This is a genomic window from Pseudoxanthomonas sangjuensis, assembly GCF_010211755.1.
Classification (GTDB): Bacteria; Pseudomonadota; Gammaproteobacteria; order Xanthomonadales; family Xanthomonadaceae; genus Pseudoxanthomonas_A; species Pseudoxanthomonas_A sangjuensis.
In genome coordinates this window covers 1-43,060 of sequence record NZ_PDWR01000028.1, presented here as the reverse complement: position 1 = coordinate 43,060, position 43,060 = coordinate 1, and the positions used below count along the sequence as shown (strand labels likewise).

At 67.0% G+C, this 43,060-nt stretch carries 16 protein-coding genes and 2 pseudogenes; 11 read left to right on the top strand and 7 right to left on the bottom strand.

Going from position 1 to position 43,060, the window contains the following annotated elements; translation table 11 throughout:
* The 4 genes and pseudogenes from CSC71_RS13270 to CSC71_RS13255 form a co-directional block, all read right to left on the bottom strand.
* Positions 1–127: pseudogene (locus tag CSC71_RS13270) on the bottom strand (EtfB protein); the annotation flags it as partial.
* Positions 128–214: 87 nt separating this feature from the next.
* Positions 215–2,104, bottom strand: a complete 1,890-nt coding sequence (locus CSC71_RS13265) for an acyl-CoA dehydrogenase (protein ID WP_211368040.1) — start codon at positions 2,102–2,104, stop codon at positions 215–217.
* Positions 2,105–2,161: 57 nt separating this feature from the next.
* Positions 2,162–3,184 (bottom strand): AraC family transcriptional regulator, encoded by a 1,023-nt coding sequence (locus CSC71_RS13260; RefSeq protein WP_162374855.1) that lies wholly within the window; start codon positions 3,182–3,184, stop codon positions 2,162–2,164.
* Positions 3,185–3,318: 134 nt separating this feature from the next.
* Entirely contained in the window at positions 3,319–4,536 is a 1,218-nt protein-coding gene (locus CSC71_RS13255) for an EAL domain-containing response regulator (protein ID WP_211368037.1), read from the bottom strand.
* 94 nt (positions 4,537–4,630) lie between these two features.
* Here CSC71_RS13255 and CSC71_RS13250 point away from each other — a divergent pair, with 94 nt between their 5' ends.
* The 11 genes and pseudogenes from CSC71_RS13250 to CSC71_RS13205 all read left to right on the top strand — a co-directional run bounded on the left by CSC71_RS13250 (position 4,631) and on the right by CSC71_RS13205 (position 37,852).
* Positions 4,631–8,185 (top strand): PAS domain-containing protein, encoded by a 3,555-nt coding sequence (locus CSC71_RS13250; RefSeq protein WP_162374853.1) that lies wholly within the window; start codon positions 4,631–4,633, stop codon positions 8,183–8,185.
* Positions 8,186–8,325: 140 nt separating this feature from the next.
* Positions 8,326–8,955, top strand: coding sequence for a response regulator (locus CSC71_RS13245; protein WP_162374852.1), 630 nt, complete (start codon positions 8,326–8,328; stop codon positions 8,953–8,955).
* 251 nt (positions 8,956–9,206) lie between these two features.
* Positions 9,207–9,596: a hypothetical protein gene (locus tag CSC71_RS13240; protein ID WP_211368035.1), complete on the top strand. Its 390-nt coding sequence runs from the start codon at positions 9,207–9,209 to the stop codon at positions 9,594–9,596.
* Positions 9,597–9,807: 211 nt separating this feature from the next.
* Complete coding sequence (locus CSC71_RS13235; protein ID WP_343037692.1) at positions 9,808–10,668, top strand: sulfotransferase family protein; 861 nt, start codon at positions 9,808–9,810, stop codon at positions 10,666–10,668.
* A gap of 478 nt (positions 10,669–11,146) precedes the next feature.
* Positions 11,147–11,242, top strand: a pseudogene (locus CSC71_RS15775) (ESPR domain-containing protein); the annotation flags it as partial.
* Between the two features lie 117 nt (positions 11,243–11,359).
* The gene (locus CSC71_RS13230; RefSeq protein WP_246192221.1) at positions 11,360–24,043 is read left to right on the top strand and encodes an autotransporter-associated beta strand repeat-containing protein; all 12,684 of its coding nucleotides are present in this window, start codon (positions 11,360–11,362) and stop codon (positions 24,041–24,043) included.
* Between the two features lie 329 nt (positions 24,044–24,372).
* A complete protein-coding gene (locus tag CSC71_RS13225; protein ID WP_162374848.1) occupies positions 24,373–29,142 on the top strand; it encodes a BapA/Bap/LapF family large adhesin in 4,770 nt (1,589 codons plus the stop codon).
* A 127-nt stretch (positions 29,143–29,269) separates the two neighbouring features.
* Positions 29,270–30,760: a TolC family protein gene (locus CSC71_RS13220; protein WP_162374847.1), complete on the top strand. Its 1,491-nt coding sequence runs from the start codon at positions 29,270–29,272 to the stop codon at positions 30,758–30,760.
* A 17-nt stretch (positions 30,761–30,777) separates the two neighbouring features.
* Positions 30,778–32,940, top strand: coding sequence for a type I secretion system permease/ATPase (locus CSC71_RS13215; protein WP_246192219.1), 2,163 nt, complete (start codon positions 30,778–30,780; stop codon positions 32,938–32,940).
* Positions 32,937–34,133: an HlyD family type I secretion periplasmic adaptor subunit gene (locus CSC71_RS13210; protein ID WP_162374845.1), complete on the top strand. Its 1,197-nt coding sequence runs from the start codon at positions 32,937–32,939 to the stop codon at positions 34,131–34,133. Before CSC71_RS13215 ends, CSC71_RS13210 begins: the two co-directional genes overlap by 4 nt.
* A gap of 5 nt (positions 34,134–34,138) precedes the next feature.
* Positions 34,139–37,852 (top strand): Mur ligase family protein, encoded by a 3,714-nt coding sequence (locus CSC71_RS13205; protein ID WP_162374844.1) that lies wholly within the window; start codon positions 34,139–34,141, stop codon positions 37,850–37,852.
* A gap of 192 nt (positions 37,853–38,044) precedes the next feature.
* Here the strand turns inward: CSC71_RS13205 and CSC71_RS13200 are convergent, their stop codons facing one another.
* From CSC71_RS13200 to CSC71_RS13190, 3 genes are all read right to left on the bottom strand, one after another.
* Complete coding sequence (locus CSC71_RS13200) at positions 38,045–38,398, bottom strand: hypothetical protein (RefSeq protein ID WP_162374843.1); 354 nt, start codon at positions 38,396–38,398, stop codon at positions 38,045–38,047.
* Positions 38,399–38,581: 183 nt separating this feature from the next.
* Entirely contained in the window at positions 38,582–41,746 is a 3,165-nt protein-coding gene (locus tag CSC71_RS13195) for a multidrug efflux RND transporter permease subunit (RefSeq protein ID WP_162374842.1), read from the bottom strand.
* A gap of 12 nt (positions 41,747–41,758) precedes the next feature.
* Positions 41,759–42,844: an efflux RND transporter periplasmic adaptor subunit gene (locus CSC71_RS13190; protein ID WP_425501955.1), complete on the bottom strand. Its 1,086-nt coding sequence runs from the start codon at positions 42,842–42,844 to the stop codon at positions 41,759–41,761.
* Positions 42,845–43,060: the final 216 nt, after the last annotated feature.

Genomic DNA, 43,060 nt, shown 5'->3' with positions numbered 1-43,060 from the left:
GCGCGATCTCGTCGAACGGGTTGGGCGAGAGCTTGACGCCCTCGGTGACCACCCCGGAACCGTCCGGCTTGACCTGGATGCGGACGTTGAAGTCCACCACCCGCTTGTAGGCGACGAGAATTTTCATGTCTGTGTTCGGACTCTCTGCTCGATGGGTTGGCCCAGCGCGCCGCCGGAGGACGGCCGCGGGGCGGGAATCACGCGAAGCCGGGGTTCAGAATTGCGACTCGGCGAGGGCGAGCGCATCCCCCAGCCCTTCGGGCGCCTGGATGGCGGTCGCGTAACCGACGGCTTGCGGAAGCAGGTGCGTTGCGAAGAAATGCGCCGTGGCGATCTTCGCGGAATGGAATTCCGGATCGCTTTCCCGGTTGGCCAATGCGGCCAGCAGGGAGCGCGCCATCTGCCATCCGCACAGTACCAGCCCGCACAGCTTCAGGTAGGGGACGCCGGCGCCGTACACCGCGTTGGGGCGCCGATCGGCGTGCGCCAGCAGGAACTCGACCGAGTCGGCCAGGGTATCCCGCCCCAACCGCAGGTTGTGGCGCATCGACTCGATTGCGGGAGTTGGGGTATCGCGGGCCTTTTCCAGGTCGGCCAGCGTGGCATCGATCATGCCTATCAACGACTTCGCCGCGGCGCCACGGTCGCGCAGCGTCTTGCGCCCGACCAGGTCGTTTGCCTGGATCGCCGTGGTGCCTTCGTAGATCGGAAGAATGCGCGCGTCGCGCAGGAACTGCGCCGCGCCGGTCTCCTCGATGTAGCCCATCCCGCCATGGACCTGGATGCCGAGGTTGGCCACGTCCACCGACGATTCGGTGCTCCAGCCTTTCACGACGGGGACCAGGAATTCGTACAGCGAGCGATAGGCGGCGCGGTTGGCAGGATCCGCGGAATGATGCGCGAGGTCGGAATACCCGGCCGTGACGTATGCGAGCGCGCGCGCGCCCTCGGTCAGGGCGCGCATGCTCATCAGCATGCGCCGTACGTCCGGGTGGTGGATGATCGCCACGGCCTGTTTTGAAGAGCCGTCGACGGGGCGGCTTTGCACCCGTTCGCGCGCATAGGCGACGGCCTTCTGGTAGGCCGCCTCGGACACGGCGACGCCTTGCATGCCGACCGCGAAGCGGGCGGCATTCATCATGACGAACATGTACTCCAGCCCGCGGTTCTCCTCGCCGACGAGATGCCCGATGGCGCCGTCATATTGCAGGACCGCGGTTGCGCTCGCCCTGATCCCCAGCTTGTGCTCGATGGATACGCAATCGACGCGGTTGCGGGGACCCAGCGAACCGTCGCTGGCGACCAGGCGCTTCGGGACCACGAACAGCGATATTCCCCTGATGCCTTCGGGGGCGTCGGGCGTCCTGGCCAGCACGAGGTGGACGATGTTTTCCGCCATGTCGTGCTCGCCCCAAGTGATGAAGATCTTGGTGCCGGAGATCCGGTAGGTTCCGTCTTCGAGGGGCTCGGCGCGCGAACGCAGCAGGGCGAGGTCGGAACCCGCCTGCGGCTCGGTGAGGTTCATCGTTCCCGCCCATTCGCCGCTGACCAGCTTGGACAGGTAGAGATCCTTCACTTCGTCGGATGCCGCGGTGAGCAGGGCCTCGATGGCGCCGTCCGTCAGCAACGGGCAGAGGCTGAATGCCAGGTTGGTGGACTGCAGCATTTCCATGCATGGGGTACCGATCACCTTCGGCAACCCCTGGCCGCCGTATTCGGCCGGATGGGAAATGCCCTGCCAGCCGCCGTCGACGTACTGGCGATAGGCTTCCTTGAAGCCCGGCGGGGTCGAGACTGCTCCGTTCTCCCAGCGGCTGGGGTTCCTGTCGCCGCTGGAATTGAGCGGTTCGACGACTTCGCGGCCGAGCCGTGCGCACTCCTCCATCACGGAGCGGGCCAAGTCCGCGGTGGCGTCGCCCAGTCCCGGCAACTGCGCGATGTTCTCCATGCCGACCAGCTGGTCCAGCACGAAGGTCATGTCCTTTACGGGTGCGACGTACGTCATGGCGGTTTCCCGATGGCGGTGGGGGGCACGGGCCATTCGCCCTGCATGGACGCGAATCGTAAGAACAGTGCGCCCGGGGGGGCTACCCAAAAGCGCCAATGTGATGACAAAGACCGCCAGCCGGGATTGCGGCGGCGACGGAGGCGGGCGCCCCGGTCAGCCCTTGTGCCGGTACATGCTGGGCGTGCTTCCGGTCCAGCCACGAAACGCCCGGTGGAAGGCGGTGGGATTGTCGAACCCGACGGCTTCCGCGATCTGCGAGATCGGCGCTTGCGTCTGCGTCAACTGGCGGATGGCGATGTCCCGGCGGACCTCGTCCTTGATCGCCTGGAAGGTCGTGCCTTCCGCGGACAGCCTTCGGAACAGCGTGCGATCGGAACAATGAAGGTTCCTGGCCACGCGGTGGATCGTCGGCATGTCGGGAAGTGCGGCGACGATGCATTGGCGCACGCGATGGCAAGTCAGTTCTTCCGCGAACGAGACGAAGATCCAGTCTTCGGGCGCGCGGTCTAGGAATTGCCGGAGGTCGGGTTTCCGCTGGCGTACCGGAAGCTCGAGGAAGTCGGCGGGGAAGGTTATCCGGGTCGTCGGCTGGGAAAAAAGAACGGGTCCGGGGAACAGGTACAGGTAGTCGTTGGCCCGGGAAGGTTGCGCGAAATCGAACGACACCCTGTCCAGATGCATCTTCCGCCGCACCAGCCACGACGCCACGCCGTGCGCCAGCTTCAGCATCAGCATCTTCCCCAGGGGAGTGGCGGCAGGCGCGTGCCCGGATGCGACCAGCTCGATGTAGCCGACATCCTTGCCGCGGCCGGAAGTCAGCACGAGATCGTCCAGCACCAGGCGGAAGAACTGGCAGAAGCGGTGGAGCGCCACTTCGAGCCGCGGCGCATCGAGAAGGCTCAGGCACAAGAACTTGAGCGCACCGCTGCGCAGCGGACGGCTGAATATCCCCGGCATCTCGTCGTCGAACTCGATGGCCAGCAGGCGGTAAAGCGTCGAGAACTGCTCCTGGGTCACGCGTGCGCCGGGTTTCCCCAGCAGGCGGGGAGGAATGCCCGATCGTTCCGCCAGGCGCGCGATGGCGGACCGGTCGGCGCCCGACAGGAACCCATTGACGATCGAAATGGGGACCGTCGCGGACAGTTCGTCCCGGACTGGCTGGCGCTTCAGTGCCATCGGCAGCCTCGACGGGTTGCATCGACAGCCCTGCGGGGCACGTCTTCGATCACAAGTACCATGTGTGCTGAACGGATTTCAGGGTGACCGCGACCGGAATCCGCCCGAAGCGACGGGGCAGGATCCCGATCGGTTTACGTCCCCTCCGGAGGACATGCGCCGGCGCGCATGCGCTGCCAGGCTATCAGGTCCTCGATCGGGAGCGGGGGGGAAAACAGATTGCCCTGGCCCAGATGGCAACCAAGCTCGAGCGCCAATCCCAATTCCTCGGCCGTCTCTATCCCCTCGGCCACGATGGACTGCCCCATCTGGCGGCCAAGTTCGACCGCGGATTGCAGGAAGGTGCGTCCCTGTGCGCTGAGGGGGCCTGCCGAGACGAAGCTGCGGTCGATCTTGAGCTCGGTGCTCGGCAACTGCGACAGCATTTGCATCGTCGAGGCCCCGGTGCCGAAATCGTCCAGCGCTATCTTGAACCCTTGCAGGCGCAGGCGAAGGAGCGGCTCGAGTATCCGCGCCAGATCGTCGATCAGGTGGGTTTCGGTTATCTCGAGAGTGAAATCGGAAGGAGTTCCGGATTCCCGGGATGCGATCATGAGCATCTGGTCCGCGATGTCCGCGTTCTTCAGGTTTTCCAGCGACAGGTTGATCGCGAAATTGATGGCGAGTCCCTTGTGTGCCGCGAAACGGCGGTCCCGGGCAGCGCAAGCGAAGACGGCGAAGGTAAGTTCATCGATCATGCCGTGCCGCTCGGCGGCGGAGATCACCTCGCCGGATGGGCGGGGAATCCCCGATTCCGGATCCGTCCAGCGCAGGAGACCCTCGACTCCAATGAGGTTTCCGGTTTTCAGGTCGACCTTGGGCTGGTAGACCAATCGCGGGGCCATGCGGTCCAGCCCGGCGCGAATGTGCCGGCGGCTCAGGGCCGCGCCTTCCACCTTGTCCGCCGCGTGCGGCTTGTCCGGCTGGAAGCGGGCCAATAGCGCGAGCAGCGGTTCATGCGCTATGGGCTTGCGCAGCACGCCGAGCACGGTCAGGTGCTTGGCTTCGGCGAATTGCCGACTGGAATCCAGGATGCGCGGGTCTTCGCCGCTCAGCAGGACGATGGACGGACGCTGCCCCAGCGCCGAGATCCGGCTCATCAATTGCACCCCGTCCATGCCGGGCATGTTGAGGTCGCAAATGAGCACGTCCGCCGTCCTGGTGGAAAGCAGTTCGAGTGCGGCCTGTCCGTTGTTCGCGGTTCCGACCAGGTCGATGCCGCAGTCGTGCAGGAGCATCGACAACAGCCCGATCATCATCGGGTCGTCGTCGGCGACGAGCACGCGCAAGCCGGGGAAACGGGTATTGGGCACTCGATCCATGGCTCCTGTTTCCACCCGGCCTGTCGCGTAAAAGTAAGGGTAGTCGCTGATGTTGACAAACCTGATCGGCCACGCCTAGCTTAATGTGAATCAGGGGTTCCTGCTGATCGAGGGGCGTCGTTTGAGGCATCTCGGGCGCTTGGATGGTTGGGGGACGAAAGGGCAGGCAGGACACGGGGCGCTGATCGTCGCCATTGCCTGGACGCTGTCCGTGGTGATCGCGAGTTACGTCGTCGGTTCCGCGGAAACGCATGCAATACGTTGGTTCGCCGCGGCGGTCCTGCTGATCGGCGTCGCCCGGGTTGGATTCCTGGTGCGCCTGCGCCTGCGCCTGGCGGAGCAACTGCGCCAACAGCTCGAAGTGAGCAATGCACGCCTCGGCGTGGCGCTGCGCGCCGCGCAGATGGGGACCTGGGCCTGGGATTCCAGGACCGACCTGCTCGACCTGGATGCGTTCGAGCGCGAGCTGTTCGGCCTTAGCGGCAGGAACTACCTGGCCGGGGAGCTGGTAAGGCACCTGCACCCGGACGACATCGAGCCCCTCAAGGAGGCGGTCAGGCGGGCATTGCGGGATGGCGTGCCGGTCGACTACGAATTCCGGTTTCCGGACGAAAACCGTGGCTGGCGCTGGGCGGAAGGTTCGGCCATGCGCTATGTCCAGTCCGGGAAATCCACCTTCCTGGTGGGCGTCAACCGGGAAATTTCCCAGCGCAAGCTGCAGGAAATCGAACTTGCCCGGGCGAAGCGACGGGCAGAACTCGCCCTGGCCGAACTGGAGCAGTCCCGCGTGGATCTCGACCTGGCGCTGCGCAGCGGCAGGTTCGGCGTCTGGCGCTCGAAGCGGGACGCCGACGGCGGCGAGTCGAATCCGGACGAAGCGGTCGACTGGGATGCCGGCGTCCGCCGCATTTTTGGCAGGAGCGACGAGGAAAGAATAGCCAGACGGACCTACTTCGATGCGATCCATCCCGAAGATCGCGAGCGGGTCCTGGCCGGTTTGTCCGCCATGACGAACAGCGGGCAGGAGTACGCCGACCAGTATCGGATAGTGCGTCCGGATGGCCAGGTGCGGGTGATAGCGGTCACTGCGGTGACCGGATTGCATTCCGATCCGGGAACGGGCAGGCGCGAAAGGGTGACGACCGGCATCGTCCGCGATGTCACCGACGAGGAGAACCTGAATGCGAACTTGCGCCAGAGGGCGCATGAAGCGCAATTGGCGTCCCGCGCCCTGGAACAGGCCCGCACCAATCTGGAGCTGGCGTTGCGGAGTGGCCAGCTTGGCGCCTGGAGTTCGGAGTTCCGCGATGTCAGCGAGGCCGACGACCTGGACGACCGCAGTCTGGACGACCCCATCGAATGGGACGCCAACGTGCGCCGCATCTATGGTTATGGCGCCGACGAACCGATAACGAGGCGCCACTTTTTCGAAGCGCTCCACCCCGAGGATCGCGAGCGGGTCCTGGCGCACCTGGCCGACGTGGCGCAACGCAACGGGGACTACACCAGCCAGTACCGGATCGTGCGTCCCGATGGCGAGACGCGATGGGTCGCAGTGCATGCGACGTTCGTATGGAGGGACGCGCCCGGTGGCCGCCGCAGCAGATGGATGATCGGCATTGCCCGGGACATCACCCAGGAAGAAAACCTCAAGGCCGATCTGCGCCAGAAGGCATTCGAGGCGCAGCGGGCGACGGAAGCCAAGGCGCGGTTCCTCGCCATGATGAGCCACGAAATCAGGACGCCGATGAATGGCGTGGTCGGCATGATCGAGCTGCTGCTGGAAACATCGCTCAATTCCGAGCAGCAGCTCATGCTCGAAAGCTGCAAGGATTCCGCTTTCGCCCTTCTGACCGTGATCAACGACGTCCTGGACTACTCCAAGATCGAAGCGGGGAAGCTCGAGCTCGATTTCATGGCGGTTTCATTGCGGCGGCTGTCCGAAAGCGTCGGGGAAGCCATGGGGGTGCAGGCTGCGCAGCGCGGCATCGACCTCGATATCGACGTCGCCGCCGATGTCCCGGAGCGCGTCCTCGGCGACCGGGTCCGCCTGCGCCAGATACTGACGAACCTGGTCGGCAATGCCATCAAGTTCACCGAGCACGGCGGCGTGACGGTGGCGGTGTCCCTGGATCGACGCGATCCGGCCGGCTCGCCGGCGCATGTGCGCTTCGACGTTGCCGATACCGGCATCGGAATGGACGAGGAAACCGTCAAGGGCTTGTTCCAGCCATTCCAGCAGGCGGATGCGGCGACGACGCGGCGCTTCGGGGGAACCGGCCTGGGACTGAGCATCGTCAAGCACCTGACCGAGTTGATGGGCGGGCGGGTGGAGTGCGAGAGCCGCCCGTCCCGGGGAAGCCGCTTCGGCGTGGTGATCCCGTTCGAGACGACCCCGGTGGAGCGCCGCGATTGGGACAATCCGATCGCCGGCGTGCGTGTCCTTGCGGTGGCGGCCAACGAGATGCGGCGGCGGATCCTCGCCGATTTCCTGTCCAGGTTCGATGTGGAAGTCGGGTTTTGCGGCTCGGCCGGCGAATTGCTGGCGCGCGCCGAAGAGAGCATCCGGCATGGACGAATCGATCTGGTCTTGCTGGACAAGGGGTGGCCCCCGGCCGAATACGCGGACTTGCGCCGTAGCTTCGACGGGAATGCCGCATTGTCGGGCCTGCCGTTCGTGATCGTGCGTCCGTTCGAGGCGATGCAAGTCGCAGCGATTCCGAATGCGACGCTGATCAACGGCAATCCGCTCACGAGGGACGGACTGGTTCGCGGAATCGCCGTCGCGCTGGGGCGCGCCAGTGCGCCGGTCCCGGCGATCGCGGAAGAGCCTGCGCCCGAGGGATTCGAACCCCGCTTCCGGGAGCAGCAGGAGGAAGCGGGCAGGCTCATCCTGCTTGCGGAAGACCATCCGACCAACCGGGAAGTGATTTCCCGGCAATTGCAGCGGCTGGGCTATGCCTGCGACATCGCGGAAAGCGGTGCCAGCGCGTGGGCGATGCTCCAGTCCGGAAAGCGTTATGCGCTGCTGTTGACCGATTGCCACATGCCCGACATGGATGGATACGAACTCACCCGGCGGATCCGGAACCAGGAGCGGGAGAAGGGCGCGCGCGTCCTCCCGATCGTCGCCGTCACGGCAAGCGTCCTGCAGGGGGAGGGCGAGCGTTGCATGGCGCTCGGCATGAATGGGTATATGGGGAAGCCCTTGCAGATCCGCGAACTCAAGCGCGTCCTGGCCGAGTTCCTGCCTCCGGCCCATGCGCAGGCGCCCGAGGTCGACCCGCCAACGGCTACGGCTGACCAACCGTCCGCCAGCTTCCAGGTGCTGGCCGAAATACTCGGCCACAACAAGGAGAGGCTGATCCAGGTGCTGGGCATTTTCGAGCGATCCACCCGGGACGATTGCGAATTGCTGGATTCGGCCCGCGCGCTCGGTGACCGGCAACGCGTGCGCGAGCTGGCGCACAAGTTGAAATCGGGATGCAGGCAGCTGGGCGAAGAGCGCGCGGCCACCGCGCTGGAAGCCGTCGAGAGCAAGGCGGGGCTGGAGGCCGATTACGGGGAGGAATTCGCGAGCGCCCGCCATGAATTGCGGCAGGTGCTCGAGCGGGTCCGAGAATATCTGGCGTTGCCGTAGTCCCCGGGCGCGCGCGGTGCAGGCGCCACGATCCGGCGGCGCGTCGCTGTCGCGCTGGATGGCGCGCCATGCGATGCGTGGTGACGCCCGGTGCGTGCCTGGTGTATTTTCGGGCGACTCGCGCCTTGGGGGTGTGTTCGATGCGGATCCTGATTGCCGACGATCACCCGATCATCAGCATCGCACTCGCCGAAATGTTGAAAACGGCCTTCCCGGGCGCCGATATCGGCGCCGTTGCCGACGGCCACGGCCTCATGCTCCGTGCGGGCGAGGCGGCATGCGACTACCTCATCCTCGACCTGCAGATGCCGGGAGACTTGAAGAGCGTCCCGTTGCTGCAGGCGGTGCACGCCCTGCGGCCGGAAATACGCATCGTCGTGTACAGCGGCCAGGTGTATCCCTGCCTGGCGCTGGCATCGCTCGATCACGGGGCATCCGCATACGTCTCCAAGAACAGCGGCCCGCACCTGGCCATCGAGGCCATGCGTGCCGTGGTGGCGGGAAAGAACTTCGTCGATCCGGCCATCGACCTGCAGGCGGCGCGGCATCATCCGTGGATGCGTTTGACCGCCGCCGAGCGCGACGTTCTGCTTGCGCTTGCCAGGGGCGGGAATCTGCAGGCGCTGGCCATCGACAGCGATCGCAGCTACAAGACGGTAACGGCGCACAAGTACAACGCGCTGCGCAAGCTCGGGTTGGGCTCCAACACCGAGATAGGCCCTTATCTCTCCATGCACGGCCTGGATTACCTGCTGGAAAACCGGGCCTGAAGGCCGGCGGGGCGGGTCCGACTGGCCTTCGACCCCCGCCGCACTCTCCCTGATGGGGACGGGTGGATTCGGGCCCGGGCTCAGACTTTTCCCAATATCGCCCCCAGCGTCGGAATCCTACGATGCGTGCAGGTTGGGCCCGGACTCGTCGCTCGATGGATGCGCGGCGCAGTCGGGCCCCGATCGGGTCGCTTTGCGTGCCGGAATCCGAAGCGCCCCGCTGTTCGTGCAATCACGGCGAGGAGGAGACGATGCGGTTCGGTGGACAGGAGCAGCCGGTGTACCCGGCGCTGAGCGCCTTGCTTGGAGGCGACGACGACAAGGTCGGGAAGATTCTGCGCGTCTTTTATCGGTCGGCATGGAAAGACCTGGAGCGGCTGGAGCAGCTTGCATCCGCGGGGCAGTGGTACCCGGCCATGAACCTGGCGAACAGGATCGCGATCGGTTGCCGCCAGATCGGCGAGGACGCGGCGGCGGAAAGGTTCACGTTCCAGGCGACCATGGCCATCGAGCGGGCCCGCGCGGATGCTGCGGCGGGTTCTGGCGCGTTCGCGCGGCTGTTCCAGAACGCACGCCGCGAACTGGTCGACGTGCTGGATCGCGCCGCAGCCTATGTGGCGTTCGCGGAGCCGGAAGCATGAGGGTAATCGGGGTACGTCATGGTCTTGCCCTGCAGGTTGCCACATGGTGCCTCACTTTGTGCTGCATAAGTTCTTCCCCGATATCACGGAGGAGGCGTGGATAAGGTGATCGATCGAGGGGAGAGGACTGGCGCCGGCGCGGTTAATATGAGAACTTCCGCGGTCCTTATTCGACGCTGAGTGGTGGTGGCCGGGCCGCGTCGATTGCCGCATGGCGAGCGATCGGGATTTTCGTGGAATCGCGGAGGAGAGGAGAAGGATGCGACCTGTTCATTTTATCTCGGGCCTCCCTAGGTCTGGCTCCACGCTGCTGGCAGCGTTGCTACGCCAGAACCCGCGATTCCACGCCCATATGAGTAGTCCGCTTGCGGGCATGGTCGATACCCTGTTGGGTGAAATGAGCAGCCGGAACGAGCTTTCCGTGTTCATCACCGACGGGCAGCGGCGACAAGTGTTGCGGGGCCTTTTCGCGAATTATTACGGTGTGGAATTCGCAGCGGAAGTCGTCTTCGATACCAGTCGTGTCTGGTGCTCGAAGTTGCCGGTGCTGTCCGGGATATTTCCCGAATCGAAAATGATTGCCTGCGTTCGCCATGTGTCGTGGATCGTGGATAGCGTGGAACGGGCGATCCAGAAAAATGCCCTGCGTCCGTCCTTCATGTTCAATTTCCAAACCGGGGGCACGGTCTACAACCGGGTGGAAGGCCTCGCCAATGGCGATGGCCTGGTGGGGTTCTCCTACAATGCCTTGAAGGAGGCGTTCTATGGCGAGCATGCGCGACATCTGATGCTGCTGCAGTACGAAACGCTGGTGAGCGATCCGGCCAAAGCCATGGCGGCGGTCTACGATTTCATCGGCGAGCCGCCGTTCCGGCACGATTTCGACAACGTGCATTTCAATGTCGACGAGTTCGATGCGCACACAGGCATGCCGGGCTTGCATGCGGTTGGCAAGAAGGTGGCTGCTGCGGAGCGCAAGTCGGTGCTGCCGCCGGACATCTTCCGGCGCTTTGAAAACGAGGCGTTCTGGCTCAACGCCCGGGCGAATATCCGCGGAGTGCGGGTGGTGTGAGTTTGGCGGGAATCCGGGCGGGTTCGAGCAATTGCGTCCCAAGGTGGCTGCGTCCGGGTTGATGATGCGTCGGGGCAAGGGCAATTGCGTCGATTGATGCGTTGCCGGCAGAGGTGACGCACGGGACGGCCGTAACTTCGGGGGGGGGGGGGTGATTTTCCGTGAAATTGGTCACGGTTTTCGCGTTTCCTCGGAAAAGGAGGGGCGAACGCTGTGAGATTGGGCGCAGCCCGTTCCACGGTGTCCGGGCTCGGGCATCAGACTTTTCCCAATATCCCCTCGTACACCGGAGTCCTACGATGCGCTCAGGCCGGACAAGGGATTGCTGCTCCGCCCATGTTGTTAGGCAAACATACCCCCCTTTTTTGGGGGGGGGCATGGCACGTGATTCCGGGTTCATGTTGCTACATCACACGATCTGCCGAGCCGACAGGGCAAACGGGGCAGTGATCATCGGTCCAAACAGGAGGGAAGGGAAATGAATCGTGTATTCCGCATCGTTTGGTCGTATGCCCTTCATGCATGGGTGGTGGCTTCGGAACTGAGCGTGCGCCGCGGCAAGCGCGGCGGAGCGGTCGATGAGCGCGTCATGGCCGTCGATGACCGGTGGGACGACGGAGACGCCAAAACCGGTCCGCCCACGGCGTGGTCCTTGCGGCTGGGTGTCCTGCTGGCTCTGTTTTCGGCGCAGATGCCTGCCTGGGCGGCGGACCGGTGGTGGGACCCCAACGGCACCGCCGTGGGCCTGGGCGGTAGCGGTACCTGGAACACCACCGATCCCTTCTGGAGCCCCAACAGCGATGGCGTCAGCGGGCCTTTCAGTCCCTGGAGCAATGCCGCCCTGGACGACGCCTTCTTCAGCAACACCCCCGGCACGATCACGCTGGCCGAGCCGATCACCGTTCACAACATGACCTTTGTGAACATGAACGGCTGGGTCCTCAACGGCAGCACGCTGACGCTCGGCGGCACGGACCCCACGATCACCAATGCCGGGACGGTCACAATCAATTCGGTGATTACCAGCACCAGCGGCCTGATCAAGGCCGGCGGCGGCACGCTGTCGCTGACCGGCAGCAACAGCTTCGGCGGCGGCATCGACATCAATGGCGGCACGCTGTCGCTGACCGGCAGCAACAGCTTCACCGGCGACATCAACGCCATCGGCGGCAACCTCAGCATCGGCGGGGGCGGCGATGCCGCGCTGGGCAATATCGGCAACGTGGTCAATCTGGGGAACGGGCGCACGTTCACTTCGAGCGGCACGATCTCGTCCAGCCGCACGATCAACCTCGTGAGCGGCCTTGCCACTATCAACGGCGCCGGAACCGGCGGTGCGTTCTATACGGGCGCCGGCGGTTTGACCGTCGGCGATAACATATCGCTGACCAACGACGCGAACAATTACACGGGGCAAACCCGGTTCACAACCGCGACGGGGTGGGGCGGCAGCTACAATGCCTTCAGCTCGATCGCCGACCTGGGCGTGGCGAGCGCACTCGGCGCTCCCACCACCGTGGCCAACGGAACCATCGTGATCGGGCGCAGCGGTGGCCAGGACCTCGGTGCGACTCGGGTCTACTACACCGGTACCGGCGACAGCTCCAACCGCAACTGGCAGATGAATCCGGGCGCCTACGCCGGCGCTGCCTACCTGTACAACGCCGGCAGCGGCACGCTGACGCTGACCGGCAACATTGCCGCTGGCGGCGCGTCGGGGCATACCGTTGGCTTCGTCGCGCAGTCGGCCGACATGGACCTGCTGGGCGTTATCAGCGGCGATAGCAGCCATAACATTCAGTTCAACAGCGGCAGTGGGAACACGATCCGGTTGGGTAGCGCTAATACTTTCGCGGGCCAGGCGCAGATCCTCGGGGCCGGCAGGACCGAGGCATCGGTGATTGCCGATACCGGCGTTGCCGGCTCGCTGGGAACCGGTTCGATTTCGATCTCCTCCAGCGGTACGCTCGACTACGTCGGCGCCGGGGAATCCAGCAACAAGACCTGGTCCATCAACAACGGCACGCTCAACAGCAGCGGTACCGGCGCCCTGACACTGAACGGCACGGTCGCCATCGGCAACACCGCAACCCTCGGTGGCAGCTTTACCGGCGGCAGCAACGCGATCGCCGGCGTCATCTCCGGCAGCGGCAACCTGCGCAGCGCCGGCGATGCCACCTGGTTACTGACCGGCGCCAACACCTACACCGGCCAGACCATCGTCGACAGCGGCGTGCTGCGTGCGGGGACGGCCGATGCCTTCGGGGCGTCGAGTGTCTTCACGGTCAATGGCGGGACCCTGGACCTGAACGATTTCGACCGGACCCTTACCCGGCTGACCGGCACCGGCGGCACCGTGGACCTGGGCAGCGCCACCCTGATCCTGGAGGCGGCGGCCGGTACCAGCGCCAGCTACGCCGGCAGCATCACCGGCAGCGGCGGCCTGACCAAGTTGGGCGCCAGCACCCAGACTTTGACCGGCGCCAGCACCTACACCGGCGACACCACTATCGGCGGCGGCACCCTGAACCTGAACTTCAGCGGCGCCGGCGGACCGACCAGCGACATCATTTCCAGCGCCTCCACCCTCAACATGGACGGCGGCATCCTCAACGTGATCGGCGCCGCCGGCGAGGACAACACCCAGAGCTTCGACGGCCTGTACGTCACTGGCGGCAACAACACGATTGGCACCAGCTCCGGCACCGGCGGCAGCATGACCGTCAACCTGGGCGCCATCACCCGCACCGGCGGCCTGATGAACTTCAACCTGCCGGGCAGCGGCAGCATCACCACCAGCAATGCGGACATGTTCCTGGCCTGGGCCACGGTGAACGGAACCGACTACGCCAAGGTCGAGGGCGGGCAGATCCTCGCGTTCACCGAGGCCGACTACACCGACCAGGACGACGCCTCCTTGTGGATGAGCGGCCAGGTCATCTCCGACGACGATGGCGATACGGACGGTTTCTTCGGCACCGTGAACGGCAGCGTGCAACTGGGCGGCCTGCAGTACACCCAGCCGGTGTCCACCACCGTGACCGTGCAGCCCGGGCAGACCTTGGGCGTGGACGCCCCCATCATCGTCGCGCCTTCGGTGTTGAACACCAACCAGCTGATCACCGGCGGCATGATCACCGGCGGCAGCGGCACTGACGATGCGCTGACCGTGCAGCAGAACAGCACCGGCAACTTCACCATCAATTCGCAGATCGTCGACAACGGCAACAACCTGGGCTTCATCAAGGCCGGCACCGGCGTGGTCCGACTGACGAATATGGGTAATAGCTACACGGGTGCCACCCAGGTGGTCCAAGGCACGCTGGCGGTCGACAAGATCGCTGACGGCGGCACGGCCAGCAGCATCGGCGCCTCTTCCGCCGACGCTTCCAACCTGGTGTTGCAAGGCAGCACCCTGCGCTATTCCGGTACCGGCGACAGCAGCGATCGCGGTTTCACCATCGCCAAGTCCGGCGGCCTGGGCGCCACCATTGAGGTCAACAATTCGAGCGCCAATCTGGTCTTCTCCGGTCTGGTCACCAGCCCGGACGACGCCGGTCTCACCAAGGCCGGTGGGGGCACGCTGACCCTGGCCAACGACACCAACGACTACACCGGCGTTACCACCGTGACCGGCGGCCTGCTGTCGGTGGATACGCTGACCAACGGCGGCATGGCAAGCGGCATCGGCGCGGCCTCTGCGGACTCGGGCAATCTGGTGCTGGACGGCGGCGGCCTGCAGTACACTGGCGCCACCACCAGTACCAACCGCGGCGTCACTCTGGGGGGAAACGCCAGCTTCGGCATCGTCGACGTGAGCAATGCGGCGACCACGCTGACCGTTAGCGGCACGGTGGCTGGGGCGGCGGGCGTGAACCGACGGCTGATAAAGAACGGTGCCGGCACGCTGGTGCTCTCCGGCACCAACACCTACACCGGAGGCAGCACGGTCAATGCCGGCACCCTGCGTGCCGGTTCCACCCAGGCTTTCGGCACCCCCGGCAATTCTTTCGCGACCATGGAGCTGGCCAATACGGTTGGCGCTACTCTGGACCTCAATAACTTCGACAACACCATCGGTCCGCTCAATGGCGGCGGCGCCAACGGCGGCAACGTCACCTTGGGCTCGGCGACCTTGCGCATCGCTTCCGGCGACGGCAACTACTCGGGCGTCATCAGCGGCTCCGGCGGCGTATTGCGCACCAACGGCGGCACCCAGACCTTCAACGGCTGCAACAATACTTACACCGGCACCACCGTCCTGCAGGGCGCCAACATCAGTACCGACTGCCTGGCCGATGGCGGCCTGGCCAGCGGTATCGGCGCCTCCAGCGCCGACTCCAACAACTTGGTGTTCAACAGTAACGGATCTCTGGAATACACCGGCGGGAGCGTGTCCATCGACCGCGGCTTCCAGTTGCTGGGTACCGGCGGCATCAATGTGGACAATGCCGCCACCACCCTGGAGTTCGAGGGGGCGGTGATCGGCGGCGGGCTGCTGATCAAGCGCAACGACGGCACCCTGGTGCTGTCCGGCGCCAACACCTACACCGGCAACACCCAGGTGGCGGGCGGTGTACTGCGTGCGGGGACGACCAACGCATTCGGCCCGCAAGGCCACATGACGCTGAACAACACCGCTGGCGTGCTGCTGGATCTGGACGGCTTCGATACGGTGGTGACATCCTTGATCGGCGGGGGCGCCGCCGGTGGCAACCTCGACCTGGGCAGCGCCACCCTGACCATCAACAGCGTCGATACCCGTTCCTACGCGGGTGCCGTCAGCGGTAGCGGCAACCTGGTCAAGAACGGCGGCGTCAATACGGTTCAGGCCCTTACCGGCTGCAACAGCAGCTACACCGGCACCACCGCGATCAATGGCGGCACGCTGCGGGTCAATTGCCTGGAAGACGGTGGCGTCAACAGTTCCATCGGTGCGTCCACATCCGATTCCGCCAACCTGGTGATCAACGGCGGCACCCTCGAATACGTCGGTAGCGGCGGTAGCACCGACCGGGCGTTCACCTTGGGTACCAACGGCGGCACTATCGCCTCCAGCGGCAGTGGCACCATCGACTTCAGCAGCACCAGCGCGGTCACCCTGGCCGGCGCCAATACCGCGCGCACCCTGACCGTGACCGGCACCAACACCGGCACCAATATCTTCTCCGCCCAAATCACCGATAACGGCACCGGCGCCACCTCGCTGACCAAGACTGGCACCGGCCTGTGGCGGCTGACCAGCGCCACCAGCACCTACACCGGCGCCACCACCATCAGCGGTGGCGTCCTCGAGGTGACCGAGTTCGCCGACGGCGGCATGGCCAGCTCGATCGGCGCCGCCAGCTCCGATGCCGCCAACCTGGTGATCGGCAACGGCTCGACGTTGCGCTACACGGGCGCGGGCGACAGCAGCGACCGCCAGTTCACGCTGGACACCGGCGTGACCTTCATCGAGTCCTCCGGCACCGGCGCGCTGCAGTTCACCAATACCGGCGCGGTGGCCCTGAGCGGCACGGACACCGCCCGCACCATGGCGCTGGGCGGCACCAACACGGGCGACAACGTCTTCGGCGGCGCGATCGGCGACAACGGCACCGGCGCCACCACCCTGGCCAAGAACGACAGCGGCACCTGGATCCTCACCGGCAACAACACCTTCACCGGCAACACCGTCATCAACGACGGCAACCTGGTGATCGGCAACGGCGGCACCACCGGCAATGCCGGCGCCGGCGACGTGATCATCAATTCCGAGACGTCCGTCCTGTCGCTCAACCGCAGCGACACCTTCACCTTCGACGGCACCCTGATGTGCGGCCCGGTGGCCTGCGGCACGCTGGCGCAGATCGGCACCGGCACCAGCGTGCTGACCTCGCTGGACAACGAGATCGCGGCCACCGTGATCAGCGCCGGCACCTTGCAGGTCGACGGTGGACTGGAAACGCCCACCATCGACATGACCGGCACCTCGGCGCTGACCGTGAATGGCACGGTGGAGGCGGAGGGTGGCAACCAGGCCGCGCTGACCGGCGACGCGGGCGAGCAGACGATCACCGTGGGCGCCGGCGGCACGCTGCTGGCGAGCGGCGACCTCGGCGGCGGCAACGACACGGTCGACCTCACCGGCACCTTGGACACGGGCGCCGGCGCACTCGGCCTGGGCGATGGCGACGACACGCTGGTGCTCCACGACGGCGCGCAGATGCTGGGCAGCGGCGTGGACGCCGCCGGTGGCGGCGGCACCGACACGCTGGTGGTCGACACGGTCCTCGGACTCACGCTGGACGGCGGCGACATCGACACGTTCGACATCCTGGCCAAGCAGAACACCGGTCTGCTGGTGCTTACCGGCGACCACGACTTCGGCAGCGGCACCGCCATCGACGGCGGCGCGCTGCAGGTGCTCGGCAGCCTGGAAACGCCAACGGTGACCATGGCCGACAGCACCCAGTTGCTGGTGTCCGGCGGTACGCTGGAAGCGGACGGCGGCGATCCGGCCACCATCACCGGCAGCGCCGGTTCGAACCTCATCCAGGTCACGCTCGGTGGCACGCTGCGTGCCGACGGCGACCTAGGCGACGGTAGCGATACCGTCCTGCTCAACAACGCCACACTCGACACCGGGGCCGGCGTCCTCGCCCTGGGCGACGGCGACGACTTCCTGAACCTGCAGGACGGCGCCGTGCTCGAAGGCGGCGGCGTCGACGCGGGTACCGGCAACGACACCCTGCAGCTGTTGAACAACGATGCGCTCGTCTTCGACGGCGCCCAGACCGAAGGCTTCGAACGACTGAACAAGCTGGGCTCCGGCACCGCCACCATGACCGGCAGCCAGGACTTCAGCGCCGGCACCGGCATTTTCAATGGCGCGCTGGATGTCGACGGCACCCTGGAAACGCCAACGGTCGACCTGGCCGACGACACCGCCCTGAACGTGGACGGCACCGTGCAGGCGGCCGGCGGCACCACCGCGACGATCACCGGCAGCGCTGGCGACAACACCGTCAGCGTCGGCGCGGACGGCACCCTGCTGGCGAACGGCGACCTCGGAACCGGCAACGACGTCCTCGACGTTGCCGGCACCCTCGACACCGGCGCGGGCACTTTCGCGCTGGGCGACGGCGACGACACCCTGACCATCCACGAGAACACCAACATCATCGGTACCGTGTCGGCAGGCGCGGGCAACGACACGCTCGATACCCACATCGACACCGTCGCTGACCTCGGCGCGGTGCAAGGCTTCGAAACGCTGAGCAAGACCGGCACCGGCGAGCTCAACATCAACGGCCTGCTGAGTTCCGACTTCGGTATGGTGAACGTGCTCGAAGGCACGCTCGACGTCACCGCCGGCGGCATCGTGGTCGCGGCGCCGGGCGGCACGCTCGACACCGTCGTCGCCAGCGGCGCGACGCTGAACGTCGACGGCAGCTTCGGCTGCGGCGACGGCGACGACAGCATGACCGTGGCCGGCACCGTCTCGGGCAGCGGCACCATCGACCTGTGCGACGGCGCCGACACGCTGACGCTGCAGGACGGCGCGGTCCTGGACAACGCCATCAGCGGCGGCTTCGGCGTCGGCGACACGCTGGTGCTCGATAACGCCCTGGCGCTCAGCTTCGATGCCGGCAACACCGCCGACTTCGAGTTGCTGCGGAAGGACAACGCCGGCACGGCGACCCTGACCGGCACGCAGGCCTTCGTCGGCGGCACGACGATCAACGGCGGCACGCTCGACGTGGACGGTGCGTTGGAAACGCCGACGGTCGCCCTGGCTGATAGCACCACGCTGAACGTCGACGGCACGCTCGATGCGGGTGCCGGGACGCCGGCCACCATCACCGGCAGCGCCGGCGACAACACCGTGTCCGTGGGTGCCGGCGGCACCCTGCTGGCCACGGGCGACCTCGGCGCCGGCGTCGACACGCTGGACGTGGCGGGTACCCTGGACATGGCCGGCGGCACCTTCCTGCTCGGCGACGGCGACGACAACTTCGTCGTGCACGACGGCACCGTGGTGCTCGGCACGGTCGACGGCGGCGCCGGGCAGGACACCCGCACCTACGACATCAACACCAGTGCCGACCTCGGCGCGCTGGCCAATTTCGAAGGCATCACCAAGACCGGTACCGGCGTGCTCAACATTACCGGGCCGGGCGCCACCGACCTGCAGGAAGTGCAGGTGCTGGAAGGCACGCTGGACGTGCACGCCGGTGCCAGCATCGTGGCCAGTGCCAGCAGCCCGCTGGACACCATCGTGGCGAATGGCGCGATCCTCAACGTGGATGGCGAATTCGGTTGCGGCGACGGCAACGACAGCATGGACGTCTCCGGTGCCGTGACGGGCAGCGGCACCGTCGACCTGTGCGGCGGCGACGACACCCTGACGCTCAATGACGGTGCCGATATCGCCGGGCTGGTCAACCCCATCGATGGCGGTGCCGGCGACGACCGGGTGGTGCTGGACAACGCCAACGCTTTCGCGCTGGACGGCGGCGATATCGCCGGTTTCGAGATCCTGCAGAAGGACAACGCGGGCGAGGCGACGCTGACCGGCGACCACGCGTTCATCGGTGGCAGCGAGTTGAACGGCGGCACCCTGACCGTGACCGGCACGCTGGAGACGCCGACCCTGGCGATGGCCGACGACACCGTATTCCGGGTCGATGGTTTCGCCAGCGGTGGACCGCTGTTCATCGATTCGACGACCATCACGGGCAGCGATGGCGTGAATACCGTGATCGTGTCCGAAGGCGCGCAACTTGTCGCCGACGGCAGCCTCGGCGCCGGCGACGACGTGCTGGACGTGGCCGGTTTCCTCGACGTGGGCGGCAGTGGCCTGTTCGACCTGAGCGAAGGCGACGACCGCTTCATCATCCACGACACCACCGCGATGCTCGGCGCGGTCGACGGCGGTGCCGGCAACGATCTGCTGGAAGTCAACCTGGGCGCCGGCAATACGGTGCCGCTGGGCAGCCTCTTCGGTTTCGAGTCGCTGGGCAAGTCGGGCGAGGGCACGCTGCAGATCAACGGCGTGGCCGAATTCATCGACGTCGAACTGCTGGGCGGTACGCTCGAGGTGACTGCCGGCGCCAGCGTCGAGGCGCAGAACACCATGACGCTTGCCGGCACGACCCTGCAGCTCGATGGCGCCTATGCCGGCACCGCCGGCAACGACACCTTCACGGTCGCCGGTACGGTCACCGGCGGCGGCACGCTCGACCTGGGCGATGGCGACGATACTTTCACCATCCAGGACGGTGCAGACCTGTCCGGCCTGGCCACGCCGGTCAGCGGCGGTACCGGCACCGACACCTTCGTCGCCGACCTGGCCGGCAGCGCCGTGCTCGGCGGCGCGGTCGACTTCGAGACGCTGACCAAGACCAACATCGGCACGCTGCACGTCGACGGGCCGGCGCTGTCGGAGTTCAGCACGGTGAACGTGCTCGACGGCACGCTCGACATCGGCGTCGACGGCGAGATCGCGGGCGTACAGAACGCCACCGTGGCCAGCGGTGCGACCCTCGACATCGACGGCAACTTCCTGTTCACCGCGGGCGACGACGTGTTCGCCGTGGCCGGCACGGTCACCGGCCTGAGCGCCATCGACATGCTCGAAGGCGACGACACCTTCGTCGTGCAGGACGGCGCGGACCTGTCCGGCCTGGCTGGTCCGGTGGACGGCGGCGCCGGCAGCAACACCCTGGTCACCGACATTGCCGGAACCGCGACGCTGGGCGGCGTGACCAACTTCCAGACCCTGGACAAGACCAATACCGGCACGCTGATCGTTGCGGGTCCGGCGGTCTCGGACTTCTCCACGGTGAATGTGCTCGAGGGCACGCTCGACATCGGCCCGGACGGCAGTGTCGTCGCCCCCACCGGCGGCACCCTGGACACCTTCGTTGCCAGCGGCGCGGTGCTGAACGTGGACGGTGCCTACGGTTGCGGCACCGGCGCCGACACCCTGACCGTGGCCGGCACGGTGTCGGGCAGCGGCACGGTGGACCTATGCGCGGGCGACGACACCCTGATGCTGCTCGACGGCGCCACGCTGGAAACCGTGATCGACGGCAACGAGCCCGAAGAGGGCAGCGACTGGGTGTACATCAACAACACGGTCACGTCCGAGTACGACCTGGACATGATCGTGAACTTCGAGCACCTGGTGAAGGAGAATACTGGCGAAGCGATCCTGACGGGCAGCAGCGGCTTCTCGGGCGGCACCGAGATCACCGGCGGCACGCTGACCGTGGCCGGGCAACTGGAAACGCCAACCGTCGCCATGGGCGACGACACCGTGCTCAACGTCGACGGCGTATTGCAGGCCGATGGCGGCACGGCAGCGACGATCACCGGCAGCGATGGCGTCAACACGGTGGTCGTCAATGGCACGGCGCTGGCGACCGGCGACCTGGGCGCGGGCGCGGACGTGCTCGACGTGACCGGCACGCTGGACACGATGGGTGGCGGCTTCGCGCTGGGCGATGGCGACGACAGCTTCGTGGTGCACGACGGCACGGTGGTGCAGGGCACGGTCGATGGCGGCGCGGGGTTGGACACGCGCGTCTACGACATCAACACCAGCGCCGACCTCGGTGCGCTGGTCAACTTCGAAGGCGTGACCAAGACCGGCACCGGCACGCTCAACATCAACGGCCCGGGCGCGACCGGCCTGCAGGAAGTGCAGGTGCTGGGCGGCACGCTGGACGTCGGTCCGGACGCCAGCGTGGTGGCGATCGCCGGCGGCCCGCTGAACACGCTCGTGGCCGCGGGCGCGACCTTGAACGTCGACGGCAGCTACGGTTGCGGCGACAGCGACGACAGCATGACCGTGGCCGGCACCGTGTCGGGCAGCGGCACGATCGACCTGTGCGGGGGCGAGGACACGCTGACGCTGCAGGACGGCGCGGTGCTGGCCAGCGTCGTCAGCGGCGGCGGCCACGGCACCGGCGACACGGTGGTGCTGGACACCGCTGCGGCCTTCACCTTCGACGCGACCAACACGATCAACTTCGAGTACCTGCAGAAGGACAATGCCGGCGAAGCGACGCTGGTGGGCACGCAGTCCTTCAGCGGCGGCACCACGATCAACGGCGGCACGCTCACGGTGGCCGGCACGCTGGAAACGCCGACCGTGGTGATGGGCGACGACACCGCGCTCAACGTCGACGGCCAGTTGGAGGCCAGCGACGGCACGGCGGTGGCGCTGACCGGCAGCGCCGGGACCAATACGGTCACGGTGGGCGCGGACGGCACGCTGCTGGCCACCGGCGACCTGGGCGACGGCAACGACGTGCTGGACGTGGCGGGCATGCTCGACACCGCCGGCGGCGAGTTCCTGCTCGGCGCTGGCGACGACACCCTGACCATCCACGACGACACCGACATCGTCGGCACGGTGGTGGCCGGTGCAGGCAACGACACCTTCAACGCCGATATCGAAGGCGTGGCCGACCTGGGCGCGGTGCAGCAGTTCGAGACGCTGAGCAAGACCGGTGCGGGCGAACTCAACGTCAACGGCCCGATGAGCTCGGACTTCACCACCGTCAACGTGCTCGGCGGCACCCTGGACGTGACGGCCGGCGGCAGCGTGATGGCGCAGAGCACGACCGTGGCGGCCGGGGCGACCTTGAACATCACCGGCAGCTACAGCGGCACCGACGGCGACGACAGCTTCACTTCGAGCGGCACGGTGAACGGTGCGCTGGCCTTCGGCACCGGCAACGACACCGCGCACTTCATCGGCGGCGACATCAGCGGGCTGACCGCCATCGACGGCGGCGGCGGCGATGACCTGCTGCGCTTCAGTGCGCAGGACCTCGACGATGCCAACCTGGCCGTGGTCAACGACTGGCAGCGCGTGGAACTGCTGGACAACACGACCCTGACCCAGGGCAGCGCCTTCGACCTGGCCGGCGGCACGCTGTTCATCGACTCCACCTCGCAGTGGATCGCCAATGCCGGCGCCGCACTGGCCGGTCATGTCGAGAACGCCGGCCTGATCGACGTCGGCGCCAACCGCCTGGCGATCGGCGGCAACTACGCCAGCGACGATGGTGCATTGCAGGTGACGGTCTCCCCGGGCACGTTGACTGCCGGCGGGCTGGACATCGACGGCGACGTGGCCGGCACCACCCAAGTGGCGTTTGCCGGCGACGGCAGCGAGTTCACCGATGGCGGCCTCGTCTCGATCCTGGTGATCTCCGCGCCGAACGACGATGCCGGCACGGCCGGCGAGTTCGTCCCGGCCGACAGCACCAACGACTTCGTGCGCCTGGATGGCAGCCTGCTGCCCTGGAGCTTCGGACAGGGAGAGGATCGCAACTGGTACCTGAGCGCCGAGGCGGGACTGCTGCCCGAAGTGCCGGCCTACGGCGTGTTGCCGAGCCTGGGTCTGTTGGCGGCGCAAAACAGCGACAACCTGATCCACCAGCGCCTGGCCGGTGTGCGCGGCCGTGAGCTGCCGCAATGCGGTATCCAGCCCAAGTGGCCGGTCGAGCGGGCCGGAACCGGCATGATCGACGATTGCCGCGGGGTCTGGGTAGCCGCCACCGGCAGCGAACTGGAACTGGGCGCCGACCCCGGCTTCGAGGTTTCCGGCGACGACGTCGGGCTGTACGTCGGTGCCGACAGCGCCTTCGACCGCGAAGGCCGGACCCTGCGCGGCGGCATCTACCTGGGCTACCGCCACGGCAACTACTGGACGACCGGGGTCAACTCCACCAACCTGCCGGGCTCGGGCATCGCCAATGTCGACATCAATACTTTGGTCGCCGGCATGTACATGAGCCATACCTGGGATACCGGTGGCTATGTCAACTTCGTCCTCACCGGCCAGGTGCCGCACGCGGACATCGGTACGCCCGATGGCTTCCGGGAACGGATCGTGGGCAACAGCGTGACCTTCAGCACCCGGACGGGGCGGAAATACCGCTTGGACGACGGTTGGTCGCTGGAGCCGCAAGTGCAGTTGAACGCCAGCGCGGTGGGCTGGGGCAGCAAGGTGGACGCATCAGGCAAGCGAATCGCGTTCGACGACGAGCTGGTCGGCACGGCCCGTGCGGCGCTGCGGATCGAGAAGCGGATCGATCGCGACGACGGTGGAGTGATCCGGCCGTGGGCGACGCTGGGCGTGCAGCGGGCGGTGGGTGGCGACGAAAGCAGCGTGAGCGTCCTGCCGGGTGGCAGCGGAGCGGCCCAGGCACTCCCGAACCACGATCTGGGCACCTCGGCGACGCTGGAGCTGGGGCTGGAAGCGTTGGTGAACCAGCGCGTGAGCCTGTTCGGCGTGGTGTCGGTGGGCCGGGAGCTGGACGGCACGGACTACGAGCAGCGCGAGGCCAACCTCGGCGTGCGGGTGCGGTGGTGACTTTTTCCGACGCCGCCCTTGATGCGCCGATTTCGAAGGGTGGCTCGTTTTTTTTTCGGATATGGAAATCAGGGCCCAAGCGCATTGAGTGAGCAAAAGCATCGGAATGGCGCTACTTCTTCTCACTAGGAGAGAAATGGTATACAAGGCAGAAAATGTGATGCATGTCACATAAATTGTGTGGCCCGAAGGCGTATTCGTTAAACGCCGACAGCAGGGCAAGGTAGTCCAGAGGGGCGGCGGAAAGGACTCCATGCGTTTGGTCGATCGACCAGGGGATTGGGCGCTTTCGTTGCCTCGCCGAGTCAACAAACTCCTAGGGGGGAGTTATGGGCAAGAGCACGACGGTTGTCGCCAAGGCAGGTGGCCAGGCCAGGGAATTGTCGTTCGACGAAAGCGGAATCATCACACTGGACGCCGTTTCGGTCGTCACGCTTCCACTGGATCGCGACCGGGTCAAATCCGCGGAACGCGATGGGTTGAACCTCATACTTGTTCTCGATAACGGTCAAAGGATCGTTGTCGAGAATTTTTTTGTGGCCGACGAAAATGGTGGCCACAGTGACCTGGTCCTGGAGGACGACAGCGGCGCACTGTGGTGGCTCAAGGCGGATCCCGGGACCGGGGCTTTCATGTTCACCGATGCGCAGGCGCTCGAAGCGGCGCCGATGTTGGTGGACACCGAAGGCGCGATGAAGATCACCGCGGGTGTGCTTGTCGGGGCCGCCATATTGGCCAACATGGACGACAAGGGCTACTCGCCTGGTGGCGGTTCCCTGCCGCCCCCACCACCACCGCCCGATACCACGGCGCCCACGCCGCCGACCGCGGTCATCAGCGATGACGGCACGACGGTCACAGGCACGGCAGAACCCGGATCGACCGTCACGGTTTACGGCGAAGACGGCGGAGAACTGGGCAGTACGACGGCCGGCACGGACGGCGGTTACACGATCGTCCTGGACGAACCGCAGACCAATGGCGAGGACCTGGCGGTTACCGCAACGGACAGCGCGGGCAACGAGTCCGATCCGACGCAGGTCGAGGCGCCTGACCTGACGCCGCCCGACGCGCCAACCGCGGAAATCAGCGACGATGGTGCGACCATTGCGGGAACGGCAGAATCAGGCACGACCGTCACTGTCTACGATGAAGACGGCAACGAGCTGGGCAGCGCCACGGCCGACGAGAACGGCGATTACACGATTACGCTGGATACGCCTCTGACCAATGGCGAAGATCTGACGGTTACCGCGACGGACGGTGCGGGTAACGAATCCGATCCCACGCCGATCGAGGCGCCGGACCTGACGCCTCCGGATGCGCCATTGGCGGAGATAAGCCCGGACGGCGCCGTGGTTTTCGGCGATTCGGGTGCGGCCGAGCCGGGTTCAACGGTAACGGTCTATGGCCCGGATGGCACGACGGTATTGGGTACGGGAGTAGCCGCTGCTGATGGCAGCTATTCGGTCACCCTGGATGTGCCGCAAACCGATGGCGAAGATCTGACGATTACAGCAACCGATGGTGCGGGCAACGAATCGTCGCCGACTTCGATAGAAGCTCCGGTGATTGACGATACCGACGCGGACGCCGACGCAGATGCTGATGCCGACGCCGACGCGGACGCCGATGCGGACGCAGACGCGGACGCGGACGCAGATGCCGACGCCGATGCGGACGCCGATGCGGACGCCGATGCCGACGCCGATGCGGACGCCGATGCCGACGCCGATGCGGACGCCGATGCGGACGCCGATGCCGACGCCGATGCCGACGCCGATGCCGATGCCGATGCCGACGCAGATGCCGACGCCGACGCGGATGCCGACGCCGATGCCGATGCCGACGCCGACGCCGATGCCGATGCCGATGCCGACGCCGACGCCGACGCCGACGCCGACGCCGACGCCGATGCCGACGCCGACGCCGACGCCGACGCCGACGCCGATGCCGACGCCGATGCGGACGCCGATGCGGACGCCGATGCGGACGCCGATGCGGACGCCGATGCGGACGCCGATGCCGACGCCGATGCCGACGCCGATGCCGACGCCGATGCGGACGCCGATGCCGACGCAGATGCCGACGCAGATGCGGACGCAGATGCCGACGCGGATGCCGACGCGGATGCCGACGCGGATGCCGACGCAGATGCTGACGCCGACGCTGACGCTGACGCCGATGCGGACGCGGACGCGGACGCCGATGCCGACGCGGACGCGGATGCGGATGCCGATGCCGATGCCGATGCCGATGCCGATGCCGACGCCGACGCCGACGCCGACGCCGACGCGGATGCGGATGCGGATGCGGATGCCGATGCGGATGCCGATGCGGATGCCGATGCCGATGCCGATGCCGACGCTGATGCTGATGCTGATGCTGATGCTGATGCTGATGCTGATGCTGATGCGGATGTCACGCCTCCCGATGCGCCGGTGGCCGCCATAAGTCCGGACGGCACTACCGTGACCGGCACGGCCGAGCCGGGTTCGACGGTGACGGTCTATGGCCCGGATGGCACGACGGTGCTGGGTACCGGCACGGCCGATTCCGGAGGCAATTACTCGATAACGCTGTCGGAACCGCAGATCGACAGCGAAGCGTTGACGGTGACCGCGACCGACGCGGCGGGCAATGAGTCCCTGCCGACGCCGGTGACGGCACCGGACCTGACCGCGCCCGATGCGCCAATCGCCACGCTAGAGAACGACACGGGCACGGCGGGCGACGGCATCACCAGCGATGGCACGGTGACGGTTGGCGGCCTGGAGGCAGGTGCGACGTGGGAATACAGCACCGATGGCGGCGCGAACTGGAACACGGGTAGCGGCAACAGTTTCGACCTGCCCGAAGGCGTGTATGCCGATGGTGAAGTGTTGGTGCGTCAGACCGATGCGGCCGGCAACACCGGACCGAATGGATCGCTCGGACCGGTGGAAGTGGATGGCACTGCGCCGGCATTGACTGCGACGTTCAGCGAAAGCCCGGATCCGGACACGGTGACGGTGAGCGGTACGGCAGAACCCGGCTCGACGGTCACGCTGGCCGATGCCGACGGCAACGTGCTGGCTGGTCCGGTCGTGGTGGCCGTGGATGGTACCTATGCGTTCACGGTCGGCAATGCGGAGGTGACCGAAGGCGAAACGCTGACGGTGACCGCAACGGACGCCGCTGGCAATGCGGCGACAGCCGATGTCGTGGTGGAGCTGTCGCCGCTGGAGGCGTTCGACAACCTGTCAACCGCCGAGGTGAATATCGTTCCGACATCCGGAGCCGTCGATCACGGCAGTGCGAGCACTGCGGTCGGCTTGGGCGTTTCGGTGCTGGACCTGGACCTGCAGGCGACCGTGCTGGGCGTCAATACCGTTGAATTCGACGTTGCGGCAGGACACTCGCAGGATCTCACCTTTGTTTTTGATTCCCTGCTGGGCGTCGATTTGCTGGGCGATTACCGGATCGTCATCCAGAAATGGGACGAGGACACGGGGCGCTGGACCACCATCGACGGATTGTCGGAGGGGGCGACGATCCTGGATATCGGTTTGCTGGATGCCGATACCTACGGCGTCGAGCAGTCGTTGGGCTCGGGCCAGTATCGTGCCTTCGTGACCTACGAGGGCGTAGGCCTGTCGGTGCTGAACAGCCTGGCCGTGGCGGGTACCGACCTCGACTACACCGACGTCGCCGGCTACGAAGCCATCGAGGTTTCGGGCAATGTCATCGTCGATGCCAATGCCGGTGGCGAGACGGATACCGTCACCGGGACGACGGTCGTGCAGAGCGTCAACGGCGTGACCGTGGCCGGGGCGGACACGCCGATCCCGGGAACCTACGGCACTTTGACGATCGGTCCGGATGGATCCTATACCTACACGCCGAATGCGGATGCCGCAGGAATCGGCCAGGTCGAGCAGTTCGAGTACACGCTGTTCGATCCGGCGACCGGAAACACCGCAACCGCGACGTTGTACGTCCATATCGACAGCGGCAGCGTGGACATGACGTGGAACGACGGCGATCCCGCCCAGCCGGCGACGCTGGAGTTCGGCGCATCGGGCGACGTCGATACCGCGAGCGTGGTGTTCGCCAACGTGGTCGACAACGAGTTCTTCAACGCCAACCAGGACCTGGTATCCCTGCTTGGGGCTGCGGTGACCTACACCAGCGACACGTTCACCATCGGCGCCAATGACGCCGTATCCGGCAGCGTGGTGGTGTCGTCGCTGTTGACGCTGGGCATTGGCGCCACCAACGTCAATCTGTCCCTGCAAGTACAGGATGGCGGGGGCAATTGGGTGGATGTGGCCACCGATCCATTCTCCGGAGTGATTTCCGTACTGGGCGAGCTGGCTTCGCTGGACCTGTCCACGCTGGGTTTGGACGCCGGCACCTATCGGGTGCAGGTGACGCTGGATCCCCCGCTGACCGGAGCGATGACGGTCGGAATCGTGACCAACGTGGATGTGGTCCACCTGGACCAGTATGTGGTCGACAGCGCCACCGGTGCCGACGGCAACCTGCTGGCCAACGATCTGCCGGGTTCCGAGTTCACCACGATCCGGGTGTTCGACAGCGTGCTTGGCGATTATGTCGACATTACCGGCAGCGGCCCGGTGACGGTGCAGGGTACCCACGGCGTGTTGAGCGTCGATGCCGACGGCAACTACACCTACACGCCGTTCGACCCGCAGCCGCACTTCGTCGATCCGGAAGCGGATACGTTCGACTACCAGCTGGTTCACCCGACCGGCGTGGTGGCAACGGGCCAGCTGGTGGTGACGGTGGATCCCTCCGGTGCGGGCGTGCCGGATGTGGTCATCGACATGGAGTCGATGCTGCTGATGGAGGACGCCACGATGGATGCCGACGATGCGTCGTCGCCAGACGACGAACCGAGGTTGTCGGAACTGCTGGCCAGCGACGATACGACCCAGACGTTGTACGTGCGCGGCGAGGGCGACGAAATCCTGGCGCTGGATGGCGGCGACGCCGGAGGCGTCCTGCCCGGGGGCAGCGTCGAATATGCCGCTTTGTCGGCCTACGAGGACGAAATCACGCAGCTGCTTCTGCAACAGGGTACTGACCACGCATGATCCTCGCCCGACGCGGCTCGAGACGCCGGCTGCGCAAGCAGCCGGTCATGGCCGGACGAGGGATGGCATCGGCTCACGGAACGGCGGGCAGAGCCGTTCCGTGAGTGGCAGTGGGCTGGGGGGCGTTTTGGCGAACCTGAGATCGGCAGTACCGTGGATTTTCCTGCCGCTGGTGCTGTTGACCGCGCAAGACATGCACGCGCAGGAAGTCGTCGGTGCGCAGGCGCGTGGCGATGGGATCGTCGCGCACAGCGCATTGGGCGCCTTTACGGAGGATCCGGGCGATGCCGCCCGCGGGATCGGTGTCGATGCGTTGGTGCGTGAAGCCGCGGCTTCGGCTTCGTCGCGGCCGCCCGGCTATGTTGCGTCGACGCCCAGCGGCGCCGAACTCGACTGGAACGAGGCGGTCGGCATCGCCGTGAATCGCTATCCCACCGTGGCCGCGGCGCTGGCGACGCTGGGGCAGCAGGGCGAAATGGTCGATGTGGCCAGGGCCGGGTACAAGCCCAGGGTGCAGGCCGGAGTGACGTCGGGCGGCCAGGGGGAATACGGGAATGGGCAGGTCGCCACCCTTGGGCTGTCGCAGATGCTCTACGACTTCGGCAAGACCAGCAGTGCGGTGGCGCGCGAACGGGCCGGCGTGCGCCGCGAACAGGCGGCGGTGCTGCAGGCGATCGACGACGTGGTGGACAAGACCGCGCAGGCGCTGATAGAGGTGCATCGCTACCAGGCTCTGCAGCGGACTTCGCAGGCCCTGATCGATGCCTTGCGCAAGGTGCGCGAGATTACCGAGATGCGTGCCGAGGCCGGCGCGGCCACGCGCAGCGATCCGATCCAGGCGCGTGCAAGGATGGAGGCGGCGCAGGCGCGCGCGCTGGAGGTCGATGCGCAGCTGCGGCAATGGCGCAGCCGGCTGCAGACCTACGTGGGGCCGGCGGCGGCGCGGGCGGTCGCGGATGCGCCGGCCGGCATGTCGGACGCCGCACAGGAGGCGGGCGAACGGGATCTGTGGCGCGTGCCCGCGGTCCTGGTGGCCGCCGCCGAGCGGGACCAGGCCGAAGCCGAACTGGACAATGCGCGGGCGCAACGCTATCCCACCGTTTCGCTGGAAGCGACCGCGAACCAGCGCATGGGCCGGGCCGGCAACCGCTATGAGCAGATCTACGGCAAGAGCAGCTACGGCGCGGCCTTCATCTCGGTCGGTGGCGCGTTGTACCAGGGTGGCGCGGCGGCAGCGCGCAGCCGCGCCAGCGCCGGTGCGCTGGCGGCGGCCGAAGCCAGGCTCGACGCCGAGCGGCTCGCCGCATCCGACAACCTGCGTTTCCATCGCGAGAGGATGGATGGCCTGAACGGGCGTATCGTCGTGCTCGAACAGCGCCTGCAAAGCATCGCCGAGACGCGCGAACTGTATTGGGACCAGTACCTGTCGCTGGGCACCCGGAACGTACTGGACCTGCTGAACGCGGAACAGGAGATCGGCCAGGCGCAGGAAGACTTGGCCAATGCGCGGCATGACCTGTGGAACGCGCAATTGGGCTACCTTGTAGCGGCAGGCCGGGCGCGGGCTGCATTTGGCCTGGACAACTCGCGGGTGCAGGGCATGGAGATACTCCCATGACGGTCGAGGGGGCAAGCTTGGACGGGTGGGGCTACGAACCGTGGCTGGAAGCGCTGATCGGGGTCGCGCGCCATTACCGCATCGATGGCTCGCAGGAACGGGTGCGCGTGGAGGCCGACTGGCGCATGCGCGACACGGCGCCGGACGATGTCGTCGAGTTCATGGCGCGGCAGCTCGGCCTGGTCGCGGTGTTCGACCGTTTCGTGCCGGGCATGCTCGACCCATGGCGGCTTCCGCTGGTCGCCGATTTCGGCGACGGCCAGGTCGGCGTGATCGAGCAGGTCGACGCCGACGGCAACGTGGGCGTTCGCCTCAGTGGCGACCAGGGCCTGCAGACGACGCTGGGCCGCGACGAGCTGGCGCGGCGCGCGCGCCGGGTGCTGCTGGTCAAGCCGCAATCCTCCGTGCCGGATGCGCGCGTCGACGAATACATCAGGCCGTACCGGTCGAACTGGCTGCTGCAGGACGCCTTGCGCGAATGGCCGCGTTACCTCGACGTGATCCTGGCCTCGCTGGTCGCCAACGTGCTCAGCCTGGGCTCCATGCTGTTCACCATGCAGGTCTACGATCGGGTGATCCCGGCGCAGTCGCAGCCGACGTTGTGGGTGCTTTTCGGCGGCCTGCTGATCGCATTGACCTTCGCTTTCGCGATGCGGGTGATGCGCGCGCATATTTCCGACCTGGTCGGCAGGCGTGCCGACCTCCGCATCTCCGACCGCGTCTTCGGCCATGCGCTGCGCATCCGCAACGATGCCCGCCCGAGTTCCACCGGCAGTTTCATTGCCCAGCTGCGCGAGCTGGAGCAGATCCGCGAGCTGGTCACCTCGACCACGATCGGCGTGCTGGCCGACTTGCCGTTCTTCGTGCTGTTCCTGGCGGTGATGTGGCTGGTCGGCGGCTATCTGGTGCTGGTGCCGCTGGCGGCGCTGCCGCTGTTGCTGGTGCCCAGCCTGATCGCCCAGCGGCCGCTGGCCAAGCTGTCGCGCGAAGGCATGCGCGAGGCGTCGCTGCGCAACGCGATCCTCGTGGAAGCGGTGCAGAACCTCGACGACATCAAGCTGCTGCGCGCCGAGCCGCGCTTCCAGAACCAGTGGAACCACATCAACGAGGGTTCTGCGGCGATCGGGGTGAAGCAACGCGCGTTGACCGGGCTGCTGACCGGCTGGACCCAGGAAGTGCAGTCGCTGGCCTATGCCGGCGTGGTGCTGGTCGGTGCGTACCCGGCGATGAACGGCGAAATCTCGGTCGGCGTGGTCGTCGGTTGCTCGATGCTGGCTTCGCGGATGATGGCGCCGCTGGCGCAGGTGACCGGGGTGATGTTGCGCTGGCAACAGGCCAAGGTCGCGCGCGAAGGGCTCGACCAGTTGATGCAGCGCCCGGTGGACCAGCCCGAACGCGGCCTGCGCGTGCATCGGCCGGTGGTGCGCGGCGAGTACGCGCTGTCCGGCGTGCGGTTCCGCTACGGCGGGGACGGGGCGCGCAACATCCTCGACATCCGGGGGCTGGAAATCTCGCCCGGCGAGAAGGTCGCGCTGCTGGGGCGCAACGGCGCCGGCAAGTCGACATTGCTGCAGCTGCTGGCGGGCATGCAGATGCCGCAGGAAGGGCAGGTGGCGCTCGACGGCGTGAAGACATCGGTGCTGGACCCGATGGACCTGCGCCGCGACGTGGCCCTGCTCAACCAGAACGCCAGCCTGTTTTTCGGCACGCTGCGCGACAACCTGACCATGGGCATGCCGCATGCCGGCGACGACGACTTGCTGCGGGCGCTGCAACTGAGCGGCGCGATGGCGGTCGTGCGTTCGTTGCCGGAAGGGCTCGACTACCTGGTCCAGGAAGGCGGACGCGGCCTGTCCGGCGGACAGCGCCAGCAACTGCTGCTGGCGCGCACCCTGTTGCGCGAGCCCGGCGTGTTGCTGCTCGACGAGCCGACCGCTTGGCTGGACGACGCCAGCGAACGCCAGTTCATCGACAATCTGGCTGCATGGCTGTCCGCGCGCACCCTGGTGGTGGCCACGCACCGGCCGGCGGTGTTGAAGTGCGTCGACCGGGTGGTGGTGCTGGATGGCGGGCGCGTGGTCCGCGATGGCCCGAAGGGCGAGGTACTGGCCCGGCCGCTGGAGGCGACCGAAGGGCGCGTGGCCAAGCCGGCGGCGCGGCAGAAAGGAGGCAACGCATGAGCCCGGATGCGGGTGCGCGCAAGGCAGGCGGACGCGCGGGCGATGCGCTGTGGCAGGATGCCGTGCCGCGCGCGTCGAAAGTGGTTTGGGTCGCGGCATTCGGCCTGTTGCTGCTGGCGGTCTGGGCCAGCGTTTTCGAGCTGGACGAGGTGACCACCGGCACCGGCAAGGTGGTGCCGACTTCGCGCGAGCAGGTGGTCCAGTCGCTGGAAGGCGGCATCGTCGCGCAGCTGGCCGTGCGCGAGGGCGACGTGGTGCAGGCGGGGCAGGTGCTGGCGAAACTCGATCCGACCCGGGTTGAGGCCACGGTGGAGGAAAGCGCCTCGCAGATGCGGGCGGCGCTGGCCACGTCGGCGCGCTTGCGGGCCGAGGTCGACGGCACGCCGCTGCGGTTCCCCGAGGAGGTGTCGAAGGACCCGGAGCTGGTGCGTTCGGAAACCGAACTGTACCGTTCGCGCCGCCGGAGCCTGGAGGAGAGCGTCGCAGGCCTCGGCCGCGCCCTCGCGTTGGTCAACCAGGAACTTCGGCTGACCGAGCCGTTGGCGGCCAAGGGAGCGGCCAGCGACGTCGAGCTGCTGCGCTTGCGCCGGCAGGCCACCGAGCTGCAGAACAAGATCACCGACCAGCGCACGCAATACTTGGTGGCCGCGCGCGAGGAACTGGCCAAGGCCAACGCCAGGGTCGAAGAGCAGCAATCGGTCACCCGCGGCCGCAGCGATGCGCTGTCGCGCACCACCATCGTTTCGCCGGTCAGGGGGGTGGTGAAGAACGTCGAAGTGACCACGGTGGGAGGCGTGGTGCCGCCGAACGGCAAGCTGATGGAAATCGTGCCGCTGGACGACCGCCTGCTGGTCGAAGCGCGCATCGCGCCGCGCGACGTTGCCTTCCTGCACCCTGGGCAGCGCGCGGTGGTCAAGGTCACCGCATACGACTACCACATCTACGGCGGGCTGGAAGGCAAGGTGGCGATGATCTCGCCCGATACCATCCAGGACGAGGTCAAGCGCGATGTCTACTACTATCGCGTCTATATCCGCACCGACAGCGACCACCTGACCAACAAGGCGGGGAAGCGCTTCGGCATCTTTCCCGGCATGATCGCCGACGTCGACATCCACACCGGCAGCAAGACGATCATGAGTTACCTGATCAAGCCGCTGAACCGCGCACGGGAGGCGCTGCGGGAACGTTGACGCCGATGCACCGGCCGACCACTCCCCACGAGGTACGGCAGCCCGCGGCCGGCTGGCGCGGATCGCTGGCCGACCCGGCGCGCGCGGCGCTGCACGCGGCGTGGCGCGAGTGCATCGCGGCCGGAAGCGCGGATGCCTCCGCCTGCACCCTGTTCTTCGCCGCGAGTTGCGGCACGGAGCGCGCGCACGTGTCGGTCGGGCGGGGCCGCGATTTCGATGCGGCGTGGGATGCCGGCATTGCGGCCCTCGAACGCCTGTGGCGGCGCAAGGGCAGGACGCCGGTCTGGCTGCGCGTCGAGCTGGCGCACAATCTGCGCGAGACCACCTGGGAGCGGCTGCGCAAGCAGTTCGCCGCGACCAAGCGCAATTACTGGCGGTACGGCATTGCGTTCGACGCCGGGCTGGCGCAGGCGCTGCTGCCGATGGAATGCGCCGGCAACGCGCTGCTGTACGACGGGCGTTTCCCGGTCGCGACCCCGAACGACGCCAACCTGAAGGTCTACGCACAGCGGCGTTTCGGTCGTGAACTGCGCTGGCCCGGCGAACCGGCGCAGCCGATGTGGCTGTTCGATACGCGCGCGGTGTTCAGCGACGGGAAGGCGATGCATGCGATCGAGCACGAAGGCCGCCATCACGGTTACCGGCACATCGACGACTGGGGGACCGGACGCATCCGTGAAATCGTCCATCGCGGCACCGGCTATCTCGCGCGCCAGGTCAAACCCGACGGCGAATACCACTACGGCTGGTTTCCCTGCTTCGACAGATCCATTCCCACCTACAACGCGCTGCGCCATGCCAGTTCCACCTACGCCCTGCTCGAAGGCTGGGAGCTGACCGGCGATCCGGCGCACAAGGCGGCGATCGACGCGGCGCTGGATTACCTGTGCGGCACGCTGATCCGCGAAGCGATGTTGCCGGACGGCACGCGCGCCGCGTTCCTGGTCGACACCGGCGACGAGATCAAGCTGGGCGGCAACGCCGTGTGCCTGCTTGCACTGACCAAGCATGCCGAACTCAGCGGCGACCACCGACATCTGCCGCTGCTGGAAAAACTGGCGCTGGGCATCCTGCACATGCAGGACCCGCAGAGCGGGCGCTTCGTGCACGTGCTCGACTGGCCCGATCTGGGCGTCAAGCAGCACAACCGCACCATCTATTACGACGGCGAGGCGGCGTTCGGCCTGATGCGCCTGTATGGCCTGACCGGCGATCCACGCTGGCTGGCCGTGGTCGAGAAGGCGTTCGGACACTTCATCGCCGCCGAGCATTGGCGTGCGCACGACCATTGGCTCGGCTACTGCGTCAATGAACTGACCCTGCATCGCCCGGACGATCGCTACTACCGCTTCGGCCTGGACAACGTGCGTGGGTACCTGGATTTCGTGCTCGAGCGCATCACCACCTTCCCGACGCTGCTGGAGATGATGATGGCGGCGCGGAGGATGATCGACCGGATCCAGGCCGATCCCGCGTACGCGCACCTGCTCGACGGTTTCGATCTGGACAAGTTCCAGCGCGCGCTGGAGTTCCGTGCCCGTTATCTCCTGGCCGGCTTTTTCTGGCCGGAACTGGCGATGTTCTTCCGCAATCCGGCGCGGGTCGCCGATGGCTTTTTCATCAAGCACCACGGCTACCGCGTGCGCATCGACGACGTGGAGCATTACCTGTCCGGCTTGATTGCGTACTGGAAATACCTGGATGAAACCGGCGCCGAGCCGATGCGGAACGCGATATCGCCCCACTCGGCAGATACGGCACAACCACCGGAGCCGGTACTGCCGGCCGACCTGCAGGGGCAGGAAAACGGCAAGCTCGATCGTTCCCTGCTGCGCCCGGTGTTCGGGGGGCGCCTGCACTGGCGCGCAGCGCAGGCGTGGGAGGCGATGCGCGCGGCGGCGCAGGCCGATGGCGTGCTGCTGGAGCCGAAGCACTGCATCGATACCTACCGGCCGCTGCCGGTGCAGGTGCGGCTGTTCGAGCGCCGGTATGCCGGGACGGCGACCGGTCGTTCCCCGGCGGTGGAATGGAATGGCCAGCGTTGGTGGCTGAAGCACGGCGCCATGCCGGCTTCGGTGCCGGGGACATCGATGCATGGCTGGGGCCTGGCGGTCGACGTGGATAGGGCGCAGCAAGCGACGCGCATGGCCTGGCTGCGCGGCAACGCCCAGCGCTTCGGCTGGCGTTGGCTGGTGTCGGAGGAGCCCTGGCACTTGTGCTACTGCTCGGGCGATCGCCTGCCGGAGGCCGTCGCCATCCATGTGGGCGAAGAGCAACTATGGGCAAAGGCGGGCGTCGCGCGCGGTTGGGATGCGCAAGCGGTACTCGCTGCCACGGGGGGGACATGGTTGCGCCAGCCTGCGCAGGACTGGCGCGCCACGGGCCTGTGCTTCTGGAGCCCGTCGATGCGGGCGGGGCAGATGGTCGTGCTGCGCTTCGACGGCGATGCGCTTGGCCTGAATCCCGCCAGCCTGGCGCGCCTGCCGGCAGCGCCGTCCGCGGTCATCGTCGACGCGGACAGGGTGGATGACGTCGACGCAGGCATCCCGGTGCTGCGCGTGCGCGACCGCAAGCGGGCGGTGCTGGCGATGGGCGCCTTCGCGCGTACGCATATGCCCGGCAAGCTGGTCGGCGTGACCGGCAGCGCCGGCAAGACCACCACCGTGGCCATGCTTGCGGATGTACTGCATGCCTATGGCGCGACCAACCGCACCCGCCACAACGCCAACCTGCCCCCGGGCATCGCCTGGAACCTGGCCTCGATGGACTGGAGCGCGCCCTACACCGTGCTCGAGATGGCCATTGGGCGCATGGGCGAGAGTGCGCGCATGGCGCGCCCCGACGTGGCCCTGGTCACCAACGTCACTGCCGCCCACCTGAAATACCACGGCAGCGTCGACGAGGTCGCACGGCGCAAGGCGCGCATCTTCAGCGGCATGTTGCCCGGTGGCATTGCCGTGCTCAACCGCGACCTGCCGCAATGGCGGATCTTCGCCCGCGAGGCGGCCCGCTATGGCCTGCGCGTGATCCATTACGGCCGCGACGCCGAGGCGAGCGCGCGACTGATCGGCCTCGATGCCGGGCGCAACGAGGTGCATGCGGAAATCCTCGGCCACGAGCTGCGCTACCGTCTCGGCGCACCGGGTGAGCACATGGCGCTCAATAGCCTGGCCTGTCTGGCCGTGGTCGCCGGCTTGGGCCTGCCGATGGAACCGGCGTTGCCGCAGCTGTCGGCGTTCCGGCCGCTCGCCGGTCGCGGCGCGACCCATGAACTGGAACTCGAAGGTCGGCGCCTGCGGCTGATCGACGAAGCCTACAACGCCAATCCGGCGTCGATGGCCGCGGCGCTGCAGTTGGCCCGCGATGCGCAGCCCGCGACAGCCGGCGGCCGGCGCGTGCTGGTACTCGGGGACATGCGCGAACTGGAGCCGGAGAGCGAATCGTTGCATGCGGCGCTGGCGCCGGCGGTGCTGGCCGCCCATCCCGATCTGGTGCTGCTGTGCGGCGGGTACATGACGCACCTGGCGCGCGCACTGGAGGGGCAGGTGCCGCTGCACTGGTTCGCCGACGTGGAGGCATTGAAACAGGCCGCGCCGGGCTTCCTCGAAGATGGCGACCTGGTACTGGTCAAGAGTTCGGCGGGTACCCGCTTGAGCGAGCTGGTGGATTTGCTGCTGTCGAAAGCGGAGCCCAAGGCAGGTGAGGGCACGGATACTTAAGGGCCGGACCCGGGAGCGGAGGCGGGCCCGCCGCCGCGAGAGGCGGGATTGCGGGGATGAAGCAAGGGCTTTCGCGATGCGCGGCATGGATTCCCGTGCGATGCCGGCGACACGGCGTACCGGCAACGGCCTCGATTTCGGGACCCGTATTACCCGCCATCTTCGGCGGGAACACGGTCGGGCGCCATCGGGTCAGCCCGGCATGGGCAGGCATTCCATGATCTCTATCGCTTCGCCGGGGAAGATCGTGAAATGCGGGTGCTGCACGAACAGGTTCGCGGCCTCCGCGTGGGACGCTGCCCGGACCACCGCGTAGGCGACCAGATCGTTGCGGATGTCGGCGATTCCCCGGTCCGAAACCCGTTTGGTCCGGCCCAGCGGGCTACCGGTGTCGACGATGGCGGCGCGGTTGGTTTCAACCCACTTGCCCCAGGCCTCGATGCCGGCGCGTTCCCGTGCCTGCCGTTCCGCCTCGTTCAGCGAATCCCATCCGGCGCGTTCCCGCGATTCCGGGGTGCCGGTGTAGATGGCCAGGAAAGTCTTCATGCTCGATCCTCGGTTGGGCGCTGGCTGGCAGGACGCGGATGCGCCCCGTCCGACTTTGACGCATGGGCGGCACGGAAGCTACGGCCAATTCAGGCGCCGCGGCCAAGGCCAATCCGGGCGACGCGGCCGCAAAAGAAAACCCCGGCCATGGGGCCGGGGTTCGCATGGGCAATCCGTCGGCGATCATCCGCCCCGGCGCTGCTGCTCCAGGTATTCCTTCGACGGTTCGTCGAGTTTGTCGCCGAGCATGCGCCGCACCACGATGAAGAACACCGGGATGAACAGCAGGCCGAGGAAGGTGGCGAACAGCATGCCGCCGACCACGCCGGTGCCGATGGCGCGGCGCGCGTTGGCGCCGGCGCCGCTCGACAGCGCCATCGGCGTCACGCCCATGATGAACGCGAACGAGGTCATCAGGATCGGGCGGAAGCGCAGGCGCGCGGCTTCGATGACCGAGTCGCGCAGGGTCTTGCCGTGGCGCCGCTGCTCGACCGCGAACTCCACGATCAGGATCGCGTTCTTCGCTGCCAGGCCGATGATCGTGATCAGGCCGATCTTGAAGAAGATGTCGTTGGACAGGCCGCGGGTCATGGTCAGGGCGATCGCGCCCAGCGCGCCCAGCGGCACCACCAGCAGCACCGACACCGGGATCGACCAGCTCTCGTACAGCGCCGCCAGGCTCAGGAACACCACCACGATCGACAGCACCAGCAGCAGCGTGGCGGCGTTGCCGGCGAGGATTTCCTGGTACGACATGCCGCTCCAGTCGAAGCCGAAGCCGGGCGGCAGGTCCTCGGTGACGATCTTCTCCATCGCCTGCATGGCCTGGCCGGAACTGGTGCCGGGTGCGGCCGAGCCGTTGATGTTGACCGCCGAATAGCCGTTGTAGCGGGTCAGCGCCGGCGACATCGAAGTCCATTCCGACTTGACCACGCTGCTCAGCGGGATCATCGCCGGCTTGCCGTCGCCGTCGGTGGCGACCGAGCTGGGGGTGTAGAAGCGCGCCAGCGATTCGGGACCGCTGCGGTACGGCGCATCGGCGCGCAGGTTGACGCGCTTGACGCGGCCTCCCGAAAAGAAGTCGTTGACGTAGACCGGCGCCAGCATCAGCTGGATCGAGCTGTAGATGTCCGACAGCGACAGGCCCATCGCCTGCGCCTGCACGCGGTCGACCTGCAGGTTGAGCTGCGGCGCGTTCTCCAGCGTGTTCGGGCGCACCGCCATCAGGCTGGGGTTTTGCGCGGCCTTGCCCAGCAGGATGTTGCGCGCCTGCTCCAGCGCGGCGTGGCCGGCGCCGGTGCGGTCCTGCAGGTACATGTCGAAGCCGCCGAACTGGCCCAGGCCCTGCACGGTGGGCAGGTTGACCACGAAGATGCTGGCTTCCTTGATGCCGAACAGCGCGCCGTTCGCCTGCTGGATGAACTCGGACGCGGTGACCTTGCGCTCGTCCCACGGCTTGAGCCGGATGAAGGCCATGCCGACGTTCTCGCCCTGGCCGACGAAACTGAAGCCGGCCACTTCCATCATGCCGTCGAAGCCTTCCATGTGCTCCAGCGTGCCGCGCACCTGCTGGAACACCGACTGGGTGCGCTGCAGCGAGGCGCCGGGCGGCAGCTGCACGATCGCCAGCGCATAGCCCTGGTCCTCTTCCGGCAGGAAGCTGCCCGGCAGGCGCGCGAGCAGGAAGCCGCACAGCAGGGTCAGCACGGCGAACAGGATCATCCAGCGCGGCGCGTGCCGCACGGCGCTGCCGATGTGGCCGACGTAGGTGCGGGAAACGCGTTCGTAGGCCGCGTTGAAGAGGCGGAAGACCACGTTCTGGTGCGCCCGCTTCTCGCCGGGCGCGGCGTGCTGCTTGAGGAAGGTGCCGCACAGCGCCGGGGTGAAGCCCAGGGCGAGGAAGGCCGAGAACAGCATCGCCAGGGCGATGGTCAGCGCGAACTGCTTGTAGATCTCGCCCGACGCGCCGCCCTGCAGCGCACTGGGGATGAACACCGCCGCCAGCACCACGGTGATCGCGACCACCGCGCCGGTGATCTGGCCCATCGCCTTGATCGTGGCTTCGCGCGGCGGCAGGTGTTCTTCGGCCATGATGCGCTCGACGTTCTCGATCACCACGATGGCGTCGTCGACCACGATGCCGATCGCCAGCACCATCGCGAACATGGTCAGCTGGTTGACGGTGAAGCCGATCACGCTCATGCCGAGGAAGGTGCCGAGCAGCGCGACCGGGATGACCAGGGTCGGGATGATGGTGGCGCGCAGGTTCTGCAGGAATACCAGCATCACCAGGAACACCAGCACGATCGCCTCGAACAGGGTCTTGACCACTTCCTCGATCGCGATCTTGACGAAGGTGGTGCTGTCGTAGGGCGCGAACCACTCGACGCCGGCCGGGAAGCTGGGCTGCAGTTCGTCCATCTTCGCGCGCACCGCGCCGGCCACGTTCAGCGCGTTGGCGCCGGGTAGCAGCTGTACCGCGAAGCCGCCGACCGGCTTGCCGTTGAACTTGGTGTCGAAGCCGTAGCCGGCCGCGCCCAGCTGCACGCGCGCCACGTCCTTCAGCCGCACCGTGCTGCCGTCGCTGTTCGCGCGCAGGATGATGTTCTCGAACTGCTCCGGGGAACTGAAGCGGCCCTCGGCCGAGACCGTCGCGGTGAAGGCCTGGCCCGCCGGCGCCGGGTCGCTGCCCAGCGAGCCGGCGGCGAACTGCACGTTCTGCCCGCGCACGGCGGCCAGCACCTGGCTGGCCGACAGCCGGTAGCCCTGCAGCTTCTCCGGGTTCAGCCAGATGTTCATCGCGTATTCGGCGCCGAACTGGCGGGTGCTGCCGACGCCGGGCACGCGCGCGACCTGGTCGAGCACGCGCGAGGCGATGATGTCGTTCAGCTGGTTGCGGTCGACCGACGGGTTGTCCGAGCGCACGCCCACCACCATCAGGAAGCCGGTGTTGGCCTTGGCCACCACCACGCCCTGCTGGGTGACCTCGGTCGGCAGGCGCGGCGTGGCCAGCGCGACCTTGTTCTGCACCTGCACCTGGGCGATGTCGGGATCGGTGCCGGTCTGGAAGGTCAGGGTGATGTTGGCGCCGCCGTTGGAGCTGGAGCTGGAATTGAAGTAGAGCAGGTTGTCGATGCCGGTCAGCTGCTGCTCGATGACCTGGGTGACCGCGCGCTCGGTGGTTTCGGCGCTGGCGCCGGGATAGCTCGCCGACACCGTGACCTGCGGCGGCGCGATGTTGGGGTAGGACTCCACGCCGAGGTTGAGCAGGGCGATCACGCCCGCCAGCGAGATCAGGATCGCCACGACCCAGGCGAAGACCGGGTGGTTGATGAAGAACTTGGGCATCGGGGGATTCCCTTATTCGGCCTTGGCCGGGGCGGCGGCTTGCTGCGGCTTGGCGCCGTTGGCCGCGGCGGGTTGCCACGGCACGGCCTTGGCCGGGGTGCCTTCCTTGATCTTCTGCTGGCCGGAAACCACGACCTGGTCGTTGGCGGCCAGCCCGGACGTCACCATCCACTTCGCCGTGCCGGCGCTCTCGATGGCGACGTTCTTGCGCACGACCTTGCCGTCGGCGCCGACCACGTAGACGTAGGCGCCATTGGCGTCGCGCAGCACCGCGGCCTGCGGCAACAGGAACACGTCGGCGCGCTGGCCGAGGGTGGCCTTGATGGTGACGAAGCTGCCGGGCAGCAGGGTCTTGCCCGGGTTGGGCAGGCGCGCGCGCAGCGTGATCGCGCCGGTGTCGGGGTCGACCACGGTATCGGAGAAGTCGAGCAGGCCCGGTTCGGGGTACAGGCTGCCGTCGGCCAGCACCACATCGACCCGGGCCTTGCCCTGGCCGTCCAGCGACACGCCCTGGGCGTTGCGCAGCTGTTCCAGTTCGGAGGCGCCGATCGAGAAGTTGACGTACAGCGGGTCGATCTGGTCGATGGTGGTCAGCAGGGTCGCGTCGCCCTGGCCGACCAGCGCGCCCTCGGTGACCTGCTGTTTGCCGGCGCGGCCGGAAATCGGCGCGGTGACGTTGGCGTAACCCAGGTTGATGCGCGCGCTGGTCACGCCGGCCTTGGCCTGCTGCACCGCGGCGGCGGCGCTGCGTTCGGCGGCCTCGGCGTTGTCCAGGTCGGACTTCGACACGAACTTCTGCGGCGCCAGCTGGCGGGCGCGGTCGGCGGCGACCTTGGCGTTGGCATAGCTGGCCTGGGCCGCGGCCAGGTCGGCCTGCGCGGCGCTCAGCGCCGCCTGCAGCGGCGCCGGATCGATCCGGAACAGCGGCTGGCCCTGCCTGACCTCGCTGCCCTCGGTGTACAGGCGCTTCTGCAGGACGCCGGCGACGCGGGCGCGCACGTCGGAACTGCGGAACGGGGCCAGGCGGCCGACCAGATCGCGCTGCAGCGGCACGGTTTCCGCTTTCGCGGCGACCACGCCCACCTCGGGTGGCGGCATCTGCGGCGCCTGCTGCGGTTTGCAGGCGACCAGCGTCAGCAGCAGGGCGCTGCACAGGAAGGGGAGGCGGCGGATGCGGCTGGACCTGCCGGGTACCGTGGGGCGGGGACGGGGTGGAATATGCCTGTCCCTTATACACATATTACGCTGCCGACGAAGACGGGTGCAGTCGTGTACCGGGGGGGCCACTGCGTCACTAAACCACAAAAGGTGGAA

Excerpts from the sequence above, each read along its gene's own strand:
- CSC71_RS13225 (WP_162374848.1), top strand. The coding sequence starts at position 24,373 with ATGGGCAAGAGCACGACGGTTGTCGCCAAGGCAGGTGGCCAGGCCAGG.
- CSC71_RS13235 (WP_343037692.1), top strand. The coding sequence starts at position 9,808 with ATGGCGAGCGATCGGGATTTTCGTGGAATCGCGGAGGAGAGGAGAAGG.
- CSC71_RS13245 (WP_162374852.1), top strand. The coding sequence starts at position 8,326 with ATGCGGATCCTGATTGCCGACGATCACCCGATCATCAGCATCGCACTC.
- CSC71_RS13200 (WP_162374843.1), bottom strand. The coding sequence starts at position 38,398 with ATGAAGACTTTCCTGGCCATCTACACCGGCACCCCGGAATCGCGGGAA.
- CSC71_RS13260 (WP_162374855.1), bottom strand. The coding sequence starts at position 3,184 with ATGGCACTGAAGCGCCAGCCAGTCCGGGACGAACTGTCCGCGACGGTC.
- CSC71_RS13190 (WP_425501955.1), bottom strand. The coding sequence starts at position 42,844 with ATGCCGCCACCCGAGGTGGGCGTGGTCGCCGCGAAAGCGGAAACCGTG.
- CSC71_RS13230 (WP_246192221.1), top strand. The coding sequence starts at position 11,360 with ATGCCTGCCTGGGCGGCGGACCGGTGGTGGGACCCCAACGGCACCGCC.
- CSC71_RS13195 (WP_162374842.1), bottom strand. The coding sequence starts at position 41,746 with ATGCCCAAGTTCTTCATCAACCACCCGGTCTTCGCCTGGGTCGTGGCG.
- CSC71_RS13205 (WP_162374844.1), top strand. The coding sequence starts at position 34,139 with ATGCACCGGCCGACCACTCCCCACGAGGTACGGCAGCCCGCGGCCGGC.
- CSC71_RS13210 (WP_162374845.1), top strand. The coding sequence starts at position 32,937 with ATGAGCCCGGATGCGGGTGCGCGCAAGGCAGGCGGACGCGCGGGCGAT.
- CSC71_RS13240 (WP_211368035.1), top strand. The coding sequence starts at position 9,207 with ATGCGGTTCGGTGGACAGGAGCAGCCGGTGTACCCGGCGCTGAGCGCC.